The organism is Acinetobacter sp. YH12144, from assembly GCF_013418345.1.
GTDB classification, from domain to species: Bacteria; Pseudomonadota; Gammaproteobacteria; order Pseudomonadales; family Moraxellaceae; genus Acinetobacter; species Acinetobacter amyesii.
Genome location: NZ_VPCD01000016.1, coordinates 1 through 57671 on the forward strand (window position 1 = coordinate 1; position 57671 = coordinate 57671).

54 protein-coding genes (1 of these 54 running past the window's edge) are annotated in these 57671 nt (G+C 40.6%); 42 read left to right on the forward strand and 12 right to left on the reverse strand.

Annotated elements, in window-relative coordinates:
• Positions 1-267 precede the first annotated feature (267 nt).
• Complete coding sequence (locus FTU79_RS11415) at positions 268-546, forward strand: hypothetical protein (RefSeq protein WP_180036263.1); 279 nt, start codon at positions 268-270, stop codon at positions 544-546.
• Positions 547-1077: 531 nt separating this feature from the next.
• Positions 1078-2010, forward strand: a complete 933-nt coding sequence (locus FTU79_RS11420; protein WP_180050115.1) for an IS5 family transposase — start codon at positions 1078-1080, stop codon at positions 2008-2010.
• A gap of 426 nt (positions 2011-2436) precedes the next feature.
• On the opposite strand, the gene FTU79_RS11425 is transcribed toward FTU79_RS11420, so the two are convergent.
• Genes FTU79_RS11425 through FTU79_RS11435 form a run of 3 tightly spaced genes read right to left on the reverse strand, consistent with a single transcriptional unit; the run spans position 2437 to position 7185 of the window.
• Positions 2437-3840: an efflux transporter outer membrane subunit gene (locus tag FTU79_RS11425; protein WP_180050219.1), complete on the reverse strand. Its 1404-nt coding sequence runs from the start codon at positions 3838-3840 to the stop codon at positions 2437-2439.
• Between the two features lie 10 nt (positions 3841-3850).
• On the reverse strand, positions 3851-5830 hold the full coding sequence (locus tag FTU79_RS11430; RefSeq protein ID WP_180050118.1) for a MacB family efflux pump subunit: 1980 nt from the start codon (positions 5828-5830) through the stop codon (positions 3851-3853).
• Positions 5831-5832: 2 nt separating this feature from the next.
• A complete protein-coding gene (locus tag FTU79_RS11435; protein ID WP_180050121.1) occupies positions 5833-7185 on the reverse strand; it encodes a MacA family efflux pump subunit in 1353 nt (450 codons plus the stop codon).
• Positions 7186-7698: 513 nt separating this feature from the next.
• Here FTU79_RS11435 and FTU79_RS11440 point away from each other — a divergent pair.
• Positions 7699-8148, forward strand: a complete 450-nt coding sequence (locus tag FTU79_RS11440) for a bacteriohemerythrin (RefSeq protein WP_180007206.1) — start codon at positions 7699-7701, stop codon at positions 8146-8148.
• Here FTU79_RS11440 and holA read toward each other — a convergent pair.
• From holA to FTU79_RS11460, 4 genes are all read right to left on the reverse strand, one after another.
• Positions 8145-9143, reverse strand: coding sequence for a DNA polymerase III subunit delta (holA, locus tag FTU79_RS11445; protein WP_180050124.1), 999 nt, complete (start codon positions 9141-9143; stop codon positions 8145-8147). The genes FTU79_RS11440 and holA overlap by 4 nt on opposite strands.
• 9 nt (positions 9144-9152) lie before the next feature.
• Entirely contained in the window at positions 9153-9686 is a 534-nt protein-coding gene (gene lptE / locus FTU79_RS11450; protein ID WP_078192675.1) for an LPS assembly lipoprotein LptE, read from the reverse strand.
• 203 nt (positions 9687-9889) lie between these two features.
• The gene (gene leuS / locus FTU79_RS11455; protein ID WP_180050127.1) at positions 9890-12511 is read right to left on the reverse strand and encodes a leucine--tRNA ligase; all 2622 of its coding nucleotides are present in this window, start codon (positions 12509-12511) and stop codon (positions 9890-9892) included.
• Between the two features lie 127 nt (positions 12512-12638).
• Positions 12639-12980 carry a DUF4124 domain-containing protein gene (locus FTU79_RS11460; RefSeq protein ID WP_249708160.1) on the reverse strand — a complete coding sequence of 114 codons (342 nt, stop codon included), beginning with the start codon at positions 12978-12980 and terminating at the stop codon, positions 12639-12641.
• Positions 12981-13678: 698 nt separating this feature from the next.
• Here FTU79_RS11460 and FTU79_RS11465 point away from each other — a divergent pair.
• From FTU79_RS11465 to der, 24 genes are all read left to right on the forward strand, one after another.
• Positions 13679-15406 (forward strand): acetolactate synthase 3 large subunit, encoded by a 1728-nt coding sequence (locus FTU79_RS11465; RefSeq protein ID WP_168378448.1) that lies wholly within the window; start codon positions 13679-13681, stop codon positions 15404-15406.
• On the forward strand, positions 15403-15894 hold the full coding sequence (gene ilvN / locus FTU79_RS11470; protein ID WP_078189625.1) for an acetolactate synthase small subunit: 492 nt from the start codon (positions 15403-15405) through the stop codon (positions 15892-15894). The genes FTU79_RS11465 and ilvN overlap by 4 nt, the downstream gene beginning before the upstream one ends.
• Positions 15895-16003: 109 nt before the next feature.
• On the forward strand, positions 16004-17020 hold the full coding sequence (ilvC, locus tag FTU79_RS11475; RefSeq protein WP_078192867.1) for a ketol-acid reductoisomerase: 1017 nt from the start codon (positions 16004-16006) through the stop codon (positions 17018-17020).
• 606 nt (positions 17021-17626) lie between these two features.
• Positions 17627-17815: a hypothetical protein gene (locus FTU79_RS11480; RefSeq protein WP_180050130.1), complete on the forward strand. Its 189-nt coding sequence runs from the start codon at positions 17627-17629 to the stop codon at positions 17813-17815.
• Positions 17816-18008: 193 nt separating this feature from the next.
• Positions 18009-18467, forward strand: coding sequence for a hypothetical protein (locus FTU79_RS11485; RefSeq protein WP_180050133.1), 459 nt, complete (start codon positions 18009-18011; stop codon positions 18465-18467).
• A gap of 115 nt (positions 18468-18582) precedes the next feature.
• Positions 18583-19407: a hypothetical protein gene (locus tag FTU79_RS11490; RefSeq protein WP_257222505.1), complete on the forward strand. Its 825-nt coding sequence runs from the start codon at positions 18583-18585 to the stop codon at positions 19405-19407.
• 834 nt (positions 19408-20241) lie between these two features.
• Positions 20242-20742: a hypothetical protein gene (locus FTU79_RS11495; RefSeq protein ID WP_180005392.1), complete on the forward strand. Its 501-nt coding sequence runs from the start codon at positions 20242-20244 to the stop codon at positions 20740-20742.
• Between the two features lie 92 nt (positions 20743-20834).
• Positions 20835-21563 (forward strand): molecular chaperone, encoded by a 729-nt coding sequence (locus FTU79_RS11500; protein ID WP_180005391.1) that lies wholly within the window; start codon positions 20835-20837, stop codon positions 21561-21563.
• A 5-nt stretch (positions 21564-21568) separates the two neighbouring features.
• Positions 21569-23878, forward strand: coding sequence for a fimbria/pilus outer membrane usher protein (locus tag FTU79_RS11505; RefSeq protein WP_180005390.1), 2310 nt, complete (start codon positions 21569-21571; stop codon positions 23876-23878).
• Positions 23879-23891: 13 nt separating this feature from the next.
• Positions 23892-24302 (forward strand): hypothetical protein, encoded by a 411-nt coding sequence (locus FTU79_RS11510; protein WP_078189619.1) that lies wholly within the window; start codon positions 23892-23894, stop codon positions 24300-24302.
• 369 nt (positions 24303-24671) lie between these two features.
• Complete coding sequence (locus FTU79_RS11515) at positions 24672-26246, forward strand: 7TM diverse intracellular signaling domain-containing protein (RefSeq protein WP_168378454.1); 1575 nt, start codon at positions 24672-24674, stop codon at positions 26244-26246.
• A gap of 57 nt (positions 26247-26303) precedes the next feature.
• Positions 26304-26588, forward strand: coding sequence for a sensor histidine kinase (locus tag FTU79_RS11520; RefSeq protein WP_168378455.1), 285 nt, complete (start codon positions 26304-26306; stop codon positions 26586-26588).
• 119 nt (positions 26589-26707) lie between these two features.
• Positions 26708-27979 (forward strand): glycosyltransferase family 4 protein, encoded by a 1272-nt coding sequence (locus tag FTU79_RS11525; RefSeq protein ID WP_373685661.1) that lies wholly within the window; start codon positions 26708-26710, stop codon positions 27977-27979.
• A gap of 198 nt (positions 27980-28177) precedes the next feature.
• The gene (locus tag FTU79_RS11530; protein ID WP_180050139.1) at positions 28178-28729 is read left to right on the forward strand and encodes a phosphatase PAP2 family protein; all 552 of its coding nucleotides are present in this window, start codon (positions 28178-28180) and stop codon (positions 28727-28729) included.
• Between the two features lie 121 nt (positions 28730-28850).
• Positions 28851-29051: a Fe-S cluster assembly protein IscX gene (iscX, locus tag FTU79_RS11535; RefSeq protein ID WP_078189615.1), complete on the forward strand. Its 201-nt coding sequence runs from the start codon at positions 28851-28853 to the stop codon at positions 29049-29051.
• A 109-nt stretch (positions 29052-29160) separates the two neighbouring features.
• Positions 29161-29592, forward strand: a complete 432-nt coding sequence (ndk, locus tag FTU79_RS11540; RefSeq protein ID WP_078189614.1) for a nucleoside-diphosphate kinase — start codon at positions 29161-29163, stop codon at positions 29590-29592.
• A gap of 123 nt (positions 29593-29715) precedes the next feature.
• On the forward strand, positions 29716-30951 hold the full coding sequence (gene rlmN, locus FTU79_RS11545; RefSeq protein WP_078189613.1) for a 23S rRNA (adenine(2503)-C(2))-methyltransferase RlmN: 1236 nt from the start codon (positions 29716-29718) through the stop codon (positions 30949-30951).
• 15 nt (positions 30952-30966) lie between these two features.
• Positions 30967-31770, forward strand: coding sequence for a type IV pilus biogenesis/stability protein PilW (gene pilW / locus FTU79_RS11550; RefSeq protein ID WP_078189612.1), 804 nt, complete (start codon positions 30967-30969; stop codon positions 31768-31770).
• Complete coding sequence (locus FTU79_RS11555) at positions 31761-32555, forward strand: RodZ domain-containing protein (RefSeq protein ID WP_180025979.1); 795 nt, start codon at positions 31761-31763, stop codon at positions 32553-32555. Before pilW ends, FTU79_RS11555 begins: the two co-directional genes overlap by 10 nt.
• Positions 32556-32578: 23 nt before the next feature.
• Positions 32579-33700 carry a flavodoxin-dependent (E)-4-hydroxy-3-methylbut-2-enyl-diphosphate synthase gene (ispG, locus tag FTU79_RS11560; protein WP_180007218.1) on the forward strand — a complete coding sequence of 374 codons (1122 nt, stop codon included), beginning with the start codon at positions 32579-32581 and terminating at the stop codon, positions 33698-33700.
• Between the two features lie 3 nt (positions 33701-33703).
• Positions 33704-34999 (forward strand): histidine--tRNA ligase, encoded by a 1296-nt coding sequence (gene hisS / locus FTU79_RS11565; protein WP_180050142.1) that lies wholly within the window; start codon positions 33704-33706, stop codon positions 34997-34999.
• Between the two features lie 30 nt (positions 35000-35029).
• Positions 35030-35728, forward strand: a complete 699-nt coding sequence (locus FTU79_RS11570; RefSeq protein WP_078189608.1) for a tetratricopeptide repeat protein — start codon at positions 35030-35032, stop codon at positions 35726-35728.
• Positions 35725-36870, forward strand: a complete 1146-nt coding sequence (gene bamB / locus FTU79_RS11575; protein ID WP_078189607.1) for an outer membrane protein assembly factor BamB — start codon at positions 35725-35727, stop codon at positions 36868-36870. The genes FTU79_RS11570 and bamB overlap by 4 nt, the downstream gene beginning before the upstream one ends.
• A gap of 173 nt (positions 36871-37043) precedes the next feature.
• Complete coding sequence (gene der, locus FTU79_RS11580) at positions 37044-38453, forward strand: ribosome biogenesis GTPase Der (RefSeq protein WP_111884742.1); 1410 nt, start codon at positions 37044-37046, stop codon at positions 38451-38453.
• A 76-nt stretch (positions 38454-38529) separates the two neighbouring features.
• On the opposite strand, the gene FTU79_RS11585 is transcribed toward der, so the two are convergent.
• The gene (locus tag FTU79_RS11585; RefSeq protein ID WP_180050144.1) at positions 38530-39099 is read right to left on the reverse strand and encodes a hypothetical protein; all 570 of its coding nucleotides are present in this window, start codon (positions 39097-39099) and stop codon (positions 38530-38532) included.
• Positions 39100-39376: 277 nt separating this feature from the next.
• On the opposite strand from FTU79_RS11585, the gene FTU79_RS11590 reads away from it, so the two are divergent.
• Entirely contained in the window at positions 39377-40018 is a 642-nt protein-coding gene (locus FTU79_RS11590; protein ID WP_180050147.1) for a 4'-phosphopantetheinyl transferase superfamily protein, read from the forward strand.
• 86 nt (positions 40019-40104) lie between these two features.
• Here the strand turns inward: FTU79_RS11590 and FTU79_RS11595 are convergent, their stop codons facing one another.
• Together FTU79_RS11595 and FTU79_RS11600 are read right to left on the reverse strand one after the other, a co-directional pair.
• Positions 40105-40524: a hypothetical protein gene (locus FTU79_RS11595; protein ID WP_078192655.1), complete on the reverse strand. Its 420-nt coding sequence runs from the start codon at positions 40522-40524 to the stop codon at positions 40105-40107.
• Between the two features lie 165 nt (positions 40525-40689).
• A complete protein-coding gene (locus FTU79_RS11600; protein ID WP_180005383.1) occupies positions 40690-41466 on the reverse strand; it encodes an SDR family oxidoreductase in 777 nt (258 codons plus the stop codon).
• Between the two features lie 104 nt (positions 41467-41570).
• Here FTU79_RS11600 and mazG point away from each other — a divergent pair, with 104 nt between their 5' ends.
• From mazG to yjgA, 9 genes are all read left to right on the forward strand, one after another.
• Entirely contained in the window at positions 41571-42365 is a 795-nt protein-coding gene (gene mazG, locus FTU79_RS11605) for a nucleoside triphosphate pyrophosphohydrolase (protein WP_180020991.1), read from the forward strand.
• Complete coding sequence (locus FTU79_RS11610) at positions 42343-42774, forward strand: ComEA family DNA-binding protein (RefSeq protein WP_180050151.1); 432 nt, start codon at positions 42343-42345, stop codon at positions 42772-42774. Before mazG ends, FTU79_RS11610 begins: the two co-directional genes overlap by 23 nt.
• A 134-nt stretch (positions 42775-42908) precedes the next feature.
• Positions 42909-44378, forward strand: a complete 1470-nt coding sequence (gene pcnB / locus FTU79_RS11615) for a polynucleotide adenylyltransferase PcnB (protein WP_180050154.1) — start codon at positions 42909-42911, stop codon at positions 44376-44378.
• A complete protein-coding gene (gene folK / locus FTU79_RS11620) occupies positions 44375-44860 on the forward strand; it encodes a 2-amino-4-hydroxy-6-hydroxymethyldihydropteridine diphosphokinase (RefSeq protein ID WP_180050157.1) in 486 nt (161 codons plus the stop codon). The genes pcnB and folK overlap by 4 nt, the downstream gene beginning before the upstream one ends.
• Before the next feature lie 46 nt (positions 44861-44906).
• On the forward strand, positions 44907-45716 hold the full coding sequence (gene panB, locus FTU79_RS11625; protein ID WP_180050160.1) for a 3-methyl-2-oxobutanoate hydroxymethyltransferase: 810 nt from the start codon (positions 44907-44909) through the stop codon (positions 45714-45716).
• A 3-nt stretch (positions 45717-45719) separates the two neighbouring features.
• Positions 45720-46568, forward strand: a complete 849-nt coding sequence (gene panC, locus FTU79_RS11630; protein WP_078192648.1) for a pantoate--beta-alanine ligase — start codon at positions 45720-45722, stop codon at positions 46566-46568.
• Between the two features lie 22 nt (positions 46569-46590).
• Positions 46591-47442 (forward strand): RNase adapter RapZ, encoded by an 852-nt coding sequence (gene rapZ / locus FTU79_RS11635; protein ID WP_078189595.1) that lies wholly within the window; start codon positions 46591-46593, stop codon positions 47440-47442.
• Positions 47439-47708, forward strand: coding sequence for an HPr family phosphocarrier protein (locus tag FTU79_RS11640; RefSeq protein ID WP_067763492.1), 270 nt, complete (start codon positions 47439-47441; stop codon positions 47706-47708). Before rapZ ends, FTU79_RS11640 begins: the two co-directional genes overlap by 4 nt.
• Before the next feature lie 2 nt (positions 47709-47710).
• Positions 47711-48244: a ribosome biogenesis factor YjgA gene (yjgA, locus tag FTU79_RS11645; RefSeq protein ID WP_078189593.1), complete on the forward strand. Its 534-nt coding sequence runs from the start codon at positions 47711-47713 to the stop codon at positions 48242-48244.
• Between the two features lie 175 nt (positions 48245-48419).
• On the opposite strand, the gene FTU79_RS11650 is transcribed toward yjgA, so the two are convergent.
• On the reverse strand, positions 48420-50060 hold the full coding sequence (locus FTU79_RS11650) for an acyl-CoA synthetase (RefSeq protein WP_180050163.1): 1641 nt from the start codon (positions 50058-50060) through the stop codon (positions 48420-48422).
• 534 nt (positions 50061-50594) lie between these two features.
• Between FTU79_RS11650 and FTU79_RS11655 the strand changes: the two genes are divergently transcribed.
• The 4 genes from FTU79_RS11655 (at position 50595) to infC (ending at position 55887) form a co-directional block, all read left to right on the forward strand.
• On the forward strand, positions 50595-51875 hold the full coding sequence (locus FTU79_RS11655) for a D-arabinono-1,4-lactone oxidase (RefSeq protein ID WP_180050166.1): 1281 nt from the start codon (positions 50595-50597) through the stop codon (positions 51873-51875).
• A 57-nt stretch (positions 51876-51932) separates the two neighbouring features.
• Positions 51933-53084 (forward strand): alanine racemase, encoded by a 1152-nt coding sequence (locus tag FTU79_RS11660; RefSeq protein WP_180050170.1) that lies wholly within the window; start codon positions 51933-51935, stop codon positions 53082-53084.
• Between the two features lie 326 nt (positions 53085-53410).
• Positions 53411-55333, forward strand: coding sequence for a threonine--tRNA ligase (gene thrS / locus FTU79_RS11665; protein ID WP_180007231.1), 1923 nt, complete (start codon positions 53411-53413; stop codon positions 55331-55333).
• Positions 55334-55338: 5 nt separating this feature from the next.
• Complete coding sequence (infC, locus tag FTU79_RS11670; RefSeq protein ID WP_078192643.1) at positions 55339-55887, forward strand: translation initiation factor IF-3; 549 nt, start codon at positions 55339-55341, stop codon at positions 55885-55887.
• A 702-nt stretch (positions 55888-56589) separates the two neighbouring features.
• Here the strand turns inward: infC and FTU79_RS11675 are convergent.
• Complete coding sequence (locus FTU79_RS11675) at positions 56590-57051, reverse strand: Hsp20 family protein (RefSeq protein WP_168378471.1); 462 nt, start codon at positions 57049-57051, stop codon at positions 56590-56592.
• 315 nt (positions 57052-57366) lie between these two features.
• Between FTU79_RS11675 and FTU79_RS11680 the strand changes: the two genes are divergently transcribed.
• A protein-coding gene (locus FTU79_RS11680; RefSeq protein WP_168378472.1) for a glutathione S-transferase N-terminal domain-containing protein crosses the window boundary here: on the forward strand, positions 57367-57671 show its start. 313 nt of this gene lie beyond the right edge of the window; only the first 305 of its 618 coding nucleotides appear in the window; the start codon lies at positions 57367-57369; the stop codon falls past the right edge of the window.

Below are 57671 nucleotides of genomic sequence, written 5' to 3' on the forward strand. Positions count from 1 at the left end.
CAAATGGCGATTCAGCGTTTAATTGGTTTTGGGAAAAAAGAAGAGTTTAAGGAAATTTTGGCAATTTTAAGAAAGCAGAATCCTGATAGGATAAGGGTTCTGTGAAATTTGTCGTGTACAGAGAAAAATACTACAAATACTATTGGAAAAAGAATATTTTATGGTCAAACAGCAGTAAAATCTATTACAACAAAGCCTATTAAAGAGAATCCGAGTCTAAAGTTAGATGAACCACAGTACAGTAAATAATAAAGGAAGTACTTTTATATGTTCAATATAATTATTGAAATTGTGTTAGGTACATTTATATCTAATCTGAAAGCAGATAATCATCCCTATTTGTTTTGTTTTATAAAGGGGGTTTTACTGGGGTTGACAGGATTTTTTTTAGCCGTTATTTATAATTATTTTAATGATGATTATATAATGCCTTTTAATGATCTAATGTTTTTCTTTTTAATAACTCAAACGATAGGTATTGTAGTTTCAGTAATTTTTCTTATAATTGAATATTTGTTTCCAGATAAAAAAAACGAAGACTTTTAAAATATTTTAGGTGTAGGTGTTTGAAAAATATGTGTATTAAATTTACCAAAAAAATGTGATTGAAACCAGCCAAATAAGCAGAAACCTTAATCGCTTAATCCAAAGTGATCACAATAGTCAAATCACCATTTATGGTTATGATATATTTGGAAGACGAATATCTGAACAAAGTCAAATAGTTAATCAAAATTAAGTGGAACACAGCCTGACATTATTTGGTTGGGATAGTGATTTGACGATTTTCGAGTCGCAACATTACACTCAAAGCAATAATAAAATACAAGAGAACTTACAGCATACAAGTTACACCAAGCATTATTTTTTGAACCAAATAGTTTTACCATTTTTTCAAACAGGCTATGCAGGTTTTATTAAGTAGATTGAAACCTCAGACTATTCACGTTTCCAAACAGAACCTTATTCAATTTTATAAAGACCCGATATGGAAAACCGAAAAGAGAAAAAACAGAGCTGAATGGCTTTGTTGCACAAAGCTGTTCTTGAGGGCTTTTTCAGCGATATAATTTTCAAATGAAGAAGCCTACATACAAAATCTACCGCACAACCAATTGGCCCGCATATAACCGAGCACTCATGAGTCGCAGAAATATTGCCATTTGGTTTGATTCTGCTACGCAATGGTATGCGCCATCAAAAGGCAAACAAGGGCGAAATCAAACCTACTCCGACGCAGCCATCCAATGCTGCTTAATGATTAAATCCTTATTTCGTCTGTCTTTACGTATGGTTACTGGCTTTGTGCAAAGTCTGATTAAACTTTGCGGATTAAATTGGATAGCTCCAGATTACACCACGCTTTGTAGAAGACAAAAGCATATTGATATTGTAATCAGCTACCAAAAAAGTAGCGATGGGCTGCATCTACTCATAGACTCTACAGGCATGAAGTTTCTAGGTGAGGGCGAATGGAAGCGCAAGAAACATGGACCTGAATATCGTCGCCAATGGCGTAAACTTCATATTGGTATAGATGCTAAAACCCTACAAATACGAGCAGTTCAGCTTACAACCAATAATGTCAGTGATTCACAGGTACTGGAAGATTTACTTGCTCAAATCCCTTTAGATGAACAAATCGATTCTGTCTATACAGATGGTGCTTATGACACAAAACGATGCCGTCAGGTCATTGCAGATCGGCAAGCACATGCGGTGATTCCACCTAGAAAAAATGCGAAACCATGGAAAGATAAAAAGAGTAGCTCGCTAGAGCGAAATGAATTACTTCGAACAGTTACACGTTTAGGCAGGACACTATGGAAAAAATGGTCAGGCTATCATCGGCGAAGTTTGGTTGAAACTAAGATGTACTGCATTAAATTATTAGGAGATAAACTCAGTGCAAGGAGTTTAGATAGCCAAGTGAATGAGATTCATGCACGTGTAGCAGTGCTCAACAGATTTACGGAATTAGGTCGACCACTTACCCAGGTTACGCCTTAAATTTGGCTCAATTAGGGGCGCTTTGCATTTCAAATCTTTGTGCAACAAAGCCATTCGAAATATGAATATGTGGTTGATGAGGCTGGAAGTTTAAAAAGAAACAAAATTATTGACTATGCTCGATCTTTCTTTTTCTTTTATTATCTTATTTCATTATTAGGTAATCTATTTATTCACGTGTTTAATAGAAATTATTCTTTTAAAAATGATCATGATGCTCGTGAGGTTGAAGGTGTTAGCTTAAATTCAACTAAATTTGGACTCACTCACTATTTAATATGTATTCTATGCGCTTATATAGGGTTATTGTGTTTTACTTCGTTTATTGAATTTATTATGCAAACACGAGGTCGTGGGTTTGATAATTATTTGAAGTTTTGGAATTTTCTATAATAAAAAGCCCTTTCGGGCTTTTTATTATATTAATCAAGGCAACTGCTGAATCGGACTACCGCCTAATGCCTGCATCAAGGTCACATAAGCATTGTATTGACTCTGCTTGGTTTGAACCAAGGACAAACGTGCATTACGTGTGGTCTCCTGTGCATCAAGCAAGTTTTTCAACGCAATTGCACCATTACGATAACGCACTTCAGTCAAACGCTCAGTCTTTTCTGCAAGCTGCACATTACGCTCTTGCAAAGCAACTTGTTGACTTAACTCAGTACGATTGGATAGCGCATTTTCCACATCGGCAAAAGCCTGATACAAGGTCTGACGATATTGAATAATAGATTTTTCATAATCTAAATCGCTAATCGCAAGGTCTTTCTTCATATCGTTATATTGCAAGAAAGGTAAGCTTAAACTTGCACCCAAAGCCAAAGCGGGGTTTTGCAATAAGTTACTCAAAGACGTACTGCTCGAGCCTAAACTGCCAGTCAAACTAATCGAAGGGTAGTAACTGGCTTTCGTTGCATCTTTATTTGCCAAAGCTTTACGTAATCTTAATTCGCTCGCTTGTAAATCTGGACGGCGAGACAACAACTCGGCTGGTAAACCCGCTGCAATCGTCGGTAATGCAATTCGAGGTAGGCGCTGCGGCTCTGAAATATTCAGTTGTTGCACAGGTTGATGCAATAACACAGCCAATGCAGTACGTGTTTCCACTTTTTGTTGGGCAATTTGGCTTAAGGTTGCTTTTTGACTTTGGACCGACTGTTCCGCTTGCGTTAGATCTAAACCTGACACAGCGCCGGCTTTATATTGCACCTTGACCAAGTCATAGGTTTTTTGCGTACTGGCTAAGTTTTGCTGCGCAATACTGTAGCGCTCATTTAAATAGCCAAGTTGCCAATATAGGTTTGCTGTTGTTGCAATCAAGCTTTGGGCAGTGGCTTGTAGGTCCTGTTCAGTCGCTAAAGCTTCCCATTTTGCGGCCTCAGTCTGGCTAGCCAAACGACCAAATAAATCTACTTCATAACTAACGCCACCACTGAGTGATACACCTTTTGATGAGTCATCACCTGAGTTAAGGTCAAAGTTATGTCCAGTTGAAACACTTGAACTCACGCGTGGCCCTTGTTTATTTACAGCTAAACCTGCTTGTAGTCGAGCTTGCTGTAAATTAATACCTGCTACAGCAAGGTCTGTATTCGCAGCTAAAACTTGATTCACCAACTGGTTTAATTGAGCATCATTAAACAATGTCCACCATTGGTCAGCATACGTATCTGCATGAACTTGCTGACTTATGGCTTTCGCATTTTGAAATTGCGTCGGGATTTGTGTTGCAGGAGCTTCATACGGCGTCTTAACCACAGCGGCACAGCCGACTAAGCTACTTCCAAGAATGAAGGCACTTGCAAGTTTAGTTAAGGTCATTTGCATCATTATTTCCTTATTCGCGAGAAAGCGCATCGACAGGGTTCAGCTGTGCGGCATTACGTGCAGGAATAAAGCCAAACACAATACCAATCATACTTGAGCAGACAAATGCAGCAACGATAGACGTTGTTGAATAGGCCATTTGGAATGTTCCACCGGCAAAATGACTAATCAATTGTCCAATACCTAAAGATAATAAAACCCCAAGCACACCGCCTAAGATACACACCAACACCGCCTCAATCAGGAACTGTTGCAAAATATCACTTTGACGGGCACCCACGGCCATACGCACACCAATTTCTTGAGTACGCTCAGTCACAGAAACCAACATAATGTTCATGACCCCGATACCACCGACGATCAATGAAATCACGGCAATCGCTGAAACCAGTAAAGTCATTGTTGCAGTGGTTTGTTGAATGGTTTCACGGATACTATCGGAGTTCTGTGTAAAGACATCTTGCGCGCCATGACGTTGCACCAATAAGTTCAATATGGCGTTTTCAGCAGCGGCACTTGGGTATTCATCTTTCACTCGGACAATGATGCTACGTACGTTCGACTGCCCCAGCATACGACTCATGACCGTTGAATAGGGCAAATACACATTCAGGCTATCTGAGTTACCCATCATGCTTTTTTGTTCTTCGATCACGCCAATGATACGGCTTGGCACACTGCCTAATAAAATCACTTGACCCACAGGGTTGGTGCCATCGGCAAAGAAGGTATTTTTAGTATTACTATCAATCACCACATCTTGCGCTTGCTCAGTCACGCTTTCTTTATCAAAAGGTTGACCAGAAGCGAAGTTCATTCCTTTGACATAGAAGAAATCTTCACTCACGCCATTTACCGTGGTCGACGCTTCTGTGTCTTTAAAACGTGCTGTGACAGATGAATTGACCGAAGGACTAACGCCATCAACATAAGGCTGTTCAGCAAGGGCCGTTGCATCGGCAGGAATCAACGTTTTGGCTTGAGATGATCTGGAATTATCACCAAAGCCTCGACCTTGATAAACTGTAATGGTATTGGTTCCCAAGCTGCTGATATTTTCTAAAATCTGCTTTTGTGAACCATTACCCAAGGCCACCACGGATACCACCGAGGCAATACCGATAATGATCCCGAGCATGGTGAGAAAGGTCCGCATCCGGTGTGCATTCATGGCAAGGATCGCCATACGGAATGCTTCACCTAGACGATCAACGGCAGAGCGCCAACTCGAGGTTTTTTTCTGGGTGTTTGGAACGAGTTGTTGCTTTTCTAAAGGTTCATCATCTGTTTCAGGCACATTGGGCTGATCTGAAATGATGTTACCGTCTGAAATTTCAATAATTCGAGTCGCATTTTTTGCAACATTATGATCGTGCGTGACCAAAATAATGGTATGACCTTTGGCATTGAGTTCGCGCAAAATCCGCATCACTTCAATACCACTATTCTTATCTAGTGCACCGGTCGGTTCATCGGCAAGAATAACATCGCCACCATTCATGAGGGCACGCGCAATCGACACACGTTGTTGCTGACCACCCGAGAGTTGGCTCGGACGGTTTTGGGTTTTTTCACCCAGTCCAAGATCGGTTAGTAGTTGCTTGGCACGTGCATTGCGTTCGGTTGCATCTGCACCGGCATAGATCGCGGGAACTTCGACATTACCAGCAGCATTCAAATCACCGAGTAAGTGATAGCGCTGGAAAATAAAGCCAAAATATTCACGGCGTAACTGTGCCAGTTCATCTGGTTCAAGTTCACGGGTTTCACGCCCCTTGACCTTGTAGCTGCCATTGGTTGGCTTATCTAAACACCCCAAAATATTCATGAGGGTGGATTTACCAGAACCGGACTGACCTACAATCGCCACCAGTTCACCTGGGTAAATCTCAAGATTAACCCCTTTTAGAATCTGGACTGTGCTTTCACCAGCAGGGAATTCACGAGTCAGATTCTTGACCTCGAGTAGAGGTGTCTGATTTTGACTCATGATTACATTCTCATTGGGCCGCCAGCACCACCACGGTTGCTGCGTTTAGCTGAATCATTTGAAGTATCAGAACCGTCGGCAATCACGACTTTGTCACCCTGTTTTAAGCCACGGATCACTTGTGCGGTCACACGGTTATTTAAACCAAGTAATACAGGTTGAGGTTGCGCAGAACCATCCGCTTGCAATACACGTACCATGGCAACGCTCGCTTTACCTTGTTTGACCAATGCTTTTTCAGCTTCAGTCAGTTCTAAACCTTTAGGACGATTTGGATGGTCTTTGTTCGATTTAGCTTCTGCGTTGGCATTTTTATCCGCAGATTGACCATCGGTAGACGTATTATTTCGGCTACGTTGTGGACGGTTTGAGGTTTGTACGGCAGCGGCAGGTACCGTTAAGACATTCTTGGCTTCATCTAAAATGATATACACCTGAGCGGTCATATCGATACGCAATTTGCCATCTTCATTTGGGACATCAAATAACGCATTGTAGTAAACCGCAGTACTTGAAGACGAAGAGGTGTTGTTGTTACTTTCGGTGTTAATTGAGTTTGGCGCAGGTTCAACTTGGCGCAGGGTAGCATAGTGTTTTGTTTCACTGTCGCCCAAGGTTGTAAAATAAACGTTTTGACCTTCTTGGACTTTCATCACATCTGCTTCAGAAATTTCAGCTTTAATGGTCATGGTGTCGAGTTTTGCCAATTTCACAATGGTTGGCGCACTTTGGTTGGCATTTACGGTTTGGCCTTCTTCAGTCACAATCGCCACGATGGTTCCATCCATAGGTGCAACAATTTGTGTATAGCCTAAGTCTTCTTTTGCAGTCGCTAAAGTTAAACGTGATTGTTCGATTTGTGCATTAATGGCTGCAATATCAGCTTGCGCAGTTTTATAACTTGCTAGCGCAGATTCAAGTTCTGCACGACTAGTCGCGTCTTGAGCGTACATTGCTTGTTGACGATTATATTCAGCTTGGACTTTTGCAAGATTTGCTTGTTTAACTGCCAATTGCGCTTGTTGGTTTTTGATGCTGGCTTCTGCAGTTTTTAAATCATTTTCCTGACGTACCGAGTCAATACGGGCAATCAGCTGACCTTGTTTCACTTCATCACCGAGTTGCACATACATCTTTTTCACCTGACCAGAAACTTGTGCACCTACACTCACCATTTTGGTTGCTTCAAGTACACCTGTTGCAAGCACAGAGTTTTCAATGTCACCACGACTCACTTCAGCAGTAATATATTGTGGCTGAGTTTCTTTAGGTTTTAGGAAATGCCATGCAGTGACAGCGATTGCCAAAGCAACGATGATGGCTACGATCAATTTTGCTGGTTTTATTTTTGGCATGGTTGGCAGTTAAAAGTTTAGAAAGATGATTGAATTATAAGATTTAAATACGGATAAATTGTGAATATTTTAGCAAAGAAGTAATGATTATTATTTCCCTTTAGGCTTTCCGATTGATATGAAGGGACTTAGCAGAATCTGTAAACAGACTCATTCTACTGCGTAAAATAATTTTTTAACTGTAACTAAATGCCAATTAAAGTACAAAAAGCATATTTCATGCCTATTTATTTGAATCTAATTTCAAATTAGAAAAAAGTTGAATGAAAATTAAAAAAAGTGGTGCTATAAAGCTTTTTTGTAGCCTATGTTAATGATATTAAAATAAAAATATGCATTGTGTTTGTGCTTTAGTGTGCACAGTTTTTGTTGAGCGTGTGTGATTTTTTGCAATAGTCTTGTTCTAAAAATGCAGCTAAGATCAAAACCCATAAAAAAATTATGGGTTTAATGATAAGTGGTTTTTTTCATTAAATATACAAAATAAAATAGGAATATAAGTCGGGGTTAGATATGGAATGGAATGAAAAATATAATATCGGCATTGATGTTATTGATAATCAACATCGCCAGATTTTAGATTATATCAATACGTTGGAAGCAATCCTCGTGAATGGCAGTCGAGAGAAAATCAAAGAGGTTTTGGATGATTTGATTGACTATACACAATCGCATTTCAGCTTTGAAGAAAATTTATTGGAACAGGTACATTATCAGTATTTGCCGTCTCATCGTGGGATTCATGAGCATTTTGTGAGGCGACTGAATGAGTATCGAACCAAATTTGAAAATGGTGTTTCGGTTGAACAAGATTTATATCGTTTATTGTCTAAATGGCTGATTAATCACATTCAGCATGATGATCAAGATTATGTAGATTCAGTGCGAGACAATATGCTGCACTATCTGCGCTCGCAGGAACAGAAAAAAGGCAAAAGTTGGTTTGCTCGCTTTTTTAGTTAAGTCAACAGGGACGGAAATAACCTTTTACCGCACATCTGAGCAATGGCTTGCATAATCAGATGTTCGGCATTTTCATGTCCCAAACCTTTTATTGACGCGTCTAAACGAAGTAATAGGGCAGGCCAAGTCAAAAAATCGTTCGCATTTAAACGGCGTAACGCTTGTTGATACAGCCCGACTTTGGTTTTCCAAATACCGATTTGCAAGGCATTTTGTGGCTGCTCAAACAGTTGCATCAGCAAACGCATTTCCTTACTGATACTCCATAAAATCAGCGACATCGGCTCGCCTGAAGCGATTAAGTATTGAAAAATTTTAATTGATTGCGCCAAATTGCCTTGCAGCATGGCATCATTTAAATCGTAAGTGGTATAGCGTGACTGATCTTGTAAGCAAGAGTACAGATGATCAATCTGAATCATTTCAGCTTCAGGAAAAGTATCTGCGACACGCATTAAACTATTTTTTGCCGCCAGTAAATTGTGCTCATGATGCTGTTCTAGCCATTGCCAAGCATCATTGGCGAGTTTAATGCCGAGCTTTTGCGCTTCAACGGCCAAAATTTGCTGACGATCTTTAGGGTAGTTTGCAGTCAGTGCAACATTGATTCCATTGGCATCAATGGTTTGGAAAAAACTGGTCTTTAAACTCGCACTGTCTTGCTTCGGCATGACCACGAGCAGCAAGTTACTTTCATTTTGCTGCAAATAGCTTTTTAACAGTTTTAGTCCATTGGCATCGGGTTTAATGCTGCCATGTGCCTCAATTGCCAGTTGACTAGAAAATAATGACAAACTATTTAACGCATTAAAGACATTTTTCCAATCGGACGCAGAGCTAATGTCATAACGTTGACGTTCGATTTCTCGAGCGTTCCAACTTTTACGAAATGCATCGAGGAGATTTTGTTCAAGTAATGGCTCTTGACCATGTAGCACCCAGGCACCTTGCGCTTCATCTACACGTTTTAATGCCTGAAGATAGTCAAGTTTCATAAATCAAAATTACTCAGCTTTGGTCGGTGCAGTTAGTGGGTTTGCTTTGGGTAAGCGGTTTGATGAAATTTGGCGCACGATCTGTTGTGCAATGTCATCAATAATCACTTGTTTTAAATATTTTTCTTCTTGGTCATCGGTGTTCACGGTTGCAACGTCGTATTGGTAGCTACGTGTTGCCATCAATGTACGGGGTTCAGTTACAGGATTGCCTTGGGCATCTTCAATTTGGAACGTCACGTTTAAGCGCAGTAAAGTTTCAACCAATTTACCATTGAGTTCTAAACGTCGCGGAGTGTAATCCAACACATGTAAGACATATGCATTTTGATTATTACTCAGTTGCACGCCTGCAGAACCTAAATAAATCGCTAACTTTTCATGCAAGTCATCCGTATCTTCAGGAAGTGCCAATCGCATATTGGAATAGGCCACAGGTACAGCAGCAGGGTTGGTGCCTTTTAAATGAAAACCACAACCGACCATGCCTGCGCTCAGGCCCATAGTTAATACAATTGCAGCAACACGTTGAACCAAGTGCATAAAGTGTCCTCTGTTTCCCGAAGGGATAATGTTGAAATCCTGTGTGGATTGTAAAGTCAAAGCCCGTTGGCTGGCAACGGGCTTTGTTTGGGAATTGTTTTTTAATCCCTCCCGACCTCCCTTAAAAAAAAAGGGAGGAGACCCGATTTTTTGTTGGGAGAGGGAAGTCCCCCTTTTATAAAGGGGGATTTAGGGGGATTAAATTAAACCACCAAATTCACTAATTTATTCGGCACCACAATTTCTTTCTTGGTTGGACCAGTCAAAAATTGTTGAACTTCAGGTAATGCTTTTGCTTGTGCAAGAATGTCATCTTTAGAGGCATCGACAGATACTTCTAATTTGCCACGAAGCTTACCGTTTACTTGCACCACAATCGTTTGTGTATTACGAGTCAGCGCAGATTCATCTACAGCAGGGAAGCGTGCTGATGTTAATTCGATACCAAACTCAGCCAATAAGGTTTGGCTTAAATGTGGTGCAAACGGAGCAAGTAAAGTTAGAAGAGTCGTGATTGATTCACGTGCAACGGCAACGTCATTGTCATCTTTCGCTTCAAACTTATTGTTTGCATTCAAAAGTTCCATCATCGCAGCAATCGCGGTGTTGAAGGCATGACGACGTGCAATGTCATCACCCACTTTTTGAATGGTTTCGTGTGTTTTACGACGTAAGTCTTGTGCAGCGGTAGAAAGTGTCGCTTTGTCGATGTTTACAGCAGAGTTGCCTTGTTCAAGGAAACCTGTTGCTAGGCGCCATACACGTTTTAAGAAACGGTTTGCACCTTCAACACCAGCGTCAGACCATTCTAGTGATTGATCTGGTGGTGCAGCGAACATCATGAATACACGTGCAGTATCTGCACCGTATTGATCAATAATCGCTTGCGGGTCGATACCGTTGTTTTTCGATTTCGACATTTTTTCTTGACCGCCAACCACGACGTCTTGACCATCACCTTGATATTTCGCAGAAATGATACGGCCTTTTTCATCACGTTCTAAATCGATGTCAGCAGGGTTAAACCAAGTCTTCTTACCTGAATCAGCTTCACGGTAGTACGTATCAGCCAACACCATACCTTGTGTTAAAAGGTTAGTGAATGGTTCGTTACCTTGAACGACGCCTTCATCACGCATCAATTTGTGGAAGAAGCGTGCATAGAGTAAGTGCAGAATCGCATGTTCAACACCACCGATGTATTGGTTCACAGGTAACCAAGTTTGACCCGCTTCAGGTTTCACCATACCGTCAGTGAAATCTGGAGATGCATAGCGTGCATAGTACCAAGATGATTCTACAAAGGTATCCAAAGTATCTGTTTCACGACGAGCATCGCCACCACAGCATGGGCAAGTGGTTTCATAGAACTCAGGCATTTTGTTGAGTGGATTGCCTGAACCGTCTGGAACCACGTCCGTTGGCAATACAACTGGAAGTTGTTCTTCAGGTACTGGAACCTGACCACATTTTTCACAGTTGATCATAGGAATTGGACAACCCCAATAACGCTGACGAGAAACCCCCCAGTCACGTAAACGGAATTGAACTTTCGAGTTGGCAAGTCCAGTCGGTTCTAATTTTGCAAGGAATGCATCGTACGCCCCTTGTAAGTCTAAGCCGTCAAATTCGCCTGAATTCACCAGTTTGCCGTCTTTAGAGCCATACCATTCTTGCCAAATTGTTGCGTCAAAGTCTGCATCGTCTGCACCTTTGGCATCAATCACTTGCTTGATGGTTAAGCCATATTTGTTGGCAAATTCGAAGTCACGTTCATCGTGTGATGGAACCGCCATCACCGCACCTGAACCGTAAGACATCAAGACGTAGTTTGCGATCCAAACAGGAACTTCTTCACCTGTAACTGGGTGCTTAACTGACAAACCTGTTGCCATGCCTTTCTTTTCAGCAGTCGCAAGGTCTGCTTCTGCAACAGAACCCATACGGCATTCTTCGATAAATGCAGCAAGCTCAGGATTGCTTTCCGCAGCTTTAAGTGCCATTGGATGCTCTGCTGCAACTGCAACATAAGTCACACCCATGAGTGTGTCAGCACGAGTGGTAAATACAGTTAAACCATCTGCATAAACATTTGGATTCGCTGAAGGGAAGGTAATTTCCATACCCTGTGAGCGACCAATCCAGTTACGTTGCATGGTTAAAACTTGCTGTGGCCAGCCGTCTTTTAATGTTTCTAAATCGTCAAGTAATTCTTGCGCATAGTCAGTGATGCGGAAGTAGTACATTGGAATATCACGTTTTTCGACCAATGCACCAGAACGCCAGCCACGACCATTTACAACTTGTTCGTTTGCTAAAACAGTTTGGTCTACAGGGTCCCAGTTCACTGTTGAAAGCTTACGGTAAATTAAACCTTTTTTATAAAGCTGAACGAATAACCATTGTTCCCAACGGTAATATTCAGGTGTGCAAGTTGCAAATTCACGATCCCAATCTACAGAAAGACCTAACTTTTTAAGCTGATTACGCATGTAATCAATGTTTTCAAAAGTCCATTTTGCAGGAGCGACTTGATGGGCAATTGCAGCATTTTCAGCAGGTAGACCGAAAGCATCCCAACCCATTGGTTGTAGCACAGTTTCACCTTGTAAGCGGTGGAAACGGCTGATCACGTCACCAATTGTATAGTTACGCACATGACCCATATGCAGTTTGCCACTTGGATAAGGGAACATAGAGAGGATATAACGACGTGGTCCTTCTACTTGGTCGGCAACTTTGAAGGCTTTGCGATTTTCCCAGTCTTGTTGGACTGTAGGTTCAATCGCACTGGCTTGATATTCAGGGTCAATGTGAGTAGTCATAAACGTAAATAGAAATAACGGTTAAAAAGTTTGTGCTACAGCATAGCGCAAAATACGCCTAGAGTGAATTTTGCGATGCTGCCTAGATGTAAATAATTTAAGTCAAAATTGAAGGCTTTGGCGTAAATTATTGTGGTGCGGAGGCTACGGCTTGACCTTGGCGGAGCGCTGCATTGGCTTCGCGTTGTTGTTCCGCTAGTTGCTCATTTTGTTCATTCGACTGTTCGGCTTCACGTGAAACCTCTTCTTGGTTTTTTGCTGGAGTTGATTGCGTAGTCGTTGTTGCACCATAGGTATTCACTTTACCTTTACGCTGCGCATTTTTTGGCGGTGGCGTGGTGGTGTAATGCGTTGAACCTTTTGCATCCACCCACTTGTAATATTCTTTCGCTGAAAGGTCCAAACTGGTCAGGCAAAATGCCATGCTAGATAAAATACAGGCAGTGCGAGCAATCGTCGTCTTCATCATAAATTCAGTCCCAAAGTTAGAGTGATCATGCAAAATTATGCTGAAAATTTTGCGCTTTTTTGACAGTAGAATCTATGCATTTTTTAGCACAAAGGATAAAAGGGACATCGCGTAGGATGAATAACTTTGTGAATGATGAATTGGGGGGTTATAAGCAATAAAAATATTGGATTCTTATCATTTAACCTATGCAGCAACTTCAATGTAAAGCAATTGAATTAAAAACATACATCCATTCATTTAATTTATTTATTAGATTTATAAAAGTATTTTATTAAATACATGCTAACTGGTTATAAATAAACAAACTACAAAGAATGCAAAGAACGGGAGTATGCTTAAAAAACAAACGGTCTGTAAGTAATCAGAAAAAAGCCGATTTTTAAACTTGACTTTAATGGTTGAAACTACAAAAATGCTGTCTTTAGTTTTATATGCCTTAGATCGATCACCCTTCGAATGAGTGCATTTTAGCAATGGACTTCTTCTCTAGCCGAGAAGTTGAACAAAGCCAACAAAATATGTTTATCCCAACATGTTTTAGACCCCATATTGCTCAAACAGCAAGCAGGTCAGATTTTTTTCTTATTGCTATGAAAACTATGAAATTTGTGTGCTATAACAGAGCACACAGTTAATGAATTAACCACGACAAATGCCCTCCATTTGTGCGTGAAAAAAGATTAGGGTGAATCACGTTGGAACTTTTATCTGGTGGTGAAATGCTCGTACGCGCTTTAGCGGACGAAGGCGTTGAACATGTTTTTGGATACCCAGGCGGCGCAGTACTGCATATTTATGATGCGCTATTTCAACAAGAAAAAATCAATCATTACCTAGTGCGCCACGAGCAAGCTGCTGGTCATATGGCTGATGCTTACTCACGTGTCACAGGTAAAACAGGTGTCGTACTGGTGACATCTGGTCCGGGTGCAACAAATACCGTAACTCCAATTGCAACTGCCTATATGGACTCAATCCCAATGGTGATTTTGTCAGGTCAGGTTGCAAGCCATCTTATCGGTGAGGATGCGTTCCAAGAAACGGATATGGTCGGTATTTCGCGCCCAATCGTAAAACACAGCTTCCAAGTACGTCATGCAAGCGAAATCCCTTCGATTATTAAGAAGGCATTTTATATCGCTTCAAGTGGTCGTCCGGGTCCTGTTGTCGTTGATATTCCAAAAGATGCAACGAATCCTGCAGAGAAATTTGCTTACGAATATCCTGAAAAAGTGAAAATGCGTTCGTATCAACCGCCGCATCGTGGTCACTCAGGTCAAATTCGTAAAGCAATTGATGAATTGATTCATGCTAAACGCCCAATTATTTATTCAGGCGGTGGTGTGGTTCAAGGCAACGCTTCTGCACAGTTGACAGAACTTGCACATTTATTGGGTTATCCAGTAACCAGTACTTTAATGGGTCTTGGTGCGTATCCGGGCAATGATGAACAATTCATCGGTATGTTGGGTATGCATGGTACTTACGAAGCCAATATGACTATGCACAATGCAGATGTGATTCTGTGTGTGGGCGCGCGCTTCGATGACCGTGTAACCAATAATCCAGCGAAATTCTGTCCAAATGCCAAAGTCATTCATATTGATATAGACCCAGCAACGATTTCAAAAACAATTATGGCGCACATCCCAATTGTGGGTGCAGTAGAGCCTGTATTGACTGAAATGTTGGCTCAATTAAAGCAATTGAATGTGTCTAAACCAAATCCAGAAGATATCGCGGCTTGGTGGAAACAAATCAATGAATGGCGTCAAGTTCATGGTTTGAACTATGATAAACCAACTGATGGTTCAATGAAGCCACAGCAAGTTGTTGAAGCGTTGGATAAAATTACCAATAGCCAAGCCATCATTACTTCAGACGTTGGTCAACACCAAATGTTTGGTGCGCTTTACTACAAATACACACGTCCACGTCAATGGATCAACTCAGGTGGTCTAGGAACCATGGGTGTAGGTTTGCCATATGCTATGGCAGCAAAACTTGCCTTCCCAGATCAACAAGTAGTGTGTATTACTGGCGAAGCATCGATTCAGATGTGTATCCAAGAACTTTCTACATGTAAGCAATATGGCTTGAATGTAAAAATTTTATGCTTGAATAACCGTGCATTAGGTATGGTTAAGCAATGGCAAGACATGAACTACGAAGGTCGTCACTCAAGTTCTTATGTTGAGTCACTTCCTGACTTCCCTAAATTAATGGAAGCGTATGGGCATGTGGGTATTCAAATTGATCATGCAGATGAACTCGAATCGAAGCTTGCTGAAGCAATGGCGATCAATGACAAGTGCGTGTTTATTAACGTGATGGTTGACCGTTCAGAGCATGTATATCCAATGTTGGTTGCTGGCCAGTCAATGAAAGATATGTGGTTAGGCAAAGGAGAGCGCACACAATGAGACATATTATCTCTGTACTTGTAGAAAACGAAGCAGGTGCGCTTTCACGTTTGGTAGGTTTATTCTCTCAGCGTGGTTATAACATTGAGACATTAAACGTAGCGCCAACAGAAGATCCGACGCTTTCGCGTTTGACTTTAACCACGTATGGCGATGAGCATAAAATTGAACAAATCACCAAACAACTCAACAAGCTTGTCGAAGTTGTTAAAGTTGTTGATTTGTCTGAAGGTGCTCATATTGAACGTGAATTGATGTTAATTAAAGTCAAAGCACTTGGTTCAGCGCGCGCAGAAATTAAACGTACTGCGGATATTTTCCGTGGACAAATCGTAGACGTAACACCAACGACATATACCATTCAAATCGCAGGTACAACTGAAAAGATAGATGGTTTTATTGATGCCTTAGCTGAAAATACAATTCTAGAAGTTGTACGTTCAGGTGTTTCAGGTATCGCACGTGGCGAAAAAGTTTTAACTATCTAATTTTATATTTTCACCTCACTCCTATGGGTGAGGTACTTGAAACGTGAATAATCAAACAGAATCACGTTATCAAGTTAAAGGAAACGAAAGCATTTTAGCGGAGACAGCAATGCAAATTTTTTACGATAAAGACACAGACTTATCTATCATCCAAGGCAAAAAAGTAGCAATCATTGGTTATGGTTCACAAGGCCATGCTCATGCGCTTAACCTTAAAGATTCAGGCGTTGACGTAACTGTAGGTCTACGCGCTGGTTCTACTTCTTGGAAAAAAGCTGAAAATGCTGGTCTTAAAGTTTCAGAAGTTCCTGCTGCTGTAGCTCAAGCTGACTTAGTTATGATTTTGACTCCAGATGAGTTCCAATCACAACTTTACCGTGACGTAATTGAGCCAAACATCAAGCAAGGTGCAACGCTAGCATTTGCTCATGGTTTCTCTGTTCTTTATAACCAAGTTGTTCCACGTGCTGACCTTGACGTAATCATGGTTGCTCCAAAAGCGCCTGGTCATACTGTACGTTCAGAATTCCAACGTGGTTCAGGTGTACCTGATCTTATCGCTGTTCACCAAGATGCTTCTGGTAATGCACGTAACGTTGCGCTTTCTTACGCTTCAGGTGTTGGTGGTGGCCGTACTGGTATTATCGAAACTTCATTCCGTGAAGAAACTGAAACTGACCTTTTCGGTGAGCAAGCAGTCCTTTGTGGTGGTGCTGTTGAATTGGTTAAAATGGGCTTCGAAACTCTTGTTGAAGCTGGTTATGCACCAGAAATGGCTTACTTCGAATGTTTACACGAACTTAAATTGATCGTTGACTTAATGTTCGAAGGCGGTATCGCGGACATGAACTACTCAGTATCAAACAATGCTGAATATGGCGAATACGTAACTGGCGTTGAAGTAATCAACGAACAATCTCGTGAAGCGATGCGTAATGCGCTTAAACGTATTCAATCTGGTGAATACGCGAAAATGTTCATCCAAGAAGGTGCGTTGAACTATCCTTCAATGACTGCTCGTCGTCGTCAAAACGCGGCGCATGGTATCGAAGTAACTGGTAACAAGTTACGTGCGATGATGCCTTGGATCCAAGCGAACAAAATCGTTGATAAAGAGAAAAACTAATTTCTTGAATCAATTGATTTGAATACGAAGACCCACTCATTTTGAGTGGGTTTTTTAATATCTAAAGTTACGTGCCTTAAAAATAGAAAAGCATGCTTTTCTATTTTTACGTACCTTGGATCCAAGCGAACAAAATCGTAGACAAAGAAAAGAACGAAGTTCTGATATCTAAGTCAAAAAGCCCTTGTTTTTAACAGGGGCTTTTTTATCCCTTATAAAAGACGGCATCAAGGCTACGAGCCTCAAATGATGTAAGCGATGCTTTCATCATTTTCGCGCCTTGGATCCAAGCGAACAAAATCGTTGATAAAGAGAAAAACTAATTTCTTGAATCAATTGATTTGAATACGAAGACCCACTCATTTTGAGTGGGTTTTTTAATACCTAAAGTTACGTGCCTTAAAAATAGAAAAGCATGCTTTCATTCCTTACGCGTCACACAGAATGGTGTGCTGCCTCGTTGTACTTCGTACAAAACAGTGTTTGTACTCGTTCATACTTTGGATAGAAGTGAACAAAATCGTAAGCAAAGAAAAGAATTTATTTAATTAATTATCTTTTGAGTTTTATGCTACAAAAAACCCAATATTAGCGTGGGTTAGGATAATGATTTTATATAAATATGTGAGTTTTGAAGCTGCTTTAACGATTTTAAAAACAAAATCTCTAGGTTTTTCAGATTTAGAAGATTTTAATGACCCATTTGAATGCACTGGTTTTGGTTTTTATGATTTGGATGTACCGACATCGGTAGCAGTAGTGCATTCCGAAATCAGTTTTCTAGAAAGTATGTGATTTTAAGTTTGACTAGAACTGCTTTAAATCTACTCATCTGGTCACATTATGGGGATAGTTACAAAGGTGTTGTGATCGGAATTGACACATGCAAAGCAGGTTTTGAGTGTGATATACAGATGGTGATCAATTTATTATTCCTTCAACAAAAGGAGAGTTGAGATATTTAAAAACAGCGCCGAAGCAAGCCAATGTGGCAAGTGTTGAAAAATTAATGTCTGTAGGAAATTCAAATATTTTAAATTGGGATAATGAAGAAGTTTTAATAAAGCATGGTTTGCTTTATAAAATGCAGGAATGGGCATACGAAGAGGAAGTACGTATTGTAAAGAATATTAGCGATGCTCAATTCGGGTATCACTTTTCTACAAAAACACATGCATATATCAATGACCAACTTTGGCAAAGAGTCCAATTGCAAACGCGTCCAATTTATACATTAAAATTGCCTGAAGAAGCCTTTGTTGAAGTATATGTTGGGAAAAATGCATATATTGATCTTAGAAGAAAGCAAGAGCTTGTGAAGCCCGTAATTGATCATAAGGTAGATCAGTTTGAATTGCTGAAAGATCTATGTATTGAATCTAATATTGGTTTGAAATGTATTTCATTAGATTTGGAAACATGGGCTTTAAAAGCGAATCAAATTTAATTTGATGGTTTTGAGTCATGGGTGGTTTCAAAACTCCTATATTTGTGTCATCTGTGTTGAATTTAGGTTGTGATAGAGTAGGCATTATTCATGCTGCATGGAGTGTGTAATTGCAATGAAAATATCAAAACTCTCTCTTTTACTCGCTCTTTGTCTACCTGTGGTGAGTTTTGCACAAGATGCAGATATAACACTGTCTGAGTTAAAGCCTTTACCTGATGTTCGCATATCCATGCAGCGGATGCTTCGCTCGACTGAAGGACGCTATTTCTTAGATTTGTATGCTGGCATATGGAATCCGCACGGGACGTTGACTGATCTGCAAGAGCCCAAACAAATTAACTTTAAAGGGACTCAAAAAGCAGATTTTATTGACTTGAATTCAGTCAATGTTGGGACGGAACAAAGTGCTGCAGCAGCTTATCGATTGGCAGGTACATTGAATGCAAATACAGGCTACTTTAAAGCTGAACTGACGGAACAAACGGCACCACCATCTACAAGTTATCTACAGTTTGAACCTGCGTTTAAAGCTGCAGATAAACCTATCCTGCTGTTTAAGTTTTATGGGGTGCAATCCGCAGACCAACCTTATGGGAAGTCTCTAAAACGCGTAGATGTGGTTAATAAATCAAATGGCAAAGTACTACAGTCATTACAAGGCTTTAATGCTTTTGGGAATAGTATGGGATTCTTAGATGTAAACTTTGATGGATACTATGATGTTGTACTTTCAGATACCTCTGATGGTCGAAAAATAGAAGATAAGCGATTTATTTATTGGATGTACAATCCTAAAACGAAGAATTTTCAACGCTCACCACAATTGGAAAAAATTGCTGGCTTCCCAAAATTAAAAGGAGAGTTGCAGCAGATCGACTTTGGATCAGGTCAAATCTTTCGAGTCGATCAAGGATTGCTTTATCCAGTCAGTGAGTAAGTTAAATTTTAAAAAGCCCCATAACTTGGGGCTTTTTTTATTTATAGAATTTTCTAAAGATGAATGTAGATACTTTTAAATGAGGTAGTCAGTATTTTGAATAAAAAATCAAAGTAAAAAGAGGGTTGAAAGAGAGGGACTGAATTTTAACATACATGATATTTCATGTAATAAATGAGATTCTAAAAATTTGAAAAACAAAAAACTGAAATTTAAAGAAAGAAAATATGATTTACAAAAGCTTAACATTGGAAACTAAGACGTGTTTCAAAACCTGTAATTTAATACAAAGGCTCAGTATTTGGTGACGTAATTCTTGTATTGCGTTTCAAAAGACATACCTGAAAGTAGTGATTATACATTCGAGATTCTATTTAAAAATAAAATTTAATCGGCCTTTACTATTAATATAGTTGAATATTCAAATATTATTGGTTTGTTTGAAAATTATTTTGAACTATTTCACAAATATTTGGTGAAATATGTAACAGCCTATATTATTTTTAATGTTACTAAATTTAATAAAAACAATAAGATATGTTATACCAAAAAATAGGGATATGAAAAAAATCCCCAAAATTTGGGATAAAGAGAAAAATTAAATAAAAATATAAAAATTAAAAATATTTAATATATTACAACCACATAATTTAAATATTCGTAAAAAATAATATTACATGAATATTCGTGTGAATATTCCGCATTAGGTTCTTTTTTTCTCCACATGATTAAGAATGAATCAGCACCTAGGGAAAGTAAGATTAATTAGTTTTTCTTAATAAATATCCTTTGATGCACATACTAATAAATCTCATATGAGAATGGAGAAGTGAAATGTCTACATCTAAAATTTTAACCGCAGTACTATCTGCAACATTGTTCGTAGCACTTCCAGCAACATCTGCAATCGCTGGTGGTAAAAAAGAATCTAAACAATGTGGCGGTGCGCCGTGTGAAGGCGAAATCGACATAAAGTTACAGATTCTTAAAGCATGTGAGCTTTTGGTAGGTAAAGACATCAAACTCGTTGAAGACAGTTATACGGGTGCTAGTGGCTTTACAGTTACAACGAACACTCCATATACATTAAATCTATCTACGCTAAACGCGGGTTCAAGTGCAGATACTTTTGTAAAACATGAAACCACTAGTGATAAAGTATTTACAAAAATCACGACTTCAAAAGGTGGTGTGAATTATCCAATCGGTTCTACACCTGTAGCTGGTATGAGCGTTGATAACTTTGCTGTATCTGTAGCTCCAAAAAATACAATTTCAGGTACTCAACGTGCTGGTACATACAAAGATACTTTATATATCAAAGTAGCTTACTAATCCAAATTTAGGGAGTTGATTCTACACAGTTAGGGTCAACTTCTTTTTATTTTTGAATTGATAATAATATTTAAATGTACTGGGGTGGGTATATGAAAAGTTTATTCAAAGTCGTTTCATTTAGTTTAATGACTTGCTTATTGAGTCCTCAAATATTTGCAGGTATTTCAATTAGCCCTGTGCAGTTATATTTAACCGATAAATCTAAACAACGCAGTGCGACATTTACTTTGGAGTCGAAAGGGGATGATGAGACACCACGTATTTTTGAGGCTCAAGCATTTAAATGGACTCAAAATGCCGCAGGGGAAGATGTTCTTTCACCTGAATCCAATATTATTATCAATCCGAAGAACTTTATTTTAAAACCAAATTCAAAACAAATGGTTCGTGTGGGTTTTACTCAATCTGTAGAAAGTATGAACCTACAACAAGAAGAAGCATGGCGTATTCTTTATACTGAGCTACCTCAAGTGACGAACTCTGAATCGAAAATTGCACTGTTATTAAGTATTAATGTGCCATTTTTTGTCGGCAAACAAGAACCCGCTTATTTGAAATTTATTGCTAAAAAATCGAATGGTCGCACCATTATTCAGGTTGAAAATTTAGCAAAATCACACATTCAAATCCAAAAACTTTATGTCATCGATAAAAGCAAGAAAACAGTCGCTGAATCTTCCGATATGAAATATTTATTGGCATTAGGTAAAAACCAATACGACATCGGGAGTGTTTCTTTACAAGGCGCTAGTAATTATAAAGTCGTTGTGGAAACAGATAAAGGTGACACTCCTTTGGAGTTTAATTTAGTTGAGTAGTGGCTATGAATAGAATTACATTGCTTCTATATTGTATTTTATGTGCTAATTCTGCTCATGCAGAAGCTGTTGATATGCCTGATGATTTATTTCCAACCAGTATTTGGGTAAACGAAGTAGACCGCAAGAGCGAAGTATTATTACTGACTGAAAATAACAAGTTTTATATAGAGTGCGCAGATCTTGATAAGCTGCAAATTAAAGTAGAAATTCTGAAACGACATGCAACTAAAAATTCATTTTGTTTGGTAACGGATCAAGATATTCATTCTGGATTTGATCCTCAATTGCAAGCTATCAAAATTAATCTTCCATCAAAATATTTCTTTGGGCTAGAAACGGATGCCTTAATCAGTCAGCCGATGCCTGCAAATTTTGGTGCATTTCTCAATTATGAAATGCACTTTGAAAATAACACTCAACATAATAATTTTGGTGTACTGCCTGAACTTGGGGTGTTTAAAGACAATTGGATTTTAAGAAATAATGCCTTTTATCGAAATAATAAAGGGGATGATTATCGTGAAGAAAAATTTGTAAGGTTAAATAGTAGTCTTGAGTTTGATTTCTCCAAAAATGCGACCAAGCTGATTATTGGTGATACGACCTCTGCCTATAGCGCATTAATTCATGGTGTGCGATTTGGTGGTTTGAGTTTTGGTACAGACTATACGTCACGTCCAGATTTTGTGTATTGGAATATTCCAAGTCTAAAAGGTAGTGCAGTTTTACCTTCGACTGTTGATTTATATATTGATGGCGTAAATATTTATCAGAAAAAGATTTCACCTGGAGATTATAACCTACAAACAGGTGCCAATATTGAAAGTGCTGGTACAGCGCAAATGGTTGTACAAGATGTATTGGGGAATACCACTGTTCGAAGTTTTCCGGTGTTAATTAGCAGTAAATTGCTCAAAGAAAATTTAAATGATTACAACATATCATTAGGGAAACTACGCTTCAGTTATGACGAAGAAAATAGCGATTATCGCGATTTTTTCAGTTCAGCCTATTGGCGTAGAGGTGTCACCAGTCGTACCACGTTGGGTGCAAGTGCTACCTATAGTGACAAAGTAAAAAATGCAGGACTGCTATGGACGCAAGCGGTCAATCGATGGTTTGTTTTAGACAGTATTTTTTTAGGCAGTAAAACCGATAATGACGATGGCTATTCTGCAGGTTTGGCTATCAGTCGTAATTTCGGGAAACTTAATTTTGGTGTGAGTTCACGCTACGCTACAAATGATTATCGGGCGTTAGGTTATGAAGATAATCATATTTTTCCAAAATTTGAAAATATGGCGTATTTGAGTTTTGCTAATTTTCCATTCTTTCAAAATTTAAATCTGAACTATATCGAACAAACCCAGTATGAATCTAATGATCCTTTATTTGAGTTAGAGGATCGCAAAATGCTCACTGTGGGTGTGAGTCGCGAAATTACACCGAATTTAATGTATACCGCCAACTATTTCCAAGAATTTGGAGATAGCGATGACTCAGGTGCCTTTATTACATTTTCTTATAATTTTGGTGGTGGTAAGCGTATTCAGGCTGATGCGGGTACCAATAAATCCGGCGGTGTCCGTTTCATTCAAAATGCATTCGGTGAATATGGTGCAAATTATGCGCTCGGTGTGGATTATCGTAATGATGAAACGGTATTAAATGCCTATGGTGGTTTGTCCACTGATGTTGGTGATTTAACCTTAAGTCATCTCTATAGTGAAAATGATTCAACAACACAGGTTGGCTACCGTGGCGCTATGGTGTGGTTGGGTGGTCAATACGCATTGACCAGTTTTGTCGATAATGCCTTTGCTTTAGTGAATGTTGGTGGTCGTGAAGATATTGATGTCATGCGTTCAATGTCTCCAGTCGCGAAAACCAATAAAAAAGGCTATGCCTTTGTACACGATATCGTTCCTTATATTAATTACGATATTTCATTTGATGAAAATCAATTACCGATCGAAAGCAAAGTTCCAAATGCTGCACATCGTTTAGTCGCATTAAGACAGCGTGGTTATAACATTAATTTTTCAGTATTTGATACACAACAAATATTGGTCAAAATATTGGATGAACAAGGTCATCAATTTGTTGCAGGAAGTGAAGTTGCAATTGATACCCCAGAAGCTGATGTTTATCCAGTGGGTTCAGATGGCACGGTAATGTTATATGGTTTGGTTGAAGGCTACTACAAGTTGACGGTGAGGACCAGTGGTGGTCGATCTTGCCAAACAGCATTAACAGTGCCGAAAAAGGTAGAAAACCAAACTCCTGAATTAATTACATTGCAGTGTAAATAAAGGAGTATTTCCAATGAAAAGTATTTTACTCATCTCAGCAGCGTTATTTAGTTCAATAACATTTGCTGCACCGAGTCGTTGTGAAATGGGACGAATCAGTGAAACCAATATGCGCTTGGCGAATTACTATAATAGTCAAGCGGCGAGTTCATTTAGTGTCGATTGTTCCGGTAAATACCGCATACGCTTTAATAGCCGTAATTTGCAGGATACTTCGGGCAGTAGTTTTGTGACGAATGGCCCGATTAAGCTCAAAACACGAATGACTGTTTCAGGTGCGATGGAAAATCTGTGGAATGTTTCTACAGAGCAAGGCGCTGGCAAAAATAACTATGTGATTGCTGTGCGTTTGGTGGAGCGAGTGAATGCAACGACACCTGCAGGAATCTACCGCGATACAGTCTTTGTAAATATGGTGTTTTGAGAGGCTTAGCGAGTGATTTTATTTCATGGTTAAGGTGATTATATGCAGAGTGCTAAGTTCATGTCGCTAGATTGAAGCTTGAGTATAGATATTAATGTGAGTCTCTAGCTTCAATCTAAGTAGCTCCATTCTCTGTTGCAAATATAAAGTTGGATGTGAATGTCTTGAGTATTCGAGATGTTAAAATATCGATATAGCGTTAAGAATAAATAATTCAGAAAAAGTTTTTCTTATTAGAGTTCATAGGTTTAATATGTGATCTTGTTTTTATTTTAGCCATTTTATTTCGGCTAACGGGGAAGGTCAGTATTGAATCGCTATCATTCAAATGCTCCAAGTTGCGCATGTCGGAAAAAAGGTTCGATGTGCTTGGCGTATTGCGTTCAAACACGTCTGACATTTTTAAATGTCCTCATTTCTCTAATTAAACCTTTAAAGCTGAAATTTACCGTTCTTTGTCTTGTATTTGGTGCAATTGGGCTAAGTCCACAAGCTATTGCCCAATCATGTCAGTCAAAATTAGTCAGTCAAGAAGTCGCTCAGGCGCAGATGCCAAGCGGAGAATTGACCGGGCATGAGCATTGGCAAACGATAGAAAAGTTACCAGATCGTTGGAAAGATCGTTGGGATAATTATTCTGGCACAGCTTGGTATCGCTTGAAATGGCAATACACGTGTCAAGATGCAGGCTCAGATCCGCTTTCTTTGATGGTGAGTTACATCAATATGGCAGGGCAAGTGTATTTGAATGGTCAGCTGTTTTGGCAGGATGATTCATTACAAGAGCCTTTGTCACGAAGTTGGAATATGCCTCGGCAATGGGTAATTCCACCCAACAGCCTAAAGCAAGGTCAGAATGAAGTGCTGATACGAGTGGTGGGCGTCAATGCACTGAATCCAGGGCTTGGTGAGGTTAGTTTAAACCGCTATCACGATAATACCAAAGTGTATGAAAAACATTGGTTGGCTATGCGAGGCTTGCATAGCTACACCACTATTTTTGAGTTTATCTTGGGGATCATTGCGGGGCTGGTTTGGCTGTTTCGACGCGAAGAGAACGCTTTTGGTTGGTATGCCATAACCAGTTTTCTTTGGGTGCTATACGTTGGGCAACTTTTAGCTACCGAGACGCTTTGGGGGCTTTCAACGCTAGATTTCTATCGTTTGCATATCTTTATCTTTCTTTGTTTTACGACAGCGACTTGTCTCTATCCTTGGCGTTTTGCAGGACGAAAATTTCCACGTCTTGAAAAAGTCATGGGGATGACTGTTTTTGTATTGGGTTGCTTGATTTTTTTTACACCACAGTCTTTGGTACAACCTGTCTTAGATTTGAGTTTTATGGTGGGCTATGCTTGCTATATGCTGAATTGCCTGACATTTTCGTGGATTGCTTATAAATCAGGACAAGTTGAAGCCAAGTTGCTGGCAGGGATTATGTTGTTGATTTATGTCCCAATTGGTGCCCATGACGGTTGGCGCTTAATGATGAATGAAGGGGATTTGATTTCGGCATATGCTTCCCCGATAACAACCTTGGGTGTGGCGATTATTTTTGCACTACGCTTGACTAAAAGTGTGAGACGAATTGAAAAGTTTAATCAAACGTTGGCAACAACGGTCACTCAAGTAAAGGAAGAGTTGACGCATACCCTACAAAATCATTATCAGTTAGAAATGGAAAATACCCGCTTGCAAGAGCGTATTCAAATTGCACATGAGCTACATGATGGCTTAGGTGGCTCCTTGGTTCGTTCAATGGCATCGGTTGAGCAGAGTTCCAAAGATCTGACCAATTCGCAATTTTTATCGATGTTGAAAATTTTAAGAGATGATTTACGACATATCATTGATAGCGGTTCAAGTTTAGGCACCAAACTGCCTGAAACCCCATTGTTATGGATGGCACCATTTAGGCACCGTTTTAATCAGTTATTTGATTAGCTCGATATACACGCTAAATGGTCAGTTCCTGCAAAATGGGAAGTGGATGTTACTCCAATGGAATGTTTAACCCTACAGCGTGTAGCCGAAGAAGCATTAACCAATATTGTGAAGCATAGTCATGCGACCGTGGTGCAGATTCGGATTTATTATGAAAACTCGGCATTGATAATGGAAGTAGAAGACAATGGTGTGGGGTTTGATGTGAATTTGGTCAATCAAGCCGGTTTGAGTGTGGGGCTTCGTAGTATGAGTGGGCATTTAGAGCGGATGAACGCAGATATGCAAATCACTTCTCGTGCGGGTCAGACGATTTTAAAAGTGATTAAAAATTACGGATAAATCATGATTTTGTAGAAGAAATTAGTCAATTTTTTTCAATAAACTGTCATCAAATAATCATCAAAATGCAAAAAACTGCTGCTTAAACTGTGACTATACATTTATAAGAAGCATGTAAGATCATGACAGAATCGGCTATTAATTTAGGGCGTATGCAGGATGAACCTGCGCGATTTCAGTTCCAATTTAAGCATATGCAATCACGAATGGATGTGCAAACGGTCTCAACATTAATCCGTCCAGGTCTAAAAATCGCCATTGTTACAGATACGTGGGCGCCAGAAATTAATGGTGTTGCACATTCTTTATTGCAACTGTGTAAGGGCTTGCAGCAACAAGGCAACTCAATATTTTTAATACGTCCTGAACAGTCCGAAAGTTGTCAGGATTTCAAACCTGATCAAGAGTGTTTGGTTCGAGCGCAGTCGATTCCTAGATATTCAGGTTTACAATTTGGCTGGCCGCAATTGATCAAGCTGAGTAAAGCTTTAAAAAAAGCCCAAGTCGACATTGTGCATATAGTCACTGAAGGGCCTTTGGGATTTGCTATGCTTCAACTGGCGCGTTCTTTACAGATTCCTGTGTCCAGTGGTTTTCATTCGGCCTTTCATGATTTTAGTCGATTCTTTGATTTAGCGTTTTTAATGAAGCCTGTACAACATTATTTACGATGGTTTCATAACAATACTCAACTCACCTGTGTCCCGAGCCAAGATACTGCGGATGCCCTGCATCGATTAGGTTTTAGTTGTCCATTGGTGGTGGTGGGGCGAGGTGTGGAGCATAGTCGATTTTCTCCCTCACATTATCGAGCAGAACTGAGACAACAGTGGCAAGCAGATGAACATACCCGCGTGATGCTCTATGTCGGTCGGCTATCTCCTGAAAAAGAGGTAGATGTTTTAATTTCAGCCTATCGTTCGATGTTGACCATGGATGCACGAACGAAATTGGTCATTGTGGGGGATGGGCCAGATCGTGAGCGATTAATGCAACTGGCAAAATCCCTAGATGTTATTTTTATGGGAAGTTTAAGTGGTCAGGCTTTATCGGAAGCCTATGCCAGTGCGGATGTTTTTGTTTTCGCAAGTCAGGTTGAGACTTTTGGTAATGTGGTTTTGGAGGCAATGGCCAGCGGATTGCCGGTGATTGCATATAATGCTGCATGTGCCCAACTGCACGTGAGAAATCAGCAAACGGGATGGTTATGTCATTTATCTCGAACCGATGAATTTATTCGCCTCATGCAGCAATTACCGCAACGCGCTAAATTAAAAACCATGGGCATCGAGGCGGCAAACGACGCAGCTAAAATTGGTTGGCAATATCCTGTACAGCAATTTGAGCAAGCGCTATATCGCGTGGTGGATCAAGCCATGATGAGCCAATGAAGCTAGCGCTATTGGTTGTATAGAAAAGTTGAGCATCCTCATAACCAATATTCATTGAACTGTCATCAAAGCATCATTGCACTGTCAAAAATATAACTTAAGCTGAGTCAAATACAGATCTCAACTTGTAAAAATAACAACACAAATCTAGCTCAACCCCAACACAGTCAGGCTTTGATTGTAGATAGGAGATTAGCGATGAATTTTAAAAATGCAAAAACAAGAATGCTGCATCTCGATTTAAAAGGCTGTATTTATCTCAATCATTTTTCGCATCAACAAGTTGTCGCTGACATATTTAAAATGGTGAGTCGACTTGGTGATGGTGTGTTTTGGTATGTCATGTTGGCGACGGTTTGGATCGTGCAGGGTATCTCCTACAGTGTACAAATCATCTATGTATTACTGGGTGGTTCAGTCGGCACCTCGATCTATAAACTCCTCAAAAAGAAAACTGTGCGCCCAAGACCGTACCAAGTGCATCAAGTGATTCGCTTAGGTGAACGCCCTCTAGATCATTTTAGCTTTCCATCGGGGCATACTCTACATGCGGTCATGGCAACAACAGTGCTGGGCTATATTCAACCCATGCTGTTGGTGTTAATGTTGCCTTTTAGCTTATTGGTGGCATTATCCCGCATGATCTTAGGTTTGCATTACCCCAGTGATGTCGCAGTCGGTGCTGCAATAGGCGCTGCCATCGGTGCTGTTATTATTCTCTGTGCACCTCTTTTTGGTTTGGTTTTATAGTTTGATGTGGAGATCTCAATTGCAAAATCTGGTAATAAAAAAATTAAAAGGGTTTATCACGTCGAATTGCTGAAATTTGTTAAAGTAAGCCATCATTCTATAGACGATGTTAGGAAGACCCATGGGTTTACGCTGGACAGATACCATTGATATCGCAATTGAGCTGTATGAAGCTCACCCTGATGTTGATCCGCAATGGATTCGCTTTACTGACCTACATGCATGGGTATGTGCATTGCCAAATTTCACTGATGACCCTGAAAAGTCGACTGAAGGTCTGCTTGAGGGAATTCAGATGGCCTGGATTGATGAGGCAAGTTAATCCCTACATCGAAAAAAGCAATTTTTTTGTATAGCAAAAGCAGAAAATAGCGCATTATTCGGTATAATGCGGCAAATTTTTCACGTCAAATTGACTTAAGGAGCCTCTCATGGCTATTGAACGTACTTTATCTATCGTTAAACCAGACGCAGTTGCTAAAAACCACATCGGCGACATCTTTGCTCGTTTCGAAAAAGCAGGTCTTCAAATCGTTGCAACTAAAATGAAACACTTGACTCAAGCTGAAGCTGAAGGCTTCTACGCTGAGCACAAAGAACGTGGTTTCTTTGGTGACCTAGTTGCATTCATGACTTCTGGTCCAGTTGTAGTTTCAGTTCTTGAAGGCGAAAACGCAGTTCTTGCTCACCGTGAAATCCTTGGCGCAACTAACCCTAAAGAAGCTGCTCCTGGTACTATCCGTGCAGACTTCGCTGTAAGCATCGACGAAAATGCTGCTCACGGTTCTGACTCTGTAGCATCTGCTGATCGTGAAGTTAACTACTTCTTCGCTCAAACTGAGATCGCTCCACGTACTCGTTAATTCGAAGTATTCAAACCAGATAAGTGGTATACTGCTTGTCTGGTTTTTTTATTCTCTGAATAATTCTTCGCTCAAATACTGAGCATCTCCTTTGATCTTTAGACATGGTTTAGGTAATTACACATGAGTACTGAAGTAGTCGCTACATCAGCTGTTTCTGATGCACAGCAACAATCTCCATCCGCTCCGACGCAGCAAAACACTGTGGAGAAAGTGAATTTACTGGGCATGTCACGTCCACAAATGGAAAAATTCTTCGAAGAAATGGGGGAGAAAAAGTTCCGTGCTGGGCAGGTGATGAAATGGATTCATCAGTTCTTCGTGACTGATTTTGCTGAAATGACCAATATTTCTGGTAAATTGCGTGAAAAACTAGAAAAGATTTGTGAAATTAAAGCGCCTGAAGTGGTGCATAAAAATTATTCAAAAGACGGTACTCGTAAATGGGTGTTCCGTGTAGGTGATGGTGCAGGTTCATTGGTTGAAACTGTACTCATTCCTGCAGAAGATAAAACCGGCGCACGTAAGACCTTGTGTATTTCGTCACAAGTGGGCTGTGCTCTGGACTGTTCATTCTGTTCAACTGGGAAACAAGGTTTTCAACGTGACTTGAGCCAAGCTGAAATTATTGGACAGCTTTGGATGGCGAACTTCTCTTATATGGAAGATGTGCCAGTTGCGGATCGTGAACGTTCAGTGACCAACGTGGTGATGATGGGCATGGGTGAGCCGTTGTTGAACTATGATGCTGTATTGAATTCAATGCGTATCATGTTGGATGACTTTGCGTATGGCATGTCGAAGCGTCGTGTGACTTTATCAACATCAGGTGTGGTACCTAAAATTGACCAATTGGCACAAGACATTGATGTAGCCTTGGCAATTTCACTCCATGCGCCAAATGATGAACTACGTAACGAACTTGTTCCGATCAATAAAAAATATCCGTTGGAACAATTGATTGCAGCGTGTCAGCGTTATATCGCCAAAGATGGTAATGAAAGTTCGCGTAAACACGTGACCATCGAATACGTGATGTTAGATGGTGTAAATGACCATCCTGAACATGCACAGCAAATGTTAAAGCTGTTGAAAAACCTACCAAGCAAAATTAATTTAATTCCGTTTAACCCGTTCCCGCATGCGCCATACGGTCGTTCAAGCCGTAACCGTATTATTTCTTTCCAAAAAACTTTGTCTGATGCCGGTTTTGTGTGTACGATTCGTCAGACACGTGGTGATGATATCGACGCTGCGTGTGGACAACTCGTGGGGCAAGTTGCTGACCGTACTCGTCGTGCGGAGCAATGGAAAAAGAAAGTTGCGCAGCAAAATGAGATACTGCGCTCACAAGGATAATAAAGAGGCAGCCAATTGAAAAAGTTAACGTATAAGTTCACTTTCGTTTCAGCTTTATGTGCATCGGTTTTGGCATTAACAGCATGTCAAACGCCTGAGATTGGGAAAAAAGACCCAGAGAAAGCCGTAAAAATCAGAACGCAATTGGCTGTTGAACACCTGAAAGCAGGGGATTTGGACTCTGCTAAACGTGCATTAGATCAGGCTTTAGAGGTGGATTCTCGCGATTCCCAAGCCAATATGATGATGGGTGTCTTACTACAACGAGAAGGCAGTCCAGCCAACTTAGAAAAAGCAGATAGTTATTTTAAGCGTGCAATTTCAGCAGACTCAAAAAATTCTCAAGCACGTAACAACTACGGTACGTATTTATATCAAGTTGAGCGCTATAATGATGCGATTGAACAGTTCAGCATCGCAGGTTCAACTTTAGGTTATGATCAACGTTTCAAAGCATTGGAAAATTTAGGTCGAATTTACCTGAAAGTGGGTGATGTGGCGAATGCTGAAAAATCATTCAAACAAGCTTTGCAGGCTAATCGTGATTCCTATGTTTCAATGTTAGAGTTGTCTGAAATCTTTTATTTGAATCAGCAGTTCCCTGCTGCCACACAAATGTATGAACAATTTGTACGTGCAGTAGGACAAAAAAATCAGGGTGCGCGTGCACTCTGGATTGGCATTCGAACAGCGCGTGCCAATGGCGACAATTTGGGTATGCAAGTACTGGTTAACCAGTTACGTGCTTTATTCCCAGAAAGTCCTGAATACCAACGCTATTTGCAATTACAGTACAGTACTGAGGCCGTATGGAAGTAAATCCTAATTCACCGCAATCGAATGGTTCGAGCGTAGCTCCAAATGCATTAGGAAATGTACAACGCCCAGGTGAGTATTTACGTCAAGTACGTATTACGCAAAAACTGGAACTTGAAGCTGTCGCATCAGAACTCAATATTCCATTAAAAACACTGACTGCACTTGAGCAAGATGATTATAAGTCATTGCCTGAAGCGACCTTTATTAAAGGTTACTACCGCACTTATGCCAAATATTTAAAAGTTGATGCAACCAATATCATTCAACGTTTTGATGATATTTATGCTAACGATACGGGTTTGTTGCCAAATCACGCGTTAAACAATTCACCGATTAAAATTATGGGTAAATTACCCGGTTCTAACCGTGACCGTAATCGTAAATGGATCAAACGTGGTCTGATTGCATTGGCGGTGTTGGTGGTCATTGGTGCGATCGTGGCAGCGATTCAAGGCATGACCTCGGGCAGCGATAATGAAGACGCTGTGACCAGTGATGTCGCTTCAGAAGTTCAAGTCCTCGACATGAATGGCGGAAATGCAGCGGTCAGTGGCGATCAATTGACATTGACCTTCAGTAGCCCGACTTCAGTACATATTGTTGATTCGACGGGTAAGGTGTTGGCGACAGGTCGTCAAGCATCGACGCTCAACTTAAACGGTGAAACACCATTCCAAATTCGTTTGGATGATGCAACAGCAGTGTCATTAAGCTTAAATAATGAAAATATTTCATTGTCACCATATACCGTAAACGGCAAAGCAGATTTCCGTTTATCACGTTAAGGGACAACAGAGCAGACTGAACAATGATTGAAAATCCAATTAAGCGCCGTCCAACGCGTAAAATTAAAGTAGGTTCGGTGTATGTCGGTGGTGATGCGCCGATTAGCATCCAAAGTATGACCAATACTGAAACCTGTGATGTCGAAGCGACCGTGGCACAGATTCAGCGCTGTGTAGACGTCGGTGCGGACATCATGCGTGTTTCTGTACCGAGTATGGAAGCTGCTGAAGCTTTTGGTGAAATTCGTAAACGTGTGCAAGTGCCACTGGTTGCCGATATTCACTTTGATTATAAAATTGCTTTACGTGTTGCAGACCTTGGTGCAGATTGTTTGCGTATTAACCCGGGTAATATTGGTTCTGAAGCCAAAATTCGTGAAGTGGTTGCGGCAGCGAAGCACAATGACATTTCAATGCGTATTGGTGTCAATGCAGGCTCACTGGAAAAAGATATTCAAAAGAAATATGGTGAGCCTACAGGTCAGGCTTTGCTTGAATCTGCAATGCGCCATATTGATATTTTAGACCGTTTAAATTTCCATGAATTTAAAGTGTCAGTCAAAGCATCCAATGTCTTTCTGACGATGGATGCTTACCGATTACTTTCTGCACAAATTGATAACCCATTACACTTAGGTGTGACTGAAGCAGGTGTCTACCGCACGGGTTCAGTCAAATCTGCTATCGCTTTAGGCGGTTTGTTGATGGAAGGCATTGGTGACACCATGCGTATTTCATTGGCCGCAGAGCCTGAAGAAGAAATCAAAATTGGCTTTGATATTTTAAAATCATTGGGCTTACGTTCAAACGGCATTAACTTTATTGCATGCCCAAGTTGTTCGCGCCAAGAGTTTAATGTCATCAAAGTCATGCAAACATTGGAAGAGCGTTTAGAAGATATTCGTACCCCAATGGATGTATCGGTGATTGGTTGTAAAGTAAATGGTCCGGGTGAAGCCAAAGAAGCCGATATTGGTGTAGTAGGTGCAAGTCCGCGTTCACTGGTGTATCGTAATGGCGAAAAGAGCCATTTAATTGACACAAATCAGTTGGTTGACGAAATCGAAGCGATGGTTCGTCAACGTGTTAGCGATCTTGAAGACGCTAAAGCTAAAGAGATTATTCGCACAAGTTTTTCTGAGTAGATCATGAGTTCAATCGTCGCAATCAAAGGTTTTAATGACATTCTCCCTACGCAAAGTCCTGCATGGAGACGTCTAGAACAGCATCTATCTAGCCTGATGGATGCTTATGGTTATCAGCAAATTCGCTTGCCGATTGTGGAGCAGACTCATCTGTTCAAACGTTCTATTGGTGATGCAACGGATATCGTTGAAAAAGAAATGTACACATTCTTAGACAAAGGTAATCCGCCTGAGTCTTTGACTTTGCGTCCAGAAGGAACAGCAGGGTGTGTACGTGCAATGCTTGAACATAACTTACTTCGTGGTGCTACACCGCGTGTATGGTATGTCGGCCCAATGTTCCGCTATGAAAAACCACAAAAAGGTCGCTACCGTCAGTTTCATCAATTTGGCGTAGAAACCTTTGGTGTTGCAACACCAGATCAAGATGCAGAATTGATTTTAATGACTGCGCGTTTGTGGAAACGCATGGGCGTTGCAGATAAAGTTCAATTAGAACTTAATACTTTAGGTGAGTCTGATGAACGTGCTGCCTATCGTGCGGCATTGGTTGAATTTTTAGAGTCGCATAAAAATGACTTAGATGAAGATTCACAGCGTCGTCTAACTACGAATCCACTGCGTATTTTGGATTCTAAAGATGCAAAAACACAAAGCATTTTGGAAAATGCGCCAAAACTTCACGACTTTATGGGTGAAGAAACGTTGGCTCACTTTGCTCAATTGCAGCAGTATTTGACTGATGCTGGTGTTGGTTTTGTGATCAATCAAAAATTGGTTCGTGGTCTCGACTACTACAATAAAACGGTCTTTGAATGGACAACTACACACTTAGGTTCTCAAGGAACGGTATGTGCTGGTGGTCGTTATGACGGTTTAGTCGGTCAGCTTAAAGGTAAAGCAGACCAGTCGGTGCCTGCTGTTGGTTTTGCAATGGGTATGGAGCGTTTGCTTCTTCTACTTGAACAAGTGGAAGACAATACCCCAGTGCGTGACTGTGAGCTATTCTTGGTTTCAGATCCTGCAACTCAAGGTAAAGCGTTGGTGCTTGCTGAACAAATACGTGATCAACTTGAAGAGGCGGGTAGTAACATTCGCTTAAAAGTTGGTTCACAAGGTTCAATGAAATCGCAAATGAAAAAAGCTGACCAATCGGGTGCTTTATTTGCTGTGATTTACGGTGAACGTGAGCAAGCAGCAGGGCAAGTGCTGGTAAAAGAGCTAGCGATTGCAGAACAACACGAAGTGAATGTGGCAGACTTTGTTGCCTTCATTATCGAAAAAATTTCTTCAAAATAATCCCTATAACATAAGGAAAAAGGTAATTTCATGAGCGCATTGAGTGAAGAAGAACAACTTGATAATTTAAAATCGTTTGCTAAAAAATATGGCTCTGCCATTGTTAGCGGCATTTTAATTGCGTTGATTGCCTTTTTCGGATGGGAATACTGGCAGAAGAAAACTTTGGCTGAATCGCAAATGCAAACAGCCAAAGTCCAGCAGTTAATGGATGATGCTCAGTCGGCGACGGGTGACGCTTTTACACAACTTTCTGCGACTGCAGATAAAATTGTAAAAGAAGCGCCAGATTCGCCACAAGCCATCCAAACTCAGTTGCTTATGGCAAAATTGGCGTATGATAAAGCGGATTATGCCAACGCTGAAAAAGCTTTGAAAAAAGTTGAAAATTCAAAAGTTGACGATGCGGGCTTAGTTCAATTGGTGAAATTACGTTTAGCGTATGCACAATTGGCACAAAAGAAATTTGATGAAGCATTAAAAACTTTAGAAGCGGTTAAAGAACCTGCTTTTCAAGCAACTGCAGATGAAGCCCGTGGCGATGTCTATGTTGCGAAAAATGATATCGAAAATGCAAAGAAAGTTTATCAAAGTGCATGGGATGCTTTGGTTGAGCGACAAGAAGAACGTCAAATTTTACAAATTAAACTCGAAAGTGTAGGCGTTTTAGTTGATGATCCTGAAATTGAACGTCCGATTATAGATACACAAGTGGAAGCAACTGAATGAATAGAAAATACAAAATTACCTGTGCGCTGACAGTTTTAACACTTGCTTTGGCTGGTTGTGCAAATAAAGGAAAAGTAGAAAAAGTAAAACCAAATCCTTTACCAAAATTGGAACAGGCAAAAACTTTAGCACCTGTATTTTCAAACAGTGTGGCTTCAACTGAAGAAGCAGATCCACTGCGTTTACGTATGGATGCAGATAACGGCGTTGTTTTTAGCGTAAATCCTAACGGTGAAGTTCAAGCCTACAAAGGCAAAGAGCGTTTATGGCAGAAGAAAATCTCTAAACAAGGTTTGACTGCAGGTGTAGAAGCTGCTGACGGTATTGTGGTTGTCGGTAATGCAAAAGGTCAATTATTTGCATTGGATCAGGCAACAGGTGAACAAAAGTGGACTGCGCAATTAACCGGCGCGTTACTTTCACCGTCGTTGATTCAAGCAGGTCGCGTTATTTCAGTCACCAATGATGGTACGGTATACGCAAACGATGTGGCAACGGGCCAACAAACTTGGACCTATAACTTGCCAAATGTGCAGTTTAGTTTACGTGGTATGGCAGCACCGGTATCACTCGATGCGCGTCATGTTCTCATCGCTTCTTCAAATGCCTATATCTATGTGATTGATGCATTGAGCGGTATTCCGAAAATGCAGCGTCGTGTTGCAGTGTCAGACGGTCGTTCAGATGTACAACGTCTCATTGATATTGACGGTGAGCCAACTGTAGCAGGTCAATTTTTAATTACCACCAGTTACCAAGGCCAAGTGACAGCGCTTGATCTTGCCTCACAACAAGTGATCTGGAGCAATGATGCGAGCAGCATTCAGCGTCCTGAAGTTGCGGGCAATGGTGTCTTTGTGACACAAACTGATGGTAAAATTGTGGCTTATGAAATTACCACGGGTCAAACATTGTGGGAAAATGACCAATTGCTTAATCGTAATTTGAGTAACCCAGTGATGTTAGGTCAAGACCTTGTGGTTGGTGATCTGGATGGTGTACTTCACTTAATCAACCCAGCGACAGGTGAGTTGGTTGGTCGTTCTAAAACCAGTGGTGAAGTACGTTCACTACGTGTGATTGACAACCAATTATATGTGTCGACACGTAAGGGTGCATTAAGCATTTGGCAGAACCGTTAATTTTTCTGCGGCTTATGTTAAAATAAGCCAAACCGTATTTTTAACGCGGGGGATTGAATCATCAATGCCCCGTGTTTTTATTTATTTTAGGCATTTATCCTATTTCCATTCTTCCTAAGCTTTCTGATGTTCAGACCAGACCAAACTGGCTGATCTGGAATAAAGGTTAATCTATGAAACCCGTAATTGCGCTCATTGGTCGTCCGAACGTCGGAAAATCAACGTTGTTTAACCAGATAACCAAGAGCCGTGATGCTCTCGTTGCTGACTTTGCCGGTCTGACTCGTGACCGTAAGTATGGTGACGCGACTTATCAAAATAAATCCTTTATCGTCGTTGATACTGGGGGTATTGGCGAAACTGAGGGCGGTATCGACTCGTACATGGCAGAACAGTCAAAAACTGCCATTAATGAAGCAGATATTATTGTCTTTGTGGTCGATGCGCGCGCAGGCTTATTGGCATCTGATGAGCAAATTGCACGTGACTTACGTACGCTAGGAAAAAAAGTTTATCTTGTTGCCAACAAAGTTGATGGTGTACATGCCGAAGCAGCTTTAGTTGAATTCTTCAAATTGGGTATGGGTGAACCACTTCAAGTGGCTGCCAGCCATGGTCGTGGTGTTCAGCAAATGCTTGAAGAAGTGTTGGCTGATGTACCTGAAGATGAAAGTGAAGAACAACACGATAAAGACACTGGCTTACGTTTAGCGATTATTGGTCGTCCAAACGTGGGTAAATCGACTTTAGTGAACCGTTTGTTGGGTGAAGACCGTGTGGTTGCATTTGACCAGCCGGGTACTACACGTGACTCAATTTATATTCCATTTGAACGTGATGGTCGTAAATACACGTTAATTGATACTGCGGGTGTACGTCGTAAAGGTAAAGTGGACGAAATGATCGAGAAATTCTCGATTGTGAAAACTTTACAAGCGATGAAAGATGCGCATGTTGTGGTAATTGTTGTCGATGCACGTGAAGGGATCGTTGAGCAAGACTTGCATTTGATCGGTTATGCGCTTGAAGCAGGCCGTGCGATGGTGATTGCCATCAACAAATGGGACAACATGTCTGACTACGACCGTAAACAGTGTAAATTAGATGTTGAACGTCGTTTTGACTTTATTCCTTGGGCAAAAATTCACTTAATTTCTGCACTTCACGGTACAGGTGTTGGTGATCTTTATCCATCGATCCACCGTGCTTATGATTCTTCTCATTTGAAAGTATCACCTGCGAAAATCACTCAAATCTTGAATGATGCAACGGATGCGCACCAACCACCAATGGTTCAAGGTCGTCGTATCAAAATGCGTTATGCGCATATGGGCGGACAAAATCCACCGACGATTGTGATTCACGGTAACAAAGTTGATAAAACGCCAAATGACTATCGTCGTTACCTAGAAAACGTGTTCCGTAAAGTTTATAAACTTGAAGGTACGCCAGTCAAAATTGAATTTAAAACCTCTGATAACCCATTTGAGGGTCGTAAGTCGCAAATCGATGAGCGTACGGCTGCACGTAAACGTCGTTATGTTCAGAAGTTCAAAAAAGCTGAAAAGAAATTCAAACGCTAAGTTTGAATGAGCAAAAAAAGCCTGCGGATATGCAGGCTTTTTTATTTCACTTCATTCATCTAAAAAGATGTAGAAATTAGTTTTTGCACTTTTTAGCTTGGCGGTAAATATCAATATTATCCAGGTTGGCTTGAGCAACTTCCATGGATTGCTGTGCGCTGCTGCTATCCTGTTGTGTATTTTTATTGCCAGAAAAAGCTGTAGCAAATTGTCCCATACGCGCCGCTGTTTCAGATTGACCTGAAAATGCGGATAGCGCGTTGCCAGCAAGACCTGCCCATTTTGAAACTTGATTATTTTGCTGTGCAGACGCTTGGCTTAATGCCAGTTGCGATGCTTCTAAAGTACGTTCAAAGGTTTTACGCTCAACGCTCAGGTCAGTGCAATCTAAGGTTTTTAAATAACTGGTACTATAAACACTATTGTTGGTTTGGCTAGCTTGATTGAAATTTGAGGCATAGCCACGGTCTGCTTGAGCTACGGCATAGGCAGCTTCTTGACGGCTTTGATTCATACGTGCTTCAGCTTGGTCCATGATCGCGCCATTTTTGGCACCCATCACTGCAACGGCCGCATCCAATAAACCTGCTTGAGCGAAACATGGTAGGACACAAAGTGAACTGATTAAGGTGATTTTTCTTAGCATCTGGTTTACCCCGAGTTTTAAATTAAAGTTATAAGAATCTAGAGTATTTTATCTAATTGAAGATGTATTTGAAATATTTATTATACTTAAGTATTTGAATATATTTATAATATTAAGTATTTCTTAAGTGGTTAGAAATATTTTTAAACTGAGTTTTAAAATCTCGACGAGTCAAAGGACCGATGCGCTCATCTGTAATGTGGTGTATTTTGTGTCGGAGTGTCGCATAAAATATAGCGTCATGGACGTAGTGTAAAAGATATTGGATCAACAACTTATGGCGAAAATTCAGCTTGAATATATTGCAATTACTGACTTCTTTGTGGAGCCGCATGGCTTGAGTCGTCAAGAGGTAATTGCCGTGCGTAAACAAGCCATTTACCAATATCGCAATCAATTACTTGCGCAGCGGCTAAATAGGTCAGTTGAAAATTCAGATTTTTCAAAGTCTGCATTTGGTAAGCCTTTTCTTCCTGATTTGCCACATTTTCATTTTAATCATAGTCATAGCCAGCAGCATTATGTTTTGGCCAGCAGTGAAAAAATCGCCAATATTGGTGTGGATATTGAGGATTTAAATCGAAAAGTTCGTTTTGATGCGATGGCTCAACATAGCTTTCATCCCGAAGAATTGCTCAATTGGGACAGTTGTGAGCATGATCCTTATTTTTGGTTTAAAGTTTGGACCACCAAAGAGGCGGTACTTAAAGCGTCAGGTTTAGGGATTCGAGTGAACCTGAATGAACTGAATACACAGTGTCATCCTGAGCAGAATGGTGGGATGTGTAGCCATCCCGCAATTGGCACTTTTGCTTATCAGAATATTCAACTACCGCATGTGATGTTGACGGTGGCATGGGAAAGTGAACAATCTTGCCGAGGCTTTCATTTGCCTAATATTGAGTTGAATGTCTTATAAATCGGTATGACATATAAATCACCATGAAAAAAGCCCTGTTCTGGCTGAACAGGGCTTTTTTTAAATCAATCTAAACTGGCTTTAGATTAGATTTTGCATTTTTTAGAACCTTGGTAGATACCAATGTTGTCGATGTTTGCTTGAGCAGCAGATTTGTTCGCTTGTTGAAGTTCAAGGTTGCCTGCATCAGAAGTATCTTGCTCACCAGCCAAGCTGTTTGCAATGTTGCCTGCACGAGCAGCTTTTTCAGAGTTACCACCGAAAGCAGCAAGAGCGCCACCCGCTAAACCAGCAAATTTGCTCAATGATTTGCCTGGCGCTTGAGCAGATGCTTGGATGTTTGCAATGTTTTTGTCAGCAGCTTCTAAAGAGCGCTTAGCATTCGCTTTTTCAACAGCAAGAGTTGCACAATCCATCGCTTTTAATTCTGAAGATGCGAATTGAGTTGTAGCAAAAGCAGAAATTGAAATAGAAGTAACAGTTGCAAGAACAAGTAATTTTTTCATGAAATAATTCACTTTTATTGTTAGAAAATAAACGCCCGAAAGTAATGGGCGGGTGAATATTATTCAAAAAAAGGAATTTTGTCCTGTTAAAATGTGACAATTGTGTAACTTTGTGTAATTTGCGTACAAATATGATTGCAAAATTAAATGATTAGTAACACGTTGCTATTTGGGTTTTTGTGCAATCCAAATATTACTTAAGCGGTTGACAAATTGCGGGCTAAACTTCGATAAATTAAATAAAAATTTAGCTTTCATCCCCACAGGTGTATGTGTGGCCATTAAGACCGTATCCTTTTTTTGTACCAAGGTATAAATTTGCTGAGCGACATCGCTCGGTTGAAGATTGACGCCCATTTTCTTAATGCTTTGGGCATCCATGTCTTGCACCATCGCGGTTTGAACAAATAAAGGCATCACATCTAAAACGCGAATATTGTATTTTTGCCATTCAATATCCAAACTTTCAGTGAGCCCACGTACAGCAAATTTAGATGTGGCATAGCTGGCTAAATCTGCTTGTCCATAAATAGCTGAAGCCGAAGAGAGGTTAATCACACGAGCAAAATTGCTTTGTTGTAAATAGGGGAATGCCGCATAGCAACCGTTTATCACCCCTTTGACATTGATATCAATCGTTCGGTGGTGTGCAGACAGTTCCGTATGTTCAAAGCTGCCTGAATACAGAATTCCGGCATTATTGACTAAGATATTCAGCTGACCTGCCCAAGCAACAAATTCAGCTAAAGCGCTTTGCCATTGCTCTGGTTGTGTCACATCTAAAAGCCCAGCTTTGGCATGGCTACCGAGTTCAGCAGCTAATGAGGTGACTTGAGATTGGTTAATGTCGTAGAGCCCAACTTTATAGCCTTGTTGTATGAACAGTCGTGCAATTGCTGCGCCAATCCCTTGTCCTGCACCGCTAATAAAAATACTTTGCATGTTATGCTTCCCTGAATTGAGTTGCTCATTCCCTGAGTGAATTTTGAGCATATCAAATTCTGTAATCGAAACAATGTACTGATGAGTAAATAGCTGGAGTTCACATGGAACAATTATTAGCAGTGATGAAAGAATTACGTGAAAAATGTCCATGGGATCAAAAGCAAACCCCAGAAAGTCTGACTCGTTATGCTATAGAAGAGGCCTATGAAGTTGAAGCGGCGGTTCGTTCAGGTCAGATTGACGATGTGCGAGATGAACTGGGGGATTTGTTGCTGCAAGTGGTTTTTCAGTCGCAGATGTATAGCGAACAAGGCGCGTTTGATTTTCAAGATGTGGTGCAAGCCATTACAGATAAATTAATTCGCCGTCATCCCCATGTGTTTCAGGCAGAGCAGTTTTCTGCACTCAATGCGGATGATGTGGCAACACTATGGAAACAGATTAAACAACAAGAAAAAGCAGGGAAATCAGCATCTAGATTAGATGAGGTTAAACATGCACCTGCATTAAGCCAAGCAGATGAAATCCAAAAAAATGTGGCGAAAATTGGATTTGATTTTCCAGATATTGAAGGGGCTTATGGCAAGCTTGAGGAAGAGCTAGGGGAGTTAAAAGAGGCCTTGGCAGGCAAAAAATCCGACGAAATATTTGATGAATTTGGTGATTGCTTATTTTCTCTAGTGAATGTTGGACGTAAGATTGGCATCTCAAGTGAGATGGCACTTTTAAGTACCATTCATAAGTTTAGAAGCCGTTTTGCTTATATTGAAGCACAGGCCACATTACAACAAAAACATGTAGAAGACTTGTCCCTGACTGAAATGGATCAGTTATGGGAACAGGCAAAACAACAATTAAAACAACAGGCTGAATATGCACTACATCCTAAAGAATAAATGCTTTACACAACTACTTGTCTTGGTTTTGAGTTTAATGGCAGATTTAACTTATGCTCAAAGCCCTTCGGGCTACGCGGAATGGAAAGCCATGCAGCAAGCTCAAGATCAGCAATTAAAAAAGCAATCTGAGGCCTCTAAGTCCAAATCGGCAACTGCACCCAGCAATGCCAACTATTATTTGTCACGACCCAGCACTCAGCAAAATAGCCGATCAGATCAGGTACGCTTAAATACAGCCTCAGTCGATGAACTGCAAACTTTGCATGGAATTGGTCAGAAAAAAGCAGAAGCAATTGTGCAATATCGTAAAAGTAATGGCTTATTTAAAAGCATTGATGATATTCAACAGGTTAAGGGCATCGGTCCTGCGCTGTTTGCTAAAAATAAAGCAAAATTGGCACTTTAAGTGAAGTGTAAAAAAAAGAATTAGGTTAAGCTCAGCTTGAGCATCGAGATAATCAAATTGCCCTTTGATTGTGTTAGAGATATCATTAGCGACATCTTAAGAATTTTACGTTCAGACGTAGGAGACAGCGTCTTTTGCAAACTTTGCGCGCGTCCAAATGTGGTTTATCAACCGCACAATTACCTTCTTCCATTTTAGATGTGATTGATGCCTTAACTAAGGCAGGCTATGAAGCTTATATCGTGGGTGGCGGTGTCCGCGACCTAATGTTGGGTCATGCACCTAAAGATTTTGATGCCGTAACTAATGCGACACCAGCTCAGGTGAAAGAAGTCTTCGGGCGACGTTGCCGAATTATTGGTCGTCGTTTTGAGCTGGCGCATGTCTACTCAGGACGTGAACTGATCGAAGTTGCGACCTTCCGTGCGCCGCCTAAAAAAGCCGTGACTTCTGCTGCGGGCATGATTTTACGTGATAATAATTGGGGTACGATTGAGCAAGACTTTGCACGCCGTGACTTCTCGATCAATGCGATGTATTACCAACCACGCAAAGGCGAAGTGCTAGATTTTTGTCATGCAGTAGATGACATAAAACATAAAACGTTGCGTTTATTGGGTGATCCACAACTCCGTTTTGAAGAAGATCCTGTGCGGATGCTTCGGACTTTACGTTTTGCAGCCAAATTAAACTTTAATATTGATGAAAAAATTCTGGATGTCTTTACCCCAGAACTTACTCAATTGCTGCGTGATGTGTCTCCACATCGGTTATACGACGAGTCACAAAAACTCTTTACTATGGGGCATCTCAATCGCGTCTTACCGATGCTGATCGATTTTGGTATTTGGTATCAATTATTTGCAGATATCAAACCAGTCGTAACCCCATTTATTGAGTTGGCTGCAAAAAATACCGATCAACGTATTTCGATTGGGAAAACCATTAACCCTGCATTTTTCTATGCCGTGTTATTGTGGATTCCGTTCCAAGAACGTTGTACGTTCTATCTGAATAAAGGTGTGGTTCCTGCTGAAGCACGTGCTCAAGCAGGCTTAGATGTATTGAAACGTCAGGCTACACGAACCATTATTCCACGCTTTGCCGAAACATTTATTCGTGAAGTTTGGGAAATGCAAACCCGTTTGCTGAATCCAAAACCACAGCAAATTGAAGCACTTTCAGGTCATGCACGTTTCCGTGCAGGCTTTGACTTTCTGCTGCTGCGTGAAAAATCGGGCGATATAAGCACGCAAGGTATGGGCCAGTGGTGGGATGCTTATCAGCAGATGAGCACTGACGAAAAAGAACGGGCAATTAGCCAATACAATCGTCAACGTGCCAAGAGTCGTCGTAAAGCGGCGCATGAAGATGTGGAAACGAAAACTTCTGCACATCAGCAAGTTGAAATTGAACCACTTGTGAATGAACCAGAAAGCAGAAGTCGCCGTCAACGTAAGCCTAAATCACATGCCAATAGTCTAGAGACAGTGTCAATCGTTGCAGCGTCAGCCAGTGGTGAAATTGGTGCAGATCATCCGATTTTAAAACGTAAACGTGTGAAACGAGATTTGACTCAGGTTATTTTTGGGCCAACACAATGACGCTGACATATATTGGTTTAGGCAGTAATTTAGGTGATTCTCTACAGATCCTTAGTGAAGCGGTGCATAAACTTGCAACACTCGGAACAGTGAAAGTCTCAAAACTGTATCAAAGCCCACCAATGGGGCCACAAGATCAGCCGAATTATTTAAATGCAGCGGTTGCATTAGAAACTGATCTAGCACCTTTGGCTTTGTTGGATGAATTACAACGCTTTGAACAAGAGTCGGGGCGTGTACGCCTACGCCATTGGGGCGAGCGTACACTGGATTTAGATTTACTGATTTACGGTGAACAGCACATTCAAAATGAACGTTTAACGGTGCCTCATGTTGGTGTTTTAGAACGTGATTTTGTGTTGAAACCTTTATTGGATTTAGATGAGAATCTACAGATTAAAGGACAACCATTAAAAGATTTACCTATTTTGAATAATCCAAATTTAACTGTATTGGATGCAGGAAACTGGGCCCATCTTTAATTTTTGTATGACCACTTGAGAAAGCCGTCATCTGAGGAATATTGAAATGATTAGTCTAAGTGACTTGAAAAAATTTAAAGCGGAAGGCCGCAAATTCTCCTGCTTGACTTGCTATGATGCGAGCATGGCAAAAGCAATGGAAGTTGCTGAAGTCGATAGTATTCTGATTGGTGATTCATTGGGGATGACCATTCAAGGTAATGACTCAACCTTACCTGTCACTGTTGAAGATATGGCATATCACACTGCGGCAGTGCGTCGTGGCAATAAGCATGCGTTTATTCTGACAGATTTGCCATTTATGACCTATGCCACTTTGAATGATGCTTTGGTGAATTCAAAGATCGTGATGCAAGCAGGCGCACAGATGGTCAAATTGGAAGGTGGCGCATGGTTGTCAGAAACAGTTGAAGTATTGACCCGTAATGGTATTCCAGTGTGTGTGCATTTAGGGTTAACTCCGCAATCGGTTCATGTGTTTGGCGGTTATAAAGTGCAAGCACGTACACGCGAAACCGCGGATCAACTCATTGCAGATTGTAAAGCTGTGGTTGATGCAGGTGCAGCAATTTTACTTTTGGAATGTGTTCCTGCCCAAGTGGGTAAAGAAATTAGTGAATTATTCCCAAATACACCTGTGATTGGGATCGGTGCCGGTGCAGAAACGGATGCTCAAGTCTTGGTTCAACAAGATATGTTGGGACTGACGTTTAGTCACGTGGCGAAATTTGTTCGCAACTTTATGAAAGAGCAAGCAGGGGAAACGGCAATTGTGGATGCGTTTAAGGCGTATCATGCTGCCGTATTAGATGGTAGCTTCCCTGCCAAAGAACATACATTCCAAATTGAGCTGTAAGACATGAAAACTGAAACAACGATTCAAGGTTTAAGTGCATCGCTAAATCCAGCACGTGCTGCGCGTAAAATCATTGGTTTTGTACCAACGATGGGGAACTTGCATGAAGGTCACCTCAATTTAGTTCGTGAAGCACGCAAACTGTGTGATGTCGTGGTGGTGAGTATTTTCGTTAACCCAATTCAGTTTGGTCCAAATGAAGACTTTGACAACTATCCACGTACTTTGGAACAAGATCAGCACTTATTGGCTGAAGTGGGTTGTGACATCGTGTTTGCACCGACTGTTGAACAAATGTATGGCAACAAACCGCGCTTAACCAATATTAGCGTGGGCGGCATTACCAATGATTTGTGTGGCGAACAGCGTCCGGGTCATTTTGACGGTGTTGCTGTTGTTGTGACAAAACTCTTTAATATTGTTCAACCGAATTTTGCATTCTTTGGGCAAAAAGATTACCAGCAACTTGCAGTGATTCGTCAGTTTGTACGTGACTTAAATATTCCACTAGAAGTGATTGGTGTGCCGATTACTCGTGCTGAAGATGGTTTGGCATTGAGCTCACGTAATGGTTATTTAAGTGCGGAAAATCGTGCGATTGCACCAACGATTTACCAAAGCTTGAAAACGGCTGAGGCAGAATTACATGCTGGAACTCAACTTGCAGATGTGTTAGCGAATATTAAAGCAACATTGACAGCAGCGGGTTTTGTTGTGGACTATGTTGAAGCACGTACACCTGAATTACAGAAAATTGAAGAATTTGATCAAGACGTGGTGTTGTTTATTGCGGCTAAATTAGGCGCAACACGTCTTATTGATAATATGCAGGTTAAATATACTGCAGTTTAAAACGGCTATGGGGTAGCAAGCGATGAAGCGCATTTTAATTGTTACAGGACAATCTGGATCTGGAAAGTCATCTGCATTACAGATACTTGAGGATTTAGGCTATTACTGTATCGATAATTTGCCATTGGCCTTACTCCCCGAAATTGTTGAAAAACTTGATTCAGAAAATAATCTTGAACAATTGGCACTGGGTGTGGATGTCCGCAGTACACGTGCAGATTTACAAGAGTTCGATTTGGTTTTTCAACAGCTACAACGCCATGGCTCAGTCGATATTATTTATTTGACCACGCGTGATCAGGAATTGATTGCGCGATTCAGTTCATCTCGACGTCCCCATCCGTTGGCAAGTCGTTTCAAAAGTTTAAATGAGTGCATACAGGAAGAAAAATCTTTACTGTTGCCGATTCAATTACGCTCGACAGTACATATTGATACTACAGATAAGAGTGTACATGATTTAAAACATACCTTGCTGTCTAAACTTGGACAGGCAGATAATTTAATTTTGATCTTACAGTCTTTTGGCTATAAGCATGGTATTCCACTCGATGCAGATTATGTTTTTGACGTCCGTCATTTGCCCAATCCGCACTGGGATATGGAATTACGTAAGTATTCAGGATTAGATGAGCCAGTTCGTCAATTTTTACAGCAAAGTGAACAAACCAATGAAATGTTCCAAGATATTTATAATTTCTTGGATAAATGGCTGCCGGCATTTGCCGAAGGGCATCGTCATTACATGACGGTGTCGATCGGTTGTACAGGTGGGCAACACCGTTCGGTATATATCGTAGATAGACTAAAAAAAGCACTTGAGGCAAAATGGTCTATTCAGGTTCTACATAGAGAAATGAAGCACTGGTCATGATCGACACAACTGTTGACGTAATTAATAAACTGGGTTTACATGCGCGTGCATCTGGCAAGCTAATCGAAGTCACGACCAAATTTCGCTCGTCGATTCAAATTGGTAAGGGTGGAAAATTAGTAGATGCCAAAAATATTATGTCTTTGCTGATGCTTGGCGCAGGCAAGGGCACAACTTTACGCTTAGTGATTGAAGGTGCAGATGAAGAAAAAGCTTTATCTGAAATTCAAGCACTGTTTGCAGCAAAATTTTACGAGGCAGATTAAACGTGGCACGTCGACCGAACCGCTATACCGAAGAAGACTTTGAATCCTTAGAAGGACGTGCAAGTAAAACTGAGCAAAAGAAAGCTGTACAACGTATGGCTGCTTTGGGCGAGGAACTTGCAAAACTGAATCCTAAACAGATTAAAAATCTTCCTGTTGAAGAGCGTCTGATCGAAGCACTACTAGATGCACAAACAATTACTTCACATGAAGCACGACGCCGTCAGTTTCAACGTGTAGGTAAATTGCTGCGTAATGAAGATGAAACCATGATTTTATCTTACTTAACCCCGCAGCAAGGTGCGAAAAAAACAGCGCAGCTTCAACGCTGGACTGAACGTATGATTGCCCAAGGTGATCCCGTCATTAAAGAGTTCATGAAAGCACATAATGCTGCTGAACATCATCCTATTCGTCAGCATATTTTGCGTATTCAACGTGATATAGCAAAAAATGTAAGCGAAGAAGAACTGACTGCGTCAAAGTTGAAATTGTTTAACTACATTCAACAAGTGGCTTTATTATCTGATAACTAATGCATGATTAGATAGCCAAGTACTTAGATAGCTCAATGATCAGAGAATTCAACATGATCTGATCATTGAAGCAAAACGTGAAGTTATAGACTTCACATCAAAAAAGCGACCTGATTAGGTCGCTTTTTTTGCTTAAATGATTGAAAAAATCATGCTTGGCTTTTGAGTTTTAACATTAACCAAATTCACCAACAGCGCGCTCTTTAGCCCATTCACGGAGAACGAACTTCTGAAGTTTACCTGTCGAGGTTTTTGGAATTTCGGTAATCACTACATCTTTAGGTACTTTGAAACGTGCAAGGTGCTGCTTACAGAATTCGATCAGTTCTTCAGGCGTTGCTTCTTTACCTGCTTTTAATTCAATAAAGGCACAAGGCACTTCTTGCCAACGAGGGTCAGGTTTTGCAACCACTGCAGCTGTCAGTACAGCAGGGTGTTGATATAGAATTTCTTCTACTTCGAGCGATGAAATGTTTTCACCCCCTGAAATGATCACATCTTTAGAGCGGTCAGTAATTTTGGCATAACCGTCAGGTTGGCAGACTGCTAAGTCGCCGGTATGGAACCAGCCACCGGCAAAGGCTTCAGCCGTTGCTTCTGGGTTTTTCAAATAACCTTTCATTACGATGTTGCCACGGAACATGATTTCACCCATGGTCTGGCCATCATGCGGAACAGGTAACATGGTCTCAGGATCAATGACTTTCATGCCATCTTGAAGCGGGTATGGCACACCTTGGCGAGAATGCAACTGTGCTTGTTCTTGAATGGAAAGATCAGACCAACCAGCTTGCGATGCGCAAAGTGCCGATGGACCATATGTTTCAGTCAAACCATAAACATGTGTGACATTGATACCAATATTACGCATCCCTTCAATAATCGCTGCAGGAGGCGCTGCACCAGCAACCATCACTTCAACGCGATGGTCAAATTGTGCTTTTTTCTCTTCAGGCGTATTGATCATCATTGAAAGTACGATTGGCGCACCGCAGAAATAATCTACTTTGTGTTCTGCAATCAATTTGAAAATCAGTTCAGGGTCGATTTTACGTAGACAAATATTGGTTCCACCATTGGCTGCCATTGTCCAAGCAAAGCACCAGCCATTACAGTGGAATAGAGGAAGCGTCCACAGATACGTTGCACGTGGCGTCATGCCGCAAGCAATGATGTTACTCGCTGCATTGATATATGCGCCGCGGTGATGATACACCACGCCTTTTGGATTCCCTGTGGTACCCGAGGTATAGCTTAAACTAATCGCATCCCATTCATCTTGAGGTAAGTGCCACTCAAAGTTGGCATCGCCTTGCGCCAACCAGTCTTCAAATTCAATTTGTCCAATCGGTTGTGCTGTGCCTTCAAATTCAGCATCTGCAACATCAATGACATAAATGTCTTGATCGATCAAAGCTAAAGCTTCGGTGGCAACCTGAGTGAATTCAGGGTCAACCAACAGGACTTTGGTTTCAGCATGTTCCAGCATGAAGGCAATAGTTTTTGCATCAAGGCGTGTATTTAGCGTATTCAATACTGCACCCGCCATCGGTACGGCAAAGTGTGCTTCAACCATAGCCGGAACATTCGGTAATAACACAGACACGGTGTCGTTTTTGCCAATGCCTAATTGTTGCAACTGATGTGCAAATTGACGACAGCGGTTATACGTTTGGCGCCATGAAATATGACGATTGCCGTGGATAATGGCATCCTGATCAGGATAAATATAGGCTGCACGCTCTAAATAACGTAGAGGCGAAAGTGCCACAAAATTTGCCGGGGTCCGTGGCAATTCATCGTATGCGCTAACCATCGTGGTACTCCAAGTCCATGTCTATTTGTTTTAAATCTGACTTAACAATAATTCAGTCCGCAGCTTCTCTGCATTTATGCTTTAGTCGAGTATTTACACTAAATTTTTAAGTGATTGAAATTTAACATAATAAAAACAATAAGGTGACGAAAATGAACCCTGTGGTTCTCAAAATTGATTTTTTAGCATAAATAATTTAGTTGAAAAATATACAGGGTTTGTTGGTTTTTTATACTAATTTGGCAGATATTTCCGTGTGTGATCCTCTTTGTTGATTCGGTTTGAATGATGCTTAACGAATAATCTAGAGCGTCCTTAAAAGTCTGTCAGGGCTTTCAAACGAATGGTTTTATCTCTTTGATTTATGGATTATTTGCTGTTTTATAACAATAAACTTAAATTTGAGTAGATGCTGAACTTCGTATAATCTAAGTAAAAAATCAAGATGGCTTGTGCATCAACATTGCAAAAGCGGAAATCAAAAATAAAACAATACGGCTGAATACAATAAAAAGTATGGCGATAAGGATGAATATGACAATTCAACACGACATTGCATGGGAAAATTGGTCAGGTGCTCAGAAGTCGATCCCGAAGTCATTTATACAACCGAAAAATCTTGAGCAGTTAATGGAGGTGGTTCAATCCCAACCTAAGATTCGTATGGTTGGCGCAGGGCACTCTTTTAGCCCTTTGGCAAAAACCACAGATACCTTAGTAAGTTTAGATCATCTCAAAGGTATTCTAGATATCGATGCTGAACGCTGCCAAAGTACCGTCCAAGCTGGCACACGATTATTTGATTTGGGCGAGAAGCTCGCGTCTTTTGATCAGGCACTGATCAATCAAGGAGATATTGATCGTCAAAGTTTGGCTGGAGCTATCGCAACAGGGACACATGGCACAGGACTCGAATTGCCGTGTTTATCGGCACTGGTTAAGGGGTTTGAGTTATTAACCGCGCAGGGCGAATTAATACAATGCAGTGCTGAACAGAATAGCGAAATTTTCCAAGCAGGGCGTGTTTCACTCGGGAGTTTAGGCGTGCTGACGCATGTACAGCTGCAAAATCGACCGATGTATAAACTCAAAGAACAAACGCGATTATGTCCGCTGAAAGACGTCATGCAAAATATGCAGCAATGGCAATATGAACATCGACATATTGAGTTCTGGGCATTTAGTCATGCCGATCAGGTTATTTTAAAAACCTTAGATGAGACGGAAGATAACCTTCAACCGCGGAAAGAACAGTGCTTAGATGACGACGTATTACTCAAATTTTGTGCAGAATTGACGCGATTCTTTCCACCACTGAATCCATGGCTACAAAAATTATTAGGTGTTTTTGTCAAACCTTCGATCAACGTAGACTGGTCAAGTCGAATTTTTCCTTCTACTCGAAGTACCAAATTTAATGAGATGGAATACCAGATTCCGCTGCAACACGGGATGAATTGTTTAGAAGAAATTTTGCATACCCTTCGACGACATAAGGTTCCGATGTTTTTTCCGCTAGAATATCGACTTGTACGTGGGGATGATATTTGGCTCAGTCCGTTTTATCAGCAAGATTCGGCCTCAATTTCGGTGCATCAGTTCTATAAGCAAGATTATCAAGTCATCTTTAAGCTCGTGGAGCCGATTTTTTTAAAATATGGCGGGCGTCCGCATTGGGGGAAATTGCATAGCCTAAATGCGCGGCAGCTTCAAAATGTGTACCCCAAGTGGCAAGATTTTTTGAATATTCGACAAGAATTAGATCCTCAGCAAAAGTGGCTCAGTCCCGAGCTACAGCAGTTACTGATTGATTAAGCATCGTGGAAAGTTAAACGTTGAAGACCAATTGAACGATATGAAAAAGGGGATGGCATGGATGCATATTTTCAAAAGTTGAATACGCTGCTAAAGCAAAACGGCACTGGGATGCCGCAGTTAATCGTGGATGTTGACGCATTAAATCACAACTTGGTGATCACTCAGCAGCAGATACCACACAGTCTGCATCCGCGCTTGGTGGTGAAATCATTGGCCTGCATGGCATTGCTTCAACACTGTGCTACACAGCTTCAGACACAGCGTTTCATGCTATTTCATTTTGCACATCTGAAAACACTTTTTGAGTCGATGCCGCAAACCGATGTGTTGTTTGGAAAACCGATGCCGATTCAGGCTTTGAACCATGCAGACAAGGCGTTTTTGCAGGCAACGCAATCGCAAGTGCAATGGCTGATTGATAGTGAACAGCGTTTAGCCCAATACCTCAAATTTGCTGAGCAGCATCAACTGTGTCTACGCATTAATATTGAAATCGATGTGGGTTTACACCGCGGTGGTCTGAAAACGATCGATGAGCTAAAGGCTATTTTGGATGTAATCGTTCAACATCCTCAACATTTAAAATTTTCAGGATTGATGGGCTATGACGCACATGTGGCGAAGATTCCACGACTGATTCAATCTGCTGAACAGACTTATCAACAATCCCAGAAAAGTTATCAACAATTCAAAGCTTATGTACAACAGCACTATCCAACTTTATGTGATGAACACACCTGTTGGAATGGTGGTGGTAGTCCTAGTTTTAGTTTTCATTGTCAGCAGAGTGTCTGTAACGAAGTCTCGTTTGGCTCGATGTTATTAAAACCTGCAGATTTTGAACTGAAAAATTTACACGCTTTCCAAAGTGCCTTGTGGCTCGCCACACCCGTGTTAAAAGTGTTGCCAAGGACAGAATTACCACAGTTAGAATGGCTCAGTCGTTGGGCAAAATCTCAGGCTGTGTTTATTTATGGAGGCTATTGGCGAGGGGACTATGTTTATCCTCAAGGCAGTCAGCCCCATGCATTATATGGTCGAAGTAGTAATCAGGAACTTGTGCAAATTCCGCAGACAAGTAGCATAGACATAGATGATTATATTTTTTTACGCCCTGCGCAAAGTGAAATGATCATCCCTCAATTTGCACAGCTTTGGTTGTATCAATCAGATCAATTGATCGCCTTAGAGACATTCAGAGAATAAAAAAGCGTCATTACGTTCTTTGGTTCAATTGTTTCGCAATTTTTTTTTACGTGCGTAACATCAGTTATGAATGAGAACGTGATTATTATGTTGACAGCATAAAGCGCATTTCGGCTGAAATCTGCTTGAATTATCAGGAGTCTTGTAAAAGGCGGTAGAAAAATCAACTTCCATGGGATTAGAGGTTTATTAAAGTTGGCAGGGCGTGTAAAATTTAGGTCGAATTTTATTTATCCACCGTTTTTATCTTTTGAGGGTCTCCCTCGATCATAATCTCGCGGTGACATGCTCCATTGTACGGGGCATCACTCCTTAAGGATTTTTATATGCCAATTATCACTTTGCCAAATGGCGATCAAAAAGAATTTGATCATGCCGTGTCTGTGATGGAAGTTGCTCAAAGCATCGGTCCTGGTCTAGCAAAAAATACAGTTGCTGGTCGTGTAAACGATCGTTTAGTTGATGCGTCTGATTTAATTACAGAAGATGCTAGCCTACAAATTATCACGCCTAAAGATGAAGATGGTATTCACATCATTCGTCACTCTTGTGCGCACTTGGTGGGTCATGCAGTTAAGCAATTGTTCCCAGAAGCAAAGATGGTCATTGGTCCTGTCATTGAAGAAGGTTTCTACTATGACATCTGGATGCCACGTCCGTTTACTTTAGATGACATGGCAGCAATCGAAGAGCGCATGAAAAAGCTCATCGACCAAGACTATGATGTCATCAAAAAAATGACTCCACGTGATGAAGTGATCAAAGAGTTCACTGCACGTGGCGAAGAATACAAACTGCGTCTGATCGAAGACATGCCTGAAGAAACTGAAATGGGCTTGTACTACCATCAAGACTACTTGGATATGTGCCGTGGTCCGCACGTTCCAAATACTAAATTCTTAAAATCGTTCAAGTTGACTAAAATCTCTGGTGCTTACTGGCGCGGTGATGCGAAAAACGAACAGTTACAACGTATTTACGGTACAGCTTGGGCGGACAAAAAGCAGCTAGCTGCCTACATCAAACGTATTGAAGAAGCTGAAAAACGCGATCACCGTAAAATTGGTAAAGCGTTAGACTTGTTCCATATGCAAGAAGAAGCGCCGGGTATGGTGTTCTGGCATCCAAACGGCTGGACGATTTACCAAGTGCTTGAACAATACATGCGTAAAGTTCAACAAGCCAACGGTTACCAAGAAATCCGTACACCGCAAGTGGTTGATTTCACACTTTGGGAAAAATCAGGTCACGCAGCAAACTATGCTGAAAACATGTTTACGACTCACTCAGAGAACCGTAACTATGCTGTAAAACCAATGAACTGCCCATGTCACGTGCAAGTCTTCAACCAAGGTTTGAAATCTTACCGTGATCTTCCAATTCGTTTGGCTGAGTTTGGTTCATGTCACCGTAACGAACCATCGGGTTCATTACACGGCATTATGCGTGTACGTGGCTTTACACAAGATGATGCGCATATCTTCTGTACCAAAGAACAAATCGGTACTGAAGTTGCAGACTTTATTAAACTGACATTAGATGTTTATAAAGACTTCGGCTTTGAAGAAGTACAAATGAAGTTGTCGACACGTCCAGAAAAACGTGTGGGTGATGACAAACTTTGGGACATGGCAGAAAAATCTTTAGCAGATGCTTTAGATGCTGCAGGCCTAGAGTGGGAACTTCAACCGGGTGAAGGTGCATTCTACGGTCCGAAAATTGAATTCTCATTGAAAGACTGCTTAGGTCGTGTATGGCAGTGCGGTACAATTCAATGTGACTTTAACTTACCAGAACGTCTTGACGCATCTTATGTGACTGAAGATAACGACCGTGATCAGCCTGTAATGTTGCACCGCGCAATACTTGGCAGTTTCGAGCGTTTTATTGGTATACTTATTGAACACTATGCTGGTTTCATGCCACCTTGGTTGTCTCCAATTCAAGCATGTGTGATGAACATTACTGATTCACAAGCTGAAGCATGTGAGTCAGTCGTCGCTAAACTTAAAGAAAGCGGTATCCGCGCGATTTCAGACTTGAGAAATGAGAAAATCGGCTTTAAGATTCGTGAACGTACTTTAGAGCGTATTCCTTACTTATTGGTTCTTGGAGACCGTGAAGTTGAGGAAGGTACTGTAAACGTCCGTACTCGCTCTGGAAAAAATTTGGGTACTATGTCAATTGATGCATTCATCGACTTAGTAAAAGCAGCCGTAGCCGAACGCGGCCGGTACATTGTGGAGTAAAAGCGATTAAACAGCCTGACCGTAATCAACAGGGCGGAAAGTCAAACCGTCCTGCCTTGAATGATGAAATTCGTGCAAAAGAAGTCCGTCTAGTAGACGAAAATGGCGAGCAAAAAGGGATTGTATCTCTTGCTGACGCTTTGCGTGCTGCAGAAGCAGTAGATCTTGACCTTGTTGAGATCGTTGCCAATGCTGAGCCACCAGTCTGCAAAATCATGGATTTCAACAAGCATTTGTTTGATCTAAAACAAAAGCAAAAAGAAGCGAAGAAAAAACAACATCAAGTACAGGTGAAAGAAATCAAGCTACGCCCTGGTACTGATGTTGGTGACTACAACGTTAAACTACGTGCCATTATCAAGTTCCTTGAAGAAGGCAATAAGGTAAAAATCACGCTTCGTTTCCGTGGTCGTGAAATGGCACACCAACAGTTAGGTTTGGCTCAATTGCAAAAAATTGAAGCTGACGTGGTTGACTATGGTGTTGTTGAACAAACACCAAAAATGGAAGGCCGTCAAATGGGTATGCTACTTGGTCCTAAAAAGAAAAAGTAAGTATCCATTAAAAAAGCACTGCATTTGCAGTGCTTTTTTTTGCCTATATTTTGGTTTTTAATCTCAATGATGTTCAAGGGCACAAATAATTTTTGCTGCGTATTGATTGGAAAATAGAGCAAAATTCATGAATGCGAACTTATGTCTGAGAGTATTAAGTAAGTTTCTTTAAGAAAGACAAATTTGATTATATTTTAATTGATATTCAATCGTTGTTTCGATTCAGACGTTTTGAAATGCTTTAATTTAGTTTTAATGTAGGTATAAAGTGAGCAAAGCTTTTTATTGAGCTAACTATGTGAGATCTATTTACATAAAACAGGCCGTGAAATAGGGGTTTTCAGTACCCTCCAATAGATTTTCATCTTGGTAATATTAGGTCGTATATTCCATGTCATAAAAGCAATCAGAACAAAGTACATTTCATATAAATAGATAGTAATACAGAGTAGGATTATTTTTTGCAAGATACGCCAAAATTTAAAAAGAGTAGATGAGCAGCTTGTAAGCCAGACCCACCAAGGATTCATTAAAAACACCTATATGGAGTATTTAGTTTGGAATAAAAAATCAGAACATAAAATTTGCAATCTAGACACTATATTTTTGAGATGGGATGATTTTAATTCTTTTTTATCATGTTACGAATTTAACTATTTTTTTCAAAAAAAAGACCCCGAAGGGTCTTTTTTTTATGAGGGTTTACTCAGCGCTATTTTCTTGGACAGGACTTTCTATCAATGCCTTTTTGCCAATTGGAATTTGGCGTGGCAGTTTTTCTTCAGGAATAATACGCTGTAAGTCCACTGTCAATAAACCATTTTCATATAGGGCTTGTTGCACTTCTATATGTTCATCTAAGCGTAAAGACAGTTTAAATGTACGACGAGCAATGCCTTTATGCAGGAATTCCACAGTTGTATCTTGCGCTTCAGTTGGTTTACCTGAAATGCTTAGCACTTGATTTTCTAAGTTTAGCGAAAGTTCATCTTCTGTAAAACCTGCGGTTGCCACCACAATGCGATAGCTATTTTCAGCCGTTTTTTCAATATTGTATGGCGGGTAATTTGGTGTGTCGCTTTGCATGGCATAATCAAATAAATCGTTGAAACGATCAAAACCAATGCTACGACGGAAAAGTGGGTTAAGATTTAAACTACTCATAATTAGAACTCTCTTTAATAAGCAAAGTTGTAACAATAAGAAATGTTCAGTGATGCTTGGCATCCACTGTTCACTAACAAGATCGTTTGATCCTTGTACATGTATCAATATCGGTCTGTGCTGATTTTTTTCAAGGGATTTTTATAAAAAAATTATATTTTTTGAATTTTTGTACCTTAAGTGATTTTAAAAGCAAAGTGATAATTCACATTTTAACGTTACTTTTCAGAAAAACTGACAAGCTTTCACTGGATTAAACATGTTATACATAAAGCAAAATGAGATTGCCTTACTGAAAATTAAAAAGGAATATAGATGATTGATCTCTACTATTGGGGTACACCCAATGGACATAAAATTACCATCGCTTTAGAAGAAATGGGTTTGGAATACCAAATTTTTCCGATTAATATCTTGGAAAATGATCAATTTCAGCCAGACTTTTTGAGAATTTCTCCGAACAATAAAATCCCTGCAATCGTGGATCAGAATGGCCCACGAGGAGAGTCGATTTCAGTTTTTGAGTCTGGTGCGATTCTGCAATATCTTGGACGTAAAACAGGTTTGTTTTATCCAGAAGATGAGTTTGAGCGCGTTGAAGTTGAACAATGGTTGATGTG

What these genes read in the sequence shown, in the direction of transcription:
- FTU79_RS11415 (WP_180036263.1), top strand. Translation starts at nt 268, where the DNA reads ATGTTCAATATAATTATTGAAATTGTGTTAGGTACATTTATATCTAAT.
- FTU79_RS11420 (WP_180050115.1), top strand. Translation starts at nt 1,078, where the DNA reads ATGAAGAAGCCTACATACAAAATCTACCGCACAACCAATTGGCCCGCA.
- FTU79_RS11425 (WP_180050219.1), bottom strand. Translation starts at nt 3,840, where the DNA reads ATGCAAATGACCTTAACTAAACTTGCAAGTGCCTTCATTCTTGGAAGT.
- FTU79_RS11430 (WP_180050118.1), bottom strand. Translation starts at nt 5,830, where the DNA reads ATGAGTCAAAATCAGACACCTCTACTCGAGGTCAAGAATCTGACTCGT.
- FTU79_RS11435 (WP_180050121.1), bottom strand. Translation starts at nt 7,185, where the DNA reads ATGCCAAAAATAAAACCAGCAAAATTGATCGTAGCCATCATCGTTGCT.
- FTU79_RS11440 (WP_180007206.1), top strand. Translation starts at nt 7,699, where the DNA reads ATGGAATGGAATGAAAAATATAATATCGGCATTGATGTTATTGATAAT.
- holA (WP_180050124.1), bottom strand. Translation starts at nt 9,143, where the DNA reads ATGAAACTTGACTATCTTCAGGCATTAAAACGTGTAGATGAAGCGCAA.
- lptE (WP_078192675.1), bottom strand. Translation starts at nt 9,686, where the DNA reads ATGCACTTGGTTCAACGTGTTGCTGCAATTGTATTAACTATGGGCCTG.
- leuS (WP_180050127.1), bottom strand. Translation starts at nt 12,511, where the DNA reads ATGACTACTCACATTGACCCTGAATATCAAGCCAGTGCGATTGAACCT.
- FTU79_RS11460 (WP_249708160.1), bottom strand. Translation starts at nt 12,980, where the DNA reads ATGATGAAGACGACGATTGCTCGCACTGCCTGTATTTTATCTAGCATG.
- ilvN (WP_078189625.1), top strand. Translation starts at nt 15,403, where the DNA reads ATGAGACATATTATCTCTGTACTTGTAGAAAACGAAGCAGGTGCGCTT.
- ilvC (WP_078192867.1), top strand. Translation starts at nt 16,004, where the DNA reads ATGCAAATTTTTTACGATAAAGACACAGACTTATCTATCATCCAAGGC.
- FTU79_RS11480 (WP_180050130.1), top strand. Translation starts at nt 17,627, where the DNA reads ATGATTTTATATAAATATGTGAGTTTTGAAGCTGCTTTAACGATTTTA.
- FTU79_RS11490 (WP_257222505.1), top strand. Translation starts at nt 18,583, where the DNA reads ATGAAAATATCAAAACTCTCTCTTTTACTCGCTCTTTGTCTACCTGTG.
- FTU79_RS11495 (WP_180005392.1), top strand. Translation starts at nt 20,242, where the DNA reads ATGTCTACATCTAAAATTTTAACCGCAGTACTATCTGCAACATTGTTC.
- FTU79_RS11500 (WP_180005391.1), top strand. Translation starts at nt 20,835, where the DNA reads ATGAAAAGTTTATTCAAAGTCGTTTCATTTAGTTTAATGACTTGCTTA.
- FTU79_RS11505 (WP_180005390.1), top strand. Translation starts at nt 21,569, where the DNA reads ATGAATAGAATTACATTGCTTCTATATTGTATTTTATGTGCTAATTCT.
- FTU79_RS11510 (WP_078189619.1), top strand. Translation starts at nt 23,892, where the DNA reads ATGAAAAGTATTTTACTCATCTCAGCAGCGTTATTTAGTTCAATAACA.
- FTU79_RS11520 (WP_168378455.1), top strand. Translation starts at nt 26,304, where the DNA reads ATGGAATGTTTAACCCTACAGCGTGTAGCCGAAGAAGCATTAACCAAT.
- FTU79_RS11530 (WP_180050139.1), top strand. Translation starts at nt 28,178, where the DNA reads ATGAATTTTAAAAATGCAAAAACAAGAATGCTGCATCTCGATTTAAAA.
- iscX (WP_078189615.1), top strand. Translation starts at nt 28,851, where the DNA reads ATGGGTTTACGCTGGACAGATACCATTGATATCGCAATTGAGCTGTAT.
- ndk (WP_078189614.1), top strand. Translation starts at nt 29,161, where the DNA reads ATGGCTATTGAACGTACTTTATCTATCGTTAAACCAGACGCAGTTGCT.
- rlmN (WP_078189613.1), top strand. Translation starts at nt 29,716, where the DNA reads ATGAGTACTGAAGTAGTCGCTACATCAGCTGTTTCTGATGCACAGCAA.
- FTU79_RS11555 (WP_180025979.1), top strand. Translation starts at nt 31,761, where the DNA reads ATGGAAGTAAATCCTAATTCACCGCAATCGAATGGTTCGAGCGTAGCT.
- ispG (WP_180007218.1), top strand. Translation starts at nt 32,579, where the DNA reads ATGATTGAAAATCCAATTAAGCGCCGTCCAACGCGTAAAATTAAAGTA.
- hisS (WP_180050142.1), top strand. Translation starts at nt 33,704, where the DNA reads ATGAGTTCAATCGTCGCAATCAAAGGTTTTAATGACATTCTCCCTACG.
- FTU79_RS11570 (WP_078189608.1), top strand. Translation starts at nt 35,030, where the DNA reads ATGAGCGCATTGAGTGAAGAAGAACAACTTGATAATTTAAAATCGTTT.
- bamB (WP_078189607.1), top strand. Translation starts at nt 35,725, where the DNA reads ATGAATAGAAAATACAAAATTACCTGTGCGCTGACAGTTTTAACACTT.
- der (WP_111884742.1), top strand. Translation starts at nt 37,044, where the DNA reads ATGAAACCCGTAATTGCGCTCATTGGTCGTCCGAACGTCGGAAAATCA.
- FTU79_RS11585 (WP_180050144.1), bottom strand. Translation starts at nt 39,099, where the DNA reads ATGCTAAGAAAAATCACCTTAATCAGTTCACTTTGTGTCCTACCATGT.
- FTU79_RS11590 (WP_180050147.1), top strand. Translation starts at nt 39,377, where the DNA reads ATGGCGAAAATTCAGCTTGAATATATTGCAATTACTGACTTCTTTGTG.
- FTU79_RS11595 (WP_078192655.1), bottom strand. Translation starts at nt 40,524, where the DNA reads ATGAAAAAATTACTTGTTCTTGCAACTGTTACTTCTATTTCAATTTCT.
- FTU79_RS11600 (WP_180005383.1), bottom strand. Translation starts at nt 41,466, where the DNA reads ATGCAAAGTATTTTTATTAGCGGTGCAGGACAAGGGATTGGCGCAGCA.
- mazG (WP_180020991.1), top strand. Translation starts at nt 41,571, where the DNA reads ATGGAACAATTATTAGCAGTGATGAAAGAATTACGTGAAAAATGTCCA.
- FTU79_RS11610 (WP_180050151.1), top strand. Translation starts at nt 42,343, where the DNA reads ATGCACTACATCCTAAAGAATAAATGCTTTACACAACTACTTGTCTTG.
- folK (WP_180050157.1), top strand. Translation starts at nt 44,375, where the DNA reads ATGACGCTGACATATATTGGTTTAGGCAGTAATTTAGGTGATTCTCTA.
- panB (WP_180050160.1), top strand. Translation starts at nt 44,907, where the DNA reads ATGATTAGTCTAAGTGACTTGAAAAAATTTAAAGCGGAAGGCCGCAAA.
- panC (WP_078192648.1), top strand. Translation starts at nt 45,720, where the DNA reads ATGAAAACTGAAACAACGATTCAAGGTTTAAGTGCATCGCTAAATCCA.
- rapZ (WP_078189595.1), top strand. Translation starts at nt 46,591, where the DNA reads ATGAAGCGCATTTTAATTGTTACAGGACAATCTGGATCTGGAAAGTCA.
- FTU79_RS11640 (WP_067763492.1), top strand. Translation starts at nt 47,439, where the DNA reads ATGATCGACACAACTGTTGACGTAATTAATAAACTGGGTTTACATGCG.
- FTU79_RS11650 (WP_180050163.1), bottom strand. Translation starts at nt 50,060, where the DNA reads ATGGTTAGCGCATACGATGAATTGCCACGGACCCCGGCAAATTTTGTG.
- FTU79_RS11655 (WP_180050166.1), top strand. Translation starts at nt 50,595, where the DNA reads ATGACAATTCAACACGACATTGCATGGGAAAATTGGTCAGGTGCTCAG.
- FTU79_RS11660 (WP_180050170.1), top strand. Translation starts at nt 51,933, where the DNA reads ATGGATGCATATTTTCAAAAGTTGAATACGCTGCTAAAGCAAAACGGC.
- thrS (WP_180007231.1), top strand. Translation starts at nt 53,411, where the DNA reads ATGCCAATTATCACTTTGCCAAATGGCGATCAAAAAGAATTTGATCAT.
- FTU79_RS11675 (WP_168378471.1), bottom strand. Translation starts at nt 57,051, where the DNA reads ATGAGTAGTTTAAATCTTAACCCACTTTTCCGTCGTAGCATTGGTTTT.